This is a genomic window from Herbaspirillum sp. WKF16, from assembly GCF_028993615.1.
Taxonomy (GTDB): Bacteria; Pseudomonadota; Gammaproteobacteria; order Burkholderiales; family Burkholderiaceae_D; genus Herbaspirillum.
This window is the reverse complement of the sequence record NZ_CP118632.1, coordinates 2261598-2319268: the sequence shown is the minus strand read 5'-3', so window position 1 is coordinate 2319268 and position 57671 is coordinate 2261598. Positions and strand designations below refer to the sequence as shown.

The 57671-nt window shown below is 65.7% G+C and carries 45 protein-coding genes (2 of these 45 cut by a window edge); 10 read left to right on the top strand and 35 right to left on the bottom strand.

Annotation, left to right across the window (positions count from 1 at the left end; genetic code table 11):
- The 5 genes from Herbaro_RS10590 to Herbaro_RS10570 all read right to left on the bottom strand — a co-directional run.
- On the bottom strand, positions 1–1081 hold the 5' end (the start) of the coding sequence (locus Herbaro_RS10590) for an OsmC domain/YcaO domain-containing protein (RefSeq protein ID WP_275013781.1). It extends 1145 nt beyond the left edge of the window; only the first 1081 of its 2226 coding nucleotides appear in the window; the start codon lies at positions 1079–1081; its stop codon lies beyond the left edge, outside the window.
- A gap of 149 nt (positions 1082–1230) precedes the next feature.
- A complete protein-coding gene (guaA, locus tag Herbaro_RS10585; protein ID WP_275013780.1) occupies positions 1231–2823 on the bottom strand; it encodes a glutamine-hydrolyzing GMP synthase in 1593 nt (530 codons plus the stop codon).
- Between the two features lie 113 nt (positions 2824–2936).
- Positions 2937–4406 carry an IMP dehydrogenase gene (guaB, locus tag Herbaro_RS10580; protein WP_275013779.1) on the bottom strand — a complete coding sequence of 490 codons (1470 nt, stop codon included), beginning with the start codon at positions 4404–4406 and terminating at the stop codon, positions 2937–2939.
- 134 nt (positions 4407–4540) lie between these two features.
- Positions 4541–4843: an RnfH family protein gene (locus tag Herbaro_RS10575; RefSeq protein WP_275013778.1), complete on the bottom strand. Its 303-nt coding sequence runs from the start codon at positions 4841–4843 to the stop codon at positions 4541–4543.
- The gene (locus Herbaro_RS10570) at positions 4836–5267 is read right to left on the bottom strand and encodes a type II toxin-antitoxin system RatA family toxin (RefSeq protein WP_275013777.1); all 432 of its coding nucleotides are present in this window, start codon (positions 5265–5267) and stop codon (positions 4836–4838) included. Before Herbaro_RS10570 ends, Herbaro_RS10575 begins: the two co-directional genes overlap by 8 nt.
- A 66-nt stretch (positions 5268–5333) precedes the next feature.
- Here Herbaro_RS10570 and smpB point away from each other — a divergent pair, with 66 nt between their 5' ends.
- Positions 5334–5783 (top strand): SsrA-binding protein SmpB, encoded by a 450-nt coding sequence (gene smpB, locus Herbaro_RS10565; protein WP_275013776.1) that lies wholly within the window; start codon positions 5334–5336, stop codon positions 5781–5783.
- 51 nt (positions 5784–5834) lie between these two features.
- On the opposite strand, the gene Herbaro_RS10560 is transcribed toward smpB, so the two are convergent.
- Both Herbaro_RS10560 and Herbaro_RS10555 read right to left on the bottom strand, forming a co-directional pair.
- Positions 5835–7430 (bottom strand): tetratricopeptide repeat-containing glycosyltransferase family protein, encoded by a 1596-nt coding sequence (locus Herbaro_RS10560; RefSeq protein WP_275013775.1) that lies wholly within the window; start codon positions 7428–7430, stop codon positions 5835–5837.
- A gap of 41 nt (positions 7431–7471) precedes the next feature.
- Positions 7472–8227 carry a hypothetical protein gene (locus Herbaro_RS10555; RefSeq protein ID WP_275013774.1) on the bottom strand — a complete coding sequence of 252 codons (756 nt, stop codon included), beginning with the start codon at positions 8225–8227 and terminating at the stop codon, positions 7472–7474.
- Positions 8228–8593: 366 nt separating this feature from the next.
- On the opposite strand from Herbaro_RS10555, the gene Herbaro_RS10550 reads away from it, so the two are divergent.
- Both Herbaro_RS10550 and Herbaro_RS10545 read left to right on the top strand, forming a co-directional pair.
- Positions 8594–9283 carry a response regulator transcription factor gene (locus tag Herbaro_RS10550; protein WP_275013773.1) on the top strand — a complete coding sequence of 230 codons (690 nt, stop codon included), beginning with the start codon at positions 8594–8596 and terminating at the stop codon, positions 9281–9283.
- A gap of 1 nt (position 9284) precedes the next feature.
- On the top strand, positions 9285–10709 hold the full coding sequence (locus Herbaro_RS10545) for an ATP-binding protein (protein ID WP_275013772.1): 1425 nt from the start codon (positions 9285–9287) through the stop codon (positions 10707–10709).
- 79 nt (positions 10710–10788) lie between these two features.
- On the opposite strand, the gene Herbaro_RS10540 is transcribed toward Herbaro_RS10545, so the two are convergent.
- The 4 genes from Herbaro_RS10540 to ppsA all read right to left on the bottom strand — a co-directional run bounded on the left by Herbaro_RS10540 (position 10789) and on the right by ppsA (position 16018).
- Positions 10789–12075: a serine hydrolase domain-containing protein gene (locus Herbaro_RS10540; RefSeq protein ID WP_275013771.1), complete on the bottom strand. Its 1287-nt coding sequence runs from the start codon at positions 12073–12075 to the stop codon at positions 10789–10791.
- 47 nt (positions 12076–12122) lie between these two features.
- Positions 12123–13034 carry an SPFH domain-containing protein gene (locus Herbaro_RS10535; RefSeq protein ID WP_275013770.1) on the bottom strand — a complete coding sequence of 304 codons (912 nt, stop codon included), beginning with the start codon at positions 13032–13034 and terminating at the stop codon, positions 12123–12125.
- Between the two features lie 35 nt (positions 13035–13069).
- A complete protein-coding gene (locus Herbaro_RS10530; RefSeq protein WP_275013769.1) occupies positions 13070–13504 on the bottom strand; it encodes an NfeD family protein in 435 nt (144 codons plus the stop codon).
- A gap of 156 nt (positions 13505–13660) precedes the next feature.
- The gene (ppsA, locus tag Herbaro_RS10525) at positions 13661–16018 is read right to left on the bottom strand and encodes a phosphoenolpyruvate synthase (RefSeq protein ID WP_275013768.1); all 2358 of its coding nucleotides are present in this window, start codon (positions 16016–16018) and stop codon (positions 13661–13663) included.
- Positions 16019–16382: 364 nt separating this feature from the next.
- Between ppsA and ppsR the strand changes: the two genes are divergently transcribed.
- Entirely contained in the window at positions 16383–17237 is an 855-nt protein-coding gene (gene ppsR, locus Herbaro_RS10520; protein WP_275013767.1) for a posphoenolpyruvate synthetase regulatory kinase/phosphorylase PpsR, read from the top strand.
- Positions 17238–17301: 64 nt separating this feature from the next.
- Here ppsR and Herbaro_RS10515 read toward each other — a convergent pair whose 3' ends face one another.
- The 17 genes from Herbaro_RS10515 to rpsB all read right to left on the bottom strand — a co-directional run bounded on the left by Herbaro_RS10515 (position 17302) and on the right by rpsB (position 33914).
- Positions 17302–17775: a DUF6314 family protein gene (locus Herbaro_RS10515; protein WP_275013766.1), complete on the bottom strand. Its 474-nt coding sequence runs from the start codon at positions 17773–17775 to the stop codon at positions 17302–17304.
- Positions 17776–17792: 17 nt separating this feature from the next.
- Positions 17793–18587 (bottom strand): TrmH family RNA methyltransferase, encoded by a 795-nt coding sequence (locus tag Herbaro_RS10510; protein ID WP_275013765.1) that lies wholly within the window; start codon positions 18585–18587, stop codon positions 17793–17795.
- On the bottom strand, positions 18584–19219 hold the full coding sequence (rnhB, locus tag Herbaro_RS10505) for a ribonuclease HII (protein ID WP_275013764.1): 636 nt from the start codon (positions 19217–19219) through the stop codon (positions 18584–18586). Before rnhB ends, Herbaro_RS10510 begins: the two co-directional genes overlap by 4 nt.
- 48 nt (positions 19220–19267) lie before the next feature.
- The gene (lpxB, locus tag Herbaro_RS10500; RefSeq protein ID WP_275013763.1) at positions 19268–20443 is read right to left on the bottom strand and encodes a lipid-A-disaccharide synthase; all 1176 of its coding nucleotides are present in this window, start codon (positions 20441–20443) and stop codon (positions 19268–19270) included.
- A complete protein-coding gene (lpxA, locus tag Herbaro_RS10495) occupies positions 20427–21215 on the bottom strand; it encodes an acyl-ACP--UDP-N-acetylglucosamine O-acyltransferase (RefSeq protein WP_275013762.1) in 789 nt (262 codons plus the stop codon). Before lpxA ends, lpxB begins: the two co-directional genes overlap by 17 nt.
- A 127-nt stretch (positions 21216–21342) precedes the next feature.
- Positions 21343–21807, bottom strand: coding sequence for a 3-hydroxyacyl-ACP dehydratase FabZ (gene fabZ / locus Herbaro_RS10490; RefSeq protein ID WP_275013761.1), 465 nt, complete (start codon positions 21805–21807; stop codon positions 21343–21345).
- The gene (gene lpxD, locus Herbaro_RS10485) at positions 21800–22858 is read right to left on the bottom strand and encodes a UDP-3-O-(3-hydroxymyristoyl)glucosamine N-acyltransferase (protein WP_275013760.1); all 1059 of its coding nucleotides are present in this window, start codon (positions 22856–22858) and stop codon (positions 21800–21802) included. Before lpxD ends, fabZ begins: the two co-directional genes overlap by 8 nt.
- A gap of 141 nt (positions 22859–22999) precedes the next feature.
- A complete protein-coding gene (locus Herbaro_RS10480; RefSeq protein ID WP_275014000.1) occupies positions 23000–23473 on the bottom strand; it encodes an OmpH/Skp family outer membrane protein in 474 nt (157 codons plus the stop codon).
- 83 nt (positions 23474–23556) lie between these two features.
- Positions 23557–25941 carry an outer membrane protein assembly factor BamA gene (bamA, locus tag Herbaro_RS10475; protein ID WP_275013759.1) on the bottom strand — a complete coding sequence of 795 codons (2385 nt, stop codon included), beginning with the start codon at positions 25939–25941 and terminating at the stop codon, positions 23557–23559.
- 190 nt (positions 25942–26131) lie between these two features.
- Complete coding sequence (gene rseP / locus Herbaro_RS10470) at positions 26132–27505, bottom strand: RIP metalloprotease RseP (protein WP_275013758.1); 1374 nt, start codon at positions 27503–27505, stop codon at positions 26132–26134.
- Positions 27502–28674, bottom strand: a complete 1173-nt coding sequence (gene ispC, locus Herbaro_RS10465; RefSeq protein ID WP_275013757.1) for a 1-deoxy-D-xylulose-5-phosphate reductoisomerase — start codon at positions 28672–28674, stop codon at positions 27502–27504. The genes rseP and ispC overlap by 4 nt, the downstream gene beginning before the upstream one ends.
- 28 nt (positions 28675–28702) lie before the next feature.
- Entirely contained in the window at positions 28703–29530 is an 828-nt protein-coding gene (locus Herbaro_RS10460) for a phosphatidate cytidylyltransferase (RefSeq protein ID WP_275013756.1), read from the bottom strand.
- Complete coding sequence (uppS, locus tag Herbaro_RS10455; RefSeq protein WP_275013755.1) at positions 29530–30288, bottom strand: polyprenyl diphosphate synthase; 759 nt, start codon at positions 30286–30288, stop codon at positions 29530–29532. Before uppS ends, Herbaro_RS10460 begins: the two co-directional genes overlap by 1 nt.
- Before the next feature lie 206 nt (positions 30289–30494).
- Entirely contained in the window at positions 30495–31055 is a 561-nt protein-coding gene (frr, locus tag Herbaro_RS10450) for a ribosome recycling factor (protein ID WP_275013754.1), read from the bottom strand.
- Between the two features lie 113 nt (positions 31056–31168).
- A complete protein-coding gene (gene pyrH / locus Herbaro_RS10445) occupies positions 31169–31885 on the bottom strand; it encodes a UMP kinase (RefSeq protein ID WP_275013753.1) in 717 nt (238 codons plus the stop codon).
- Between the two features lie 270 nt (positions 31886–32155).
- Complete coding sequence (tsf, locus tag Herbaro_RS10440; protein WP_275013752.1) at positions 32156–33043, bottom strand: translation elongation factor Ts; 888 nt, start codon at positions 33041–33043, stop codon at positions 32156–32158.
- A gap of 130 nt (positions 33044–33173) precedes the next feature.
- Positions 33174–33914, bottom strand: a complete 741-nt coding sequence (rpsB, locus tag Herbaro_RS10435) for a 30S ribosomal protein S2 (RefSeq protein ID WP_275013751.1) — start codon at positions 33912–33914, stop codon at positions 33174–33176.
- Between the two features lie 334 nt (positions 33915–34248).
- On the opposite strand from rpsB, the gene map reads away from it, so the two are divergent.
- The 3 genes from map to Herbaro_RS10420 all read left to right on the top strand — a co-directional run bounded on the left by map (position 34249) and on the right by Herbaro_RS10420 (position 38698).
- On the top strand, positions 34249–35073 hold the full coding sequence (map, locus tag Herbaro_RS10430; protein WP_275013750.1) for a type I methionyl aminopeptidase: 825 nt from the start codon (positions 34249–34251) through the stop codon (positions 35071–35073).
- Positions 35074–35283: 210 nt separating this feature from the next.
- A complete protein-coding gene (locus Herbaro_RS10425) occupies positions 35284–37836 on the top strand; it encodes a [protein-PII] uridylyltransferase (protein WP_275013749.1) in 2553 nt (850 codons plus the stop codon).
- 115 nt (positions 37837–37951) lie between these two features.
- A complete protein-coding gene (locus tag Herbaro_RS10420) occupies positions 37952–38698 on the top strand; it encodes a pseudouridine synthase (RefSeq protein WP_275013748.1) in 747 nt (248 codons plus the stop codon).
- A gap of 92 nt (positions 38699–38790) precedes the next feature.
- Here Herbaro_RS10420 and Herbaro_RS10415 read toward each other — a convergent pair whose 3' ends face one another.
- Positions 38791–39285 carry a cyanophycin metabolism-associated DUF1854 family protein gene (locus Herbaro_RS10415; protein WP_275013747.1) on the bottom strand — a complete coding sequence of 165 codons (495 nt, stop codon included), beginning with the start codon at positions 39283–39285 and terminating at the stop codon, positions 38791–38793.
- Positions 39286–39296: 11 nt separating this feature from the next.
- Positions 39297–41573, bottom strand: a complete 2277-nt coding sequence (locus Herbaro_RS10410; RefSeq protein WP_275013746.1) for a cyanophycin metabolism-associated ABC transporter — start codon at positions 41571–41573, stop codon at positions 39297–39299.
- A 776-nt stretch (positions 41574–42349) separates the two neighbouring features.
- Here Herbaro_RS10410 and Herbaro_RS10405 point away from each other — a divergent pair.
- Together Herbaro_RS10405 and cphA are read left to right on the top strand one after the other, a co-directional pair.
- Positions 42350–44548 (top strand): cyanophycin synthetase, encoded by a 2199-nt coding sequence (locus tag Herbaro_RS10405; protein ID WP_275013745.1) that lies wholly within the window; start codon positions 42350–42352, stop codon positions 44546–44548.
- A 66-nt stretch (positions 44549–44614) separates the two neighbouring features.
- Positions 44615–47185, top strand: coding sequence for a cyanophycin synthetase (cphA, locus tag Herbaro_RS10400; protein WP_275013744.1), 2571 nt, complete (start codon positions 44615–44617; stop codon positions 47183–47185).
- Between the two features lie 75 nt (positions 47186–47260).
- Here cphA and def read toward each other — a convergent pair whose 3' ends face one another.
- From def to smc, 5 genes are all read right to left on the bottom strand, one after another.
- A complete protein-coding gene (gene def, locus Herbaro_RS10395) occupies positions 47261–47797 on the bottom strand; it encodes a peptide deformylase (RefSeq protein WP_275013743.1) in 537 nt (178 codons plus the stop codon).
- 101 nt (positions 47798–47898) lie between these two features.
- Positions 47899–48789, bottom strand: coding sequence for a UTP--glucose-1-phosphate uridylyltransferase GalU (gene galU, locus Herbaro_RS10390; RefSeq protein ID WP_275013742.1), 891 nt, complete (start codon positions 48787–48789; stop codon positions 47899–47901).
- A 94-nt stretch (positions 48790–48883) separates the two neighbouring features.
- Complete coding sequence (gene ligA / locus Herbaro_RS10385) at positions 48884–50965, bottom strand: NAD-dependent DNA ligase LigA (protein WP_275013741.1); 2082 nt, start codon at positions 50963–50965, stop codon at positions 48884–48886.
- Positions 50966–50989: 24 nt separating this feature from the next.
- Positions 50990–52312, bottom strand: coding sequence for a cell division protein ZipA C-terminal FtsZ-binding domain-containing protein (locus Herbaro_RS10380; protein WP_275013740.1), 1323 nt, complete (start codon positions 52310–52312; stop codon positions 50990–50992).
- 457 nt (positions 52313–52769) lie between these two features.
- Positions 52770–56300 carry a chromosome segregation protein SMC gene (smc, locus tag Herbaro_RS10375; protein WP_275013739.1) on the bottom strand — a complete coding sequence of 1177 codons (3531 nt, stop codon included), beginning with the start codon at positions 56298–56300 and terminating at the stop codon, positions 52770–52772.
- 264 nt (positions 56301–56564) lie between these two features.
- On the opposite strand from smc, the gene Herbaro_RS10370 reads away from it, so the two are divergent.
- Positions 56565–57671, top strand: the 5' portion of a protein-coding gene (locus Herbaro_RS10370; RefSeq protein WP_275013738.1) for a branched-chain amino acid ABC transporter substrate-binding protein. It continues 51 nt past the right edge of the window; 1107 of the gene's 1158 nt are visible here — the first part of the coding sequence; it begins with the start codon at positions 56565–56567; the stop codon falls past the right edge of the window.

Here is a 57671-nt window from a genome sequence, read left to right as displayed (position 1 = left end):
CGATCTCGCCCTCCAGGATCTCGCGCTTGACCGCGCGCTCGAAAATCTCGGACAGGCACTGCACCTGCGCCTCGGCCAGCGTATTGCCGGCGCTCATGCCGTTGCTGACGAACAGGTTCTCGATCAGGTTGGAGGGGAAGTACACCGTCTCGCCGTCCGACTGCCGCACGTACGGCAGCGAGCAGATGCCGCGCCCGGCATTGCCGGAGTTGGTGTCCACCAGGTGCGAGGCGCGCAGCTCGCCGTCGGGGTTGTAGATCTCCAGGCAGTAGCCGTCCAGGATCTCCTTGGGCAACGCGTCCTTGCGGCCCGGCTTGAACCAGCGCTCGTTCGGGTAATGCACGAACCCGGCATTGGCGATGTCTTCGCCCCAGTAGGCGCCGGCGTAGAAGTGGTTGTTGCTGATGCGTTCAAGATACTCGCCCAGCGCCGAGGCCAGCGCGCTCTCCTTGGTCGCGCCCTTGCCGTTGGTGAAGCACATCGGCGAATGCGCGTCGCGGATGTGCAGCGACCACACGTTGGGGATGATGTTGCGCCAGGAGGCGATCTCGATCTTGATGCCCAGATCGGCCAACAGGCCCGACATGTTGGCGATGGTCTGCTCCAGCGGCAGGTCCTTGCCCAGGATATAGGTGCTGGCTTGCGCATCGGGCTTGACGGTCAGCAGCGACTGGGCGTCGGCGTCCAGGTTCTCGACTTCCTCGATGATGAAGTCCGGGCCTTCCTGCACCACCTTCTTCACGGTGCAGCGCTCGATGGAGCGCAGGATGCCATTGCGGTCGGCCTGCGAGAAATCGGCCGGCAGCTCGACCTGGATCTTGAAGACCTGCTTGTAGCGGTTCTCCGGATCGACGATGTTGTTTTGCGACAGGCGGATGTTCTCGGTGGAGAGGTTGCGGGTGTTGCAGTACAGCTTCACGAAGTACGCCGCGCACAGCGCCGACGACGCCAGGAAGTAGTCGAAGGGACCCGGCGCCGAGCCGTCGCCCTTGTAGCGGATGGGCTGGTCGGCGATGACGGTGAAGTCGTCGAACTTGGCTTCGAGACGCAGCTTGTCGAGGAAGTTGACTTTGATTTCCATGGGGGAATTCCAAAAATGGCGCGCAAAAGAGGTGGCCGCTATTATCCGTCATCCGGCCCCGGGCCGGTGTTGGACCGGTAAGGATCCAAAAGATAAAGCCCTGTAAAAACAGGGCTTTACCGGTCGGTCGTTCAGCTATCTGAAAAGACTCATTCCCACTCGATGGTCGCCGGCGGCTTGCCCGAGATGTCGTACACCACCCGGTTCAGCCCGCGCACTTCGTTGATGATGCGGTTGGAGACACGGCCCAGCAGCTCGTGCGGCAGGTGTGCCCAGTGCGCGGTCATGAAGTCCTGGGTCTGCACGGCGCGCAGCGCCACCACGTATTCGTAGGTGCGGCCGTCGCCCATCACGCCTACCGACTTGACCGGCAGGAACACCGCGAAGGCCTGGCTGGTCTTGTCGTACCAGCTCTGGCCGTCTTCGTCCTTGGTGTTGCGCAGCTCTTCGATGAAGATGGCGTCGGCGCGACGCAGCAGGTCGGCGTATTCCTTCTTCACTTCGCCCAGGATGCGCACGCCCAGGCCGGGGCCCGGGAACGGATGGCGGTACACCATCTCCGGCGGCAGGCCCAGCGCCACGCCCAGCTCGCGCACTTCGTCCTTGAACAGTTCGCGCAGCGGCTCCAGCAGCTTCAGGTTCAGGGTTTCCGGCAAGCCGCCGACGTTGTGGTGGCTCTTGATGGTGTGGGCGGTCTTCTTGCCCTTGCCGGCGCTTTCGATCACGTCCGGGTAGATGGTGCCCTGGGCCAGCCACTTGGCGCTCTTGAGCTTGCCCGATTCGGCCTGGAACACTTCGACGAACTCGCGGCCGATGATCTTGCGCTTGGCTTCCGGGTCGGTCACGCCGGCCAGGTGGCCCATGAACTGGTCGGTGGCGTCCACGTGGATCACCTTCACGCCCAGGTTCTTGCCGAACATCTCCATGACCATCTTGCCTTCGTCCAGGCGCAACAGGCCGTGGTCGACGAACACGCAGGTCAGCTGGTCGCCGATGGCGCGGTGGATCAGCGCCGCGGCGACGCTGCTGTCGACGCCGCCCGACAAGCCCAGGATCACTTCATCGCTGCCCACCTGCTGGCGGATCATCTCGACCGCCTCGGAGATGTAGTCCGGCATGTTCCAGTCCGACTTGCAGCCGCAGATCTCGTGCACGAAGCGCGCCAGCATGGCCTTGCCCTGCACGGTGTGGGTGACTTCAGGGTGGAACTGCACGCCGTAGAAGCGACGGTCCTCGTCGGCCATGCCGGCGATCGGGCAGTTGCCGGTGGAGGCCATCAGCTTGAAGCCGGCCGGCATTTCGTTGACCTTGTCGCCGTGGCTCATCCAGACCTTCAGCATGCCGTGGCCCTGGGCGTTGGTGAAGTCGCTGATGTTCTCCAGCAGCGGCGTGTGGCCGTGGGCGCGCACCTCGGCGTAGCCGAATTCGCGCAGGTGACCGATCTCGACCTTGCCGCCCAATTGCTCGGCCATGGTCTGCATGCCGTAGCAGATGCCCAGCACCGGCACGCCCAGCTCGAACACCGCTTGCGGCGCGCGCGGGGTGTCGCCTTCGGTCACGCTGTTGGGGCCGCCGGAGAGGATCACGCCGGCCGCGCCGTAGCTGCGGACGAAATCGTCGGTCACGTCATGCGGGAAGACCTCGGAAAACACGCCGGCTTCGCGCACGCGGCGGGCGATCAGCTGGGTAACCTGGGAACCGAAGTCGAGGATCAGAATTTTCGAATGCGAATGCGTGGACATGGCAGTGGGGTCTGGCTACGTTGAAGAAGGTGGTTCGCTCTGCTGCAAAAGATCAACAGCCCGGCAGCCAGGCGTAACGCCGATGGACTGCCGGGCTGTCGCCGCGCCGTCGATTACTCGGCGCGGTAGTTCGGTGCTTCCTTGGTGATCTGCACGTCGTGGACGTGCGACTCGCGCATGCCGGCCGAGGTGATCTCGACGAATTCGGCGCGTTCGCGGAAGTCGTCGATGGAGGCGCAACCGCAGTAGCCCATGGAGGAGCGCACGCCGCCCACCAGCTGGTACAGGATGGCGACCACCGAGCCCTTGTAGGCGACGCGGCCTTCGATGCCTTCCGGCACGAACTTGTCGGCGCCGTTCTCACCGTCCTGGAAGTAGCGGTCGGCCGAGCCGTCGGCCATCGCGCCCAGCGAACCCATGCCGCGGTAGGACTTGTAGCTGCGGCCCTGGTACAGGATTACTTCGCCCGGCGCTTCTTCGGTGCCGGCGAACATGCTGCCCATCATCACGGTCGAGGCGCCGGCGGCCAGCGCCTTGGCGACGTCGCCCGAGAAGCGGATGCCGCCGTCGGCGATCACCGGCACGCCGGTGCCCTTCAAGGCGTCGGCGACGTTGGCGATGGCCGATATCTGCGGCACGCCGACGCCGGCGACGATACGGGTGGTGCAGATCGAGCCGGGGCCGATGCCGACCTTGACCGCGTCCGCGCCATGTTCGACCAGCGCCAGGGCGGCGGCCGCGGTGGCGATGTTGCCGCCGATGACTTCGACGTGCGGGAACTTGGTCTTGACCCACTTCACACGATTGAGCACGCCGGCGGAGTGGCCGTGGGCGGTGTCGACCACGATCACGTCGACGCCGGCGGCGACCAGCAACTCGATGCGCTCGTCGTTGTCCGGGCCGACGCCGACGGCGGCGCCCACGCGCAGCTTGCCGTGTTCGTCCTTGCAGGCGAAGGGGTGTTCAGTGGATTTCTCGATGTCCTTGACGGTAATCAGCCCGCGCAGCTCGAAGGCGTCGTTGACCACCATCACCCGCTCCAGGCGGTGCTTGTTCATGAGGCGCTTGGCTTCTTCCGGATCGGCGCCCTCGCCGTTTTCCTTCAGGTAGACCAGCTTGTCCTTGGGCGTCATCTTGGCGCTCACCTCGGCGTTCAGCTCTTCTTCGAAGCGCAGGTCGCGGTTGGTGATGATGCCCACCAGGCTCTTGCCTTCGACCACCGGGAAGCCGCTCACGCCGTGCTGCTTGGACAGGGCGATGACGTCGCGGATCTTCATGGTCGGCGGGATGGTGATCGGATCGCGCAGCACGCCCGATTCGAAACGCTTGACCTTGGAAACCTCGCGCGCCTGTTCCTTGGGCGTCAGGTTCTTGTGGATGATGCCGATGCCGCCCTCTTGCGCCATGGCAATGGCCAGGCGCGCTTCGGTCACGGTGTCCATCGCCGCGGAGACCAGCGGAATGTTCACGGTGATGTTGCGCGTCAGACGCGTGGTCAGGGAAGTATCTTTGGGGAGGATGTCCGAGAAGGCCGGGACGAGCAGCACATCATCGAACGTGAGTGCTTTTTGGAGAAGACGCATAGTGTTTCCTATAGGCGCAAAAGCGAATTATACAGAAAAGCTTTGCGCGCGTCTCGCCACAGTTGAGTTTTACCCTCCGGCCTGTGGCAAACAGGTCAGATCCGTTGGAATTCAGGCAAGCCGCAGGCGGCGCGTCATTGCTCGGGACCATCCTTGCGCGCCACGCGGCGGCGGCGCGATTCCTTGGGGTCGGCGATCAGCGGGCGATAGATTTCCACCCGGTCGCGCTGGCGCAGCGGCGTCTCCAGCGTCTTGAGCTTGCCGAACACGCCGACCTTGCATACCGACAGGTCGATGCCGGGCTGCTCGCGCAACAGGCCGCTGTCGATGATGGCTTGCTGGATGGTGCAGCCCTCTTCCACGTCCAGCTCCTTCAATACCTGCAGCCCGGGCGCGGCGTAGCAGATCTGCACTTGCAAACGGCAGGCTTCAGCCATATATCTGCTCGGCGCGCTTGCAGAAAGAGTCGACGAAACTGTTGGCGATCATGCTGAACACCGGGCCGATCACCCCTTCGAGGATGCGGCTGGAGAATTCGTACTCCATGTCGAACTCGATCTTGCAGGCATCCTCGCGCAATGCCTTGAAGTGCCAGCGCCCCTCGAAATGCTTGAACGGCCCTTCCACCAGGCGCATGGTCATGCTGGTGGGACGCTCATTGGTGTTCTGGGTGCTGAAGGACTGCTTGAGGCCGTGATAGTTGATCTTCAGCTTGGCCGTCAGGCTGTGTTCGCTGCGTTCGGACACTTCGACGCCACCGCACCAGGGCAAGAATTCAGGATAGTCCTCGACCCGATCCACCAGGTTGAACATCTGTTCCGCGCTATAGTTGATGAGGACGGTTTTGTGTACGACTGCCATCGAGGGTGGTCCGTTTGATAAAATCGCAAAGTAATAATTTTAACCGACAGGACGATTTTTTCTTAGATGAGCATTGTTGATAACAAAAAAGCCTTTTTCGATTACTTCATCGAGGAGCGATTCGAGGCGGGCGTCGTCTTGCAAGGCTGGGAAGTCAAATCGATACGCGCCGGGCGCGTCCAGCTGAAGGAAGCCTACGTCATCATCCGCAACGGCGAGATCTTCCTGTTCGGCTGCCATATCAGCGCGCTGACCAGCACCTCGACCCACGTGCATCCGGAGACCACGCGCACCCGCAAGCTGCTGCTCAATTCGGCCGAGATCAGCAAGCTGATCGGCAAGGTGGAACGCGCCGGCTACACGCTGGTGCCGCTGAACCTGCATTACAGCAAAGGCCGCATCAAGTGCGATATCGGCCTGGCCAAGGGCAAGAAGCAGCACGACAAGCGCGAGACCGAGAAACAGCGCGACAGCCAGCGCGAGATCCAGTCGGCGATGAAGCAGCACCGGCGCTGATCGCCTTCACGCTGCGCCACCCAGGGAACGGCTGCCTTGCGCAGCCGTTTTTTATCGGCCGTCGCGCCCGATGAGCGCGGCCACGGCCGATGCCGCCCGCGCCACCACCCCATCCCATTGCCCGCGCGCCTGCTGGCGCAGCAGCCTGGTGCGGGGATACCAGCCGTTCGAGCCGGGGTTCAGGCCCCAGCGCCATTCGCCCTCAAAGCGCAGCATCAGCAGCGCCGGCAGATCCAGCGCGCCCGCCAGGTGGGCCACGGCGGTGTCGACGCTGATCACCAGGTCCAGCGTCTGCATCAAGGCCGCCGTATCGGCCCAATCCTCCAGGCCCACCTCGTGCAGGCGCTCGCCCAGCGCCGCCCGCGCGGCAGCGTCGCCGCCCGGAATCTCGGGCTGCAGGCTGATGAAATCGGCCGGCAAGTCGAACAGCGGCGCCAACTGCGCCAGCGGGATATCGCGCGAGTAATGGATGGTGGCGTACTGGCGGCCGGCCCAGGCGATACCGATGCGCGGGCGGCGCCCCGCCGCGCCCAGGCGGGCGTCGAGCCGCTCGCGCCAGGCGGCGGCGCGCTGCGCGTCGGCCTGCAGATAGGGCGTCGCCGGCGCCCGCCCCGGATCCGGGAGATCCAGCAGCAGCGGCAGGCTCAGCAAGGAAAGTTGGAGATCGTGCGGCGGCGGCGACTTGTCGTCGACCACGAAGTCGCAATCGGGAAACGACGGCGCCAGCAGCGGCAGCAAGCCGGGCGGCACGCATACGGTGGTGCGGGCCGCACGTGCTGCCGCCGCGCCGATGTAGCGGGCGAACTGCAGCGTATCGCCCAGGCCTTGCTCGGCCCACAGTAACAGATGCTTGCCGCCGGGATCCTCGCCCGGCCGCCAGGACGGACTGTCGCTGCGCAACCGCCGGCCGGCCAGTTCGGCGATGTCGTTGCGGCCTTCATGCTGGCGCCAGCCCTGCGCGTAGTCGCCGCGCATGAGCAGCATGTGGGCGCGGCCGACCTGCGCCTGGGCGAAGCCGGGATGCAGTCGCAGCGCCTCGTCGTAGCCCGCCAGCGCCTCATCGACGGCGCCCATCTGGCGCAGGATGTCGGCGCGGTTGAAGACCGCCAGCGCGCGCTGCTCGTCGCTCAAGGCGGCTTGTCCCTGATAGACGTCCAGCGCCTCCTCGTGCCGGTTCAGGCGCAGCAGGATGTCGGCGCGCAAGGCCAGCGACGGGAAATGGCCGGGGGCGGCCGTCAGCGCGCGGTCGATGCGGGCCAGAGCCTGCGGCAGCCGCTGCAGCTTGAACAGCGCGCCGGCCAGCTTGAATTCGATATCGGAAAGCGACTCCCCGGGCGCGTCGGCCAGCGCCGCGTCGCATTGCGCGACCAGGTTTTCCAGCGCCAGGCGATGCGCCGCGCGCGCGTCGGCAAAGTCGGGAGCCACCTCCAGGCAAGCCTCGTAGGCGGCGACGGCGGCGGCGTGATCGCCCCCCTCCTCCAGCAAGCCGGCCCGCTGCATGTGGATGGGAATGAAACCGGGATCCAGCGCCAGCGCCTGGTCCAGCGCCGCCAGCGCGGCTGCGAATTGGCCGGCGCCGCGCAGCGCAATGGCTTCGCACATCAGTCCCATGAGTCGGGCCAGTGCGGCCGGGTCGTGATTGTTCATGGCCGGCAGCTTAGCATGGCCGCCGCCGCATGAAGACCCGATCAGGCGGTGGTGTCGACCAGGTTGCCGGTGGTCTTGCCGGCGGCCAGCTTGCTTTGCAAGGACTGCAGGAAACCGGACAGCGAGGCGCCGTCCGACGACACGCCCAGCGAGCCGAGCAGGCTGCTGAAGGCGCTTTGCAGCGAGGAGACGCCAGCGTCCGCGCTGGACGAGGCGGACGAATTCGACGAGCCGTCGCCGCCGCCCGAGAGCGCCGAGATCAGGCTCTTGAGATCGGCCTCCAGGCCGCCGCCCGGAGGCGGCGGACGCCCTGCCGGCGAATAGGAAGAGGCGGTGGCGGCGGATGCCGTTGACGTGGATGACGTCGACGAAGCCGATCCGCTGGACGAGACGCCGTCAGCCTGGCTGACGGCGGTGTCGCCCTCGCTGTCGTCGCTGGAGGACGAGGCCGGCGGCGGCCCCGGCGGCTGCTTGTCCTGCACATGCAACGCAGCCATCAACTGCTGCAGGAAGGCGTCCAGCTTGGAATCGACATTGCTGGTGGAGAGCGACGAAGTCGAGCTCAACGAATAGGCGCTGGTGGCGCTGCTGGCGGCGCTGGCGCCATCGAGCGCGATGCCCAGCGACTCCAGCGCATCCTTCAATGCGCCCATCAGGCCGCCGCCCTTGCCGCCGCCGGGCGGTGGCGGCGGCGGCATGTCCATGCGCGTGCTGGCGCTGGAATAGCTGGATACGCCTGACAGGCCGGACAAATCGGCGATGGAATAATTGCTGGACAATACGCTGCTGATGGCCATGGCGGGCTCCTTTTCTTGTGTGTGATGCGCGATGCGGGAGCATCGCGCGCGTTCCCCTTGATGAAAGAAGTATCGGCGATCGCGGCATGTTAAGTTCACGCCATCCGGGTAAAGCCGGGTAAAGTTTTGTCAGGAGAAAATCAAGGAAGAAGACGCCATGCGATCCGGCAAGATATTTTCGGCGAGGCAACGAAAACGAAGCGAGCCGTCGCCCCTTGAAATGTTCACGCCGGCGTGGGTAAATGAATGTAAAGATGCAATTGTAAAGACGCTCTGAAACACTTCTGCAAAACCTTTTACGGCATATTAGCGGCTGCCGACGCCCGCAGGCCTTGATGCCGGGCAACAAAGAATGGAACGCAGCAAATGTCTAAAGTGCTTTTGATCGACGACGATGTCGAGCTCGTCGACATGCTCAAGGAATATCTGGAGCAGGAAAAATTTGAAGTCAACGTCGCCTACGACGGTGAAGCCGGCGCCGCCGAAGCGCTGACCGGCCAATACGCCATCGCCGTGCTGGACGTGATGATGCCGCGCCTGAACGGCGTGGACACCCTGCGCCGCATCCGCGCCAAGAGCAGCATGCCGGTGGTGATGCTGACCGCCAAGGGCGATGACACCGACCGCATCATCGGCCTCGAACTGGGCGCCGACGACTATGTTCCCAAGCCTTGCACGCCGCGCGAGATCGCCGCCCGCATCCGCGCCATCCTGCGCCGCGCCTCGGCCGAAAGCACCGAACAATCGCCCTACTCGCCGCTGGCCGTCGGCGCGCTGTCGATGTGGCCCGAGCAGCGCCGCGCCACCTGGGGCGGAAAGCCGCTGGAGTTGACCAGCAGCGAATTCAACCTGCTCGAAGTGCTGGCGCGCAATGCCGGCAAGCCGGTCAGCAAGCAGCATCTCTCCGAACAAGGCCTGGGCCGCCCGCTGGCGCGCTTCGACCGCAACATCGACGTCCACCTCTCCAGCATCCGCCAGAAGATCGCCGCCCTGGGCAGCGACAAGAGCTGCATCCAGACCGTCTACCGACTGGGCTACCAATTCATCAAGGAATAAAGTGGGCCGGTTATTCTGGAAGTTCTTCTTCTTCATCGCCATCGCCCAGATCACCGCCACCTTCGGCGTCGGCGTGCTGTTCTGGATCGAGAACCTGGAACGCAACAACCGCTCCTCCGAAATCGACCTCAGTCCCCCGGCTTCCTTCATGATCCGCTCGGCCGCGGCCACGCTGCAGTTCGGCGGGGCCGAGGCGCTGCGCAGCCTGATCAACGAAGGCCGCCAGAACCGCCTGCAGCTGTACGCGGTGGACGAGGAAAACAAGGACCTGATGGGGCGCGAGGTATCGCCCAAGCTGGTGGAGGAAGCGCGCGCCCTGCTCAAGACCGAACAGCGCCAGCAGCAACGGCGCGTGGTGGAACTGGTGAAGGCGGCCAACGGCCACAGCTACCTGATGTTCATTCCCGCCCCCTCCGAGGAATTCGGCGGGCCCGGGCCCGGTCCGCGCGAAGGGCGCCACATGCGCGAGCGCGGCCAGCAGCCGCTGTTCTTCCCGACCATGCCGATCGCCGTGGCGCTGGTGGCCAGCATGGTGTTCGCGCTGCTGCTGGCCTGGTACTTCTCCTACCCGATCCGCCACCTGAAGAATGCCTTCGCCCAGGCCGCCTCGGGCAAGCTGGACATGGAGCTCGAACCGGTCATGAGTTCGCGCAGCGACGAACTGGCCGACCTGGGTCGCGACTTCGACGCCATGACCACCAAGCTGCGCACGCTGATGGAAAGCCAGCGCCGCCTGCTGCACGATGTCTCGCATGAACTGCGCTCGCCCATTGCGCGACTGCAGATGGCCATCGGCCTGGCGCGCGTGCAGGACAAGGACAAGCTGGACCTGACGCTGGAGCGCATCGAGCGCGAGAGCGTGCGCATGGACAAGCTGGTGGGCGAGCTGCTGACGCTGTCGCGGCTGGAAGCCAACGTGCCGGGCTCGATGGAGGAGCCGATCGCCATCCAGGCCATGCTGGCCGACATGATCAACGACGCCAGCTTCGAGGCCGGCGCCAACGGCAAGCACATCGAAGGCCACATCGACTGCCGGGTGCAGATCAAGGGCAATCCCGAACTGCTCTACCGCGCCATCGAGAACGTGCTGCGCAATGCCATCAAGCACACCGAAGCGGGCAGCACGGTGCAGATCCACGCCCAGCTCGACGAGATCAACAAGCTGCTGCACCTGTCGATCCTGGATCGCGGCCCGGGCGTGCCCGAGGACGAGCTCAACAGCATCTTCGAACTGTTCTTCCGCAGCAGCCGCACCAAGAGCAACAGTTCCGGCCATGGGCTGGGCCTGTCGATCGCGCGCCGCATCGTCGATGCGCACAGCGGCTTCATCCGCGCCGCCAACCGCCGCGACGGCGGCTTGCGGGTGGATATCACGCTGCCCTTCATGGCCGACGAGCCGGCCAAGGGCCAGACGCTGGAAAGCTGAGCGTCGCGCGGCGCGCGTCATGCAAAACGGCCCATCCTGCGCATGGCAGGACGGGCCGTTTGCTTTGGCGGGCGATGACTTATTTCGCCGGCGCCGGATCCGGCTTGTTGACGATGGCCGCCATCAGGCCGCGCTGCACCGCAGTCTGGAAGGCCTGCAGGTCGGCCATCGCCTTCTCGGGCGGATACGGGATCGGCAGCCGGTTGAACAGCACCGCCCACGACCAGCCGTCCTCGCGCGCCTGCAGGTAGCCATAGCTGCCGGTGGTGAGCGCGCCGCTGTGCGACAGGATATTGACGCCGTCCATGCGGGTCACCACCCAGCCCAGGCCGTTGTTGTTGTCCGGCATGGCGCCGTTGCGCCGCTTCATCAGCGCCACCGTCTGCGGCTTGAGCAGCGCGGTCTTGGCCGTACCTTGCGCGGCATCCGCGAAACGCACCAGGTCGGCAGCGCTGGCGACCCAGCCGCCGTGCGCGTCCATGGTCGCCAGGTGGAAACCGAAATAGGATTCCGGACCGGTGGCGCCGCCGCCATCCTGGTCGGGCACCGCCGGCCAGCGCGGATCGTCGTAGTAGGCAGCCTCGCTGGCGGCGCGCTGCACGCGCTTGTCGGCGCCGACGATGGCGTCGTCCACGCCGGCCGGCTTGAACACCAGCTCCTGCACCGCCTGCTCATAGGGCTTGCCGCTCTTGTGCTCGATGATGCGGCCGAGGATGTTGTAGCCGAAATTGCTGTAATGGAATTCGGTGCCCGGCGGCACGTCCAGCGAACGCTGCTTCAGCATGAAGGCGATCACGTCGCGCGCCGAGGCCGGCGCCTTCACGTTCATGGTGCGCGCGATATCGACCAGGTCGTACTGCGGATCGTAGTCGGTGGCGCCCCAGCCGGCGGTGTGCTGCAGCAGGTCGCGCAAGGTGATCTTGAGCACGCGCGGGTCGCGCGGATTGGCGAACTCGGGATAGGCCGCATCCGGCAGCAGGCCGTCGGCGCCGAACACCTTGCGCTCCAGCGCCTGCGGCAGCTCGTCCTCGAACAACTTGAGCACCGCCACTGCGGTCACCGGCTTGGCGATGCTGGCGATGCGATACAACGTCTGCGGCGTGGCCGGCGTGTTGCTCTCGACCACGGCCACGCCATAGCCGCGCTGGTAGACGAATTCGCCCTTGTAGGCCACGGCGATGCTGGCGCCGGGAATCGGATACTTGCCCAGCAGCTGCGCCATCTGCGCGTCGACCCGCTGGGCCAGCGCCTCGTCCAGGCTCTGGGCCTGCGCCGGCGCCAATGCCCCGGCGGCGATGAATGCCGCGCACAGCGCGCCCCTTACGGGCAGCGCCGGCAGCAGGCGGCGGATATGGCTCAACATCATGTGCTTCCCTCTCCCTGGTTTGCTTTGTCGTACCGCCGTGCGCGGGCTTATTTCTGCGTCTTCACCACCGTCAGCGCGGAGGCGATCAAGCCGCTCATGTCCGACAGGTTGGCCGGCACGATGATGGAATTGTTGGTCTTGGCCAGCTGGCCGAAGGCGCTCACGTATTGCTCCGCCACCTTCAGGTTCACGGCGTCGGAGCCTCCCGGCGCCTGGATTGCGGCGGCGGTCTTGCGGATCGCCTCGGCGCTGGCTTCGGCGATCGCCAGGATCGCCGCAGCCTGGCCCTGGGCGCGATTGATGGAGGCCTGCTTCTCGCCTTCGGACTTGGCGATGGCGGCTTCGCGCTCGCCGGTGGCGATGTTGATCTGCTCCTGCTTGCGGCCTTCGGAGGCGGCGATCAGCGCGCGCTTCTCGCGCTCGGCGGTGATCTGCGCCTGCATCGCGTGCAGGATCTCCTTGGGCGGCGTGAGATCCTTGATCTCATAGCGCAGCACCTTCACGCCCCAGTTCTCGGCCGACTCGTCGATGGCGCTGACGATGGCGGTGTTGATGTGGTCGCGCTCCTCGAAGGTCTTGTCCAGCTCCATCTTGCCGATCACCGAGCGCAGCGTGGTCTGGGCCAGCTGGGTGATCGCCGCGATGTAGTTGGAGGAGCCGTAGGAGGCACGCATCGGGTCGGTGATCTGGAAATACAGGATGCCGTCCACCTGCAGCTGGGTGTTGTCCCTGGTGATGCAGACCTGCGGCGGCACATCCAGCGGGATTTCCTTGAGGATGTGCTTGTAGGCCACGCGGTCGATGAACGGCACCACGATGTTCAAGCCGGGGCCGAGCGTGGCGTGGTACTTGCCCAGGCGCTCCACCACCCAGGCGTGCTGTTGCGGGACCACCTTGACCGTCTGCACGACGAACACGATGGCGATGAAGAAAATGACCAGGGTGACGCTTCCGAGCATGAGGCTCTCCTTGAGTGTGATGGGGGACGGCGCGCTCAGCGCGGCGCGACGATCAACCGGCTGCCGCGTATCTCGCGGATGGTGAAGGCGCCCGGGACGGCGGGGTGGCCGGCTTGCAGCTCCACGTCCCACATGGCGCCGCGGTACGGCACGCGGGCGACATGCCGGTCGCCGTGTTCCTGCCAGGCGCTGACGTCCACGCTCTGGCCGATGTCGAGGATGATGTTGGGGTCGTCGTTGGCGGCGTTCCCGCGCAGGCGGCCGAAGCGGCTGCGGCGCAGCAGCAGCACCGCGGAGATGCCCACCAGCGCCGCCGCCAGCAGCTGCCATTCCAGCAGCGCGCCCGAGAGCGCGGCGATGCCGCCGGCCGCCACGCCCAGCGCGATCATCAGCAAATAGAAGGTGCCGGTAAACAGCTCGGCGACGATCAGCGCGCCGGCCAGCACGAACCAGATGGCCCAATCAGTCATATGCGATTCCCGTTCAAGGTTGCCTGCCGCTTACCCTGCGGCAAGCGCGGCACCAGTCTACCCCACAATGCCATCGGCCAAAAACAAAGGCGCGGACATTTCTGTCCGCGCCTTCACGCTCGCCCCCGGACGGCGCCTGCGCGCCGCCGGGCCGGATTACTTCTTCTTGGCCAGCTGCTGCCAGGTGTCGATCACCGTGTCCGGGTTCAGCGAAATGGACTCGATGCCCTGCTCCATCAGCCACTCGGCGAAGTCAGGGTGATCCGAAGGTCCCTGACCGCAGATGCCGACGTACTTGCCCTTCTCGCGGCAGGTGGAGATGACCTTGGTCAGCAGCGCCTGCAGCGCCGGATCGCGCTCGTCGAAGTCGGCCGCCAGCAGCTCCATGCCGGAGTCGCGGTCCAGGCCCAGGGTCAGCTGGGTCAGGTCGTTGGAGCCGATCGAGAAGCCGTCGAAGTATTCCAGGAACTGCTCGGCCAGGATGGCGTTGGACGGCACTTCGCACATCATGATGACGCGCAGGCCGTTCTCGCCGCGCTTCAGGCCGTTCTTGCCGAGCAGGCCGATGACCTTCTCCGCCTGGCCCAGGGTACGCACGAAGGGCACCATCACCTCGACGTTGGTCAGGCCCATGTCCTCGCGCACGCGCTTCATGGCCTGGCATTCCATCTGGAAGGCTTCGGCGAAATCCTCGGCCAGGTAGCGCGCGGCGCCGCGGAAGCCCAGCATCGGGTTTTCCTCGTCCGGCTCGTAGCGCGAACCGCCGATCAGCTTCTTGTACTCGTTCGACTTGAAGTCGGACAGGCGCACGATCACCGGCTTGGGCCAGAAGGCCGCGGCGATGGTGGCGATGCCTTCGGCCAGCTTGTCGACGTAGAAGGCCTTGGGCGAAGCATGGCCGCGGGCCACCGATTCGACCGCCTTCTTCAGGTCGTTGTCGATGTTCGGGTACTCCAGGATCGCCTTGGGGTGCACGCCGATGTTGTTGTTGATGATGAACTCCAGGCGCGCCAGGCCGACGCCGCCGTTGGGGATCGACTGGAAGTCGAAGGCCAGCTGCGGGTTGCCCACGTTCATCATGACCTTCAGCGGGATTTCCGGCAGCTCGCCGCGCGCCACTTCGGTCACTTCGGTTTCCAGCAGGCCGTCGTAGATCTTGCCTTCGTCGCCCTCGGCGCAGGACACGGTCACCAGGATGCCGTCCTTGAGCAGGTCGGTGGCGTCGCCGCAACCGACGACCGCCGGCACGCCCAGCTCACGGGCGATGATCGCGGCGTGGCAGGTGCGGCCGCCGCGGTTGGTGACGATCGCGGCGGCGCGCTTCATCACCGGCTCCCAGTTCGGGTCGGTCATGTCGGCCACCAGCACGTCGCCGGGCTGCACGCGTTCCATCTCGGCCGGGTCGCTGATCACGCGCACCGGACCGGCGCCGATCTTCTGGCCGATCGCGCGGCCGGTGGCCAGCACGGTGCCGGAGCTCTTGAGCTTGAAGCGCTGCTGGGCGTCGGTCGCCTTCTGCTGCGACTTCACGGTTTCGGGACGGGCCTGCAGGATGTACAGCTTGCCGTCGCGGCCATCCTTGCCCCACTCGATGTCCATCGGGCGCTGGTAGTGCTTCTCGATGATGGTGGCGTACTTGGCCAGCTCCACCACTTCGGCGTCGGTCAGAGAGTAACGGTTGCGCAACTCGACCGGCACATCGACAGTCTTGACCGAGCGGCCGGCCTTGGCTTCGCCGGTGAATTCCATCTTGAGCAGCTTGGAGCCCAGGTTGCGGCGGATCACCGGCTGCTTGCCCAGTTCCAGCATTGGCTTGTGCACGTAGAACTCGTCCGGGTTGACGGCGCCCTGCACCACGGTTTCGCCCAGGCCGTAGCTGGAGGTGATGAAGACCACGTCCTTGAAGCCCGATTCGGTATCGATGGTGAACATCACGCCGGCGGCGCCGACGTCGGAGCGCACCATGCGCTGCACGCCGGCCGACAGCGCGACCTCGGCGTGGGTGAAGCCCTTGTGCACGCGATAGGAGATGGCGCGGTCGTTGTACAGCGAGGCGAACACGTGCTTCATCGCTTCCAGCACGTTGTCGATGCCGACCACGTTGAGGAAGGTCTCCTGCTGGCCGGCGAAGGAGGCGTCGGGCAGGTCTTCCGCGGTGGCGGAGGAGCGCACGGCGAACGACATCTCGCCGGTGGAGTCGGCCACCAGCTTTTCATAGAAGGTGTGGATCTCCTGGTCCAGGCGCGGCTGGAACGGCGTATCGATGATCCACTGGCGGATCTCGGCGCCGGCGGCTGCCAGCGCGCGCACGTCGTCGATATCCAGGTTTTCCAGGCGCGTGGCGATGCGCGCGGCCAGGGTCGGGCCACCGTCGGCGCTGTGCTCAAGGAAATCGCGGAAGGCTTGCGCAGTCGTGGCGAAACCGCCCGGCACGCGAACGCCTGCGCCGGCCAGCTGGGAAATCATTTCACCCAGCGATGCGTTTTTGCCACCGACGGACTCGACGTCCGTCATGCGAAGAGTTTCAAAGGAGGCTACGTATACCGCCCCCTGCGTATTTGCTGCGTTGGACATGACTACCCCTAGCTTGATGATAAGAAATCTTCGCGGGTGCGGCATGCGCCTGTTTATTTTTGTTATTCTGGGGCGATGGCGACAGCTGTGGCGGCATCGGAGACGAGCCCGGGGACATCAGGAAACGCGCGCACGAACCGAGGACGTTTGCCAGTGCAAACATCGACAGAAACTCGGCCAAACTGCGCAGGCGGGTGATGGTCATCAGGATGAGCTGCTCGATTAGTTGCTAGGCATTGTAACCCGTGTAATCATTTTTGTTCATTGCACCAACTTTTTTTTAATATTTATTTCCGACAACATTATGCTCGACCCCATGCCGCTCCCGCGCACCGCTCCGATGATCGCCGCCAACCGTACCGTGTTCTTCGTCTCCGACGGCACCGGCATCACCGCAGAGACGCTCGGGCACTCCGTGCTGAGCCAGTTCGAGCTGCGTTTCAAGCAGGTGCGCCTGCCCTTCATCGACACGCTCGACAAGGCCTACGAAGCGACCCGCAAGATCAACGAGGCATTCCAGGTGGACGGCAAGCTGCCCATCGTCTTTTCCACGCTGGTGAAGTCCGAGCTGTCGTCGGTGATCCGCCAGGCCAAGGCCATGCACATGGACCTGTTCCAGACCTTCGTCGAGCCGCTGGAGCAGGAACTTGAGATGAAGTCCACCCACACCATCGGCCGCAGCCACAACACCGCCGACTCGCAGGAGTACAAGAACCGCATCGAGGCGATCAATTTCTCGCTGGCGCACGACGACGGCCAGTCCAACAAGAACCTGTCGGAAGCCGACGTCATCCTGGTCGGCGTGTCGCGCTCGGGCAAGACCCCGACCAGCCTGTACCTGGCGATGCAGTTCGGCATCAAGGCCGCCAACTATCCGCTGATCCCGGAAGACTTCGAGCGCGACAAGCTGCCCAGCGGCCTGGTGACGCACAAGAAGAAGATCTTCGGCCTGACCATCGCCGCCGAACGCCTGGCCGAGGTGCGCAACGAGCGTCGCCCGGGCAGCAAGTACGCGGCGCTGGAAAACTGCCGCTACGAGATCAACGAAGCCGAGAAGATGATGCGCCGCGAAGGCATACGCTGGATGTCGTCGACCGCCAAGTCGATCGAGGAGATCGCCGCCACCATCCTGCAGGAGATCAAGCCGGAGACGCGCTGAGCCGTTCCCGGCCCAAATGCGAAGAGCCGGCGCGCGCCGGCTCTTTTGCGTTGTGCGGGCGAGCTCAGCCGCGCCGGTAGGCGGTCAGCACCCGGGTGTGCTTCCTGGGGCCGCTGATGAAGGTTTCCATCGTAAAGCGGTCGTGATCTTCAAGCGTGTAGGCCGCGTTGTAGCAATCCGGGCCGCAGATGTGGTCGGCCGCCGGCGCCAGCAGATTGGCCTTGAGCACGTAGCGCTGGTAAGGCTGGCCGACGCGCTCGCCATCGGCGAACAGGACCTCCACGTCCTCCTCGCCGAAGCGATAGTCGAACACCCGGGTGAACGCGATGGCGCGGCTGGCGGCCGAAGCCGGGAGCATGCGCAGCGCGCCCTGCTCGCGGTACACCAGCTGCCGCGCCGACGCGCCGTCGCTGAATTCGCACGCGCCCTCAGCCTGGGCCTGCGGATCTGCGCCGCCCTCCCAGATGGTGCGCGCAAAGCGCCACGGGCCACGGAAGAAATCCGCCAGGCCTGCGAGATCGGAGGGAGGGAACGCCATGCCGCCGCCGTCGCGCTTCAGCCGGCCGCCGCCATGCGCTGGCGCACCTGTTCGAAGAAGCACACCGCAGCCGCAGCGGCGACGTTGAGCGACTCCATCTCGCCCAGGTGCGGAATCACCACCTCGTGCGAGGCCGCTTCCTGCAGGTGCGGCGACACGCCCTGCCCTTCATGCCCGAACAGCCAGGCGGCAGCGCCCGACAGGTCGCAGTCGTAGATGGTCTGCGCCGCGTGCGAGCTGGTGGCCAGCACCGGGATGCTGCTGTTGGCGCACAGCGGCTCAAGCTCGACGTTCTCGAAGATGTCCAGCACGAAATGCGCGCCCATGCCCGCGCGCAGAACCTTGGGCGACCACGCGGCGGCGGTGCCGGCCGAGCAGAACACCTGGCCGATACCGGCGGCGGCGGCGCTGCGCAGCACCGAGCCGAGGTTGCCGGGATCCTGCAGGCCGTCCAGCAGCACGGCCGATTCGGTCAGCGCCGGCGGCGCGACCGGCTTGGGCGTGGCCACCAGCAACAGCAGGCCGACGCCGTTCTCGACCTGGCTGACGGTGTTGTACAGGTTGTCGGGCAAGCCCAGGCAAGGCACGCGAGTGCGTTCGCACTGTTCCAGGATGGGCGCGACCTCGGGATGATGCAGCGCGCTCTCGGCCACCACGCAGGCCTGCGGCGCCCCGCGGTGCTGCAGCCAGGCCTGCGCCAGGTGCACGCCGTCGAGCAGCGTCTGTCCGGCGCGACGACGCGCCTGGCTGCTGCCGGCCAATTGCTTCAGGTCCTTGAACTGGGGATTGTCCCTGGAGGTGATGATCTTCATGCGCGCCCCGCCGAGGCCTGGCCCACGGCCAGCAGTGCCTTGACCGGCGCGTAGGAGCGGCGGTGCACCGGCGACACGCCATGCAGGCGCAGCATTTCCAGATGCAAGGCGGTGGGATAGCCCTTGTGGCGGTCGAAGCCGTAGTGCGGATAGCTGTCGTGCAACACCATCAGCGCGGCGTCGCGCGCGGTCTTGGCCAGGATCGAGGCGGCCGAGATGGCCGGCACCTTGTCGTCGCCCTGCACGATGGCTTCCGAGCGGATGCTCATCACCGGGCAGCGGTTGCCGTCGATCAGCGCCAGCGTGGGCAGCGTGGCGAGGCTTTCGACGGCGCGCCGCATGGCCAGCATGCTGGCCTGCAGGATATTGAGCTGGTCGATCTCCTGCTCGGTGCAGGAGGCGATGGCCCAGGCCGTCGCGTTGGCCTTGATCTCCAGGGCGAGGCCGTCGCGCGCGGCCTCGGAGAGCTTCTTGGAGTCGCGCAGGCCGGCGACCGGGCGCGCGGGGTCGAGGATCACCGCGGCGGCGAACACCGGGCCGGCCAGCGGGCCGCGGCCGGCCTCGTCCACGCCGCAGATGATCTCGCCGGCGTAGTCGAACAGGGACAGGGTCTGGGGCGCCGCCTTGGGCATGGTGCGTTTCCTTGGTTGAATCTCTTGGGTTGAATCTGTCGCTGCCGCTTATTTCCGGCGCGCGCCCAGCACCTCGCACACGGCGTTGGCGCTTTCGCGGCTGGTGTCGCGCAGCAGCGCGTGATGCATGTCGGTGAAGCGGCGAACCAGCCGCTGCTGGTGGGCATGGTCGTCAAGCTGATGCCACATGGCGTCGGCCAGCGCCTGCGGCGTGGCGTCGTATTGCAGCAGCTCCGGCACCAGGAACTCGCGCGCCAGGATATTGGGCAAGCCTATCCACGGCTGGTAGCCCATGTGGCGCATGAGCTGGTACGAGGCCCACATCACCTTGTACGAGATCACCATCGGCTTCTTGTACAGCGCCACCTCCAGCGAGGCGGTGCCGGACGCCACCAGCACGGCGTCGGCCGCTTCCATGGCGCTGTGCGATTGCCCGGCGATGAGCTTGAGTTCCAGGTCCTCGTAGTGGCCTTGCCGGATCTGCTCGCCGAAGAAGGCCATCTGCTTCTCGCCGGCCATGGGCGCGACGAACTGCAGCTGCGGGTCGCGCTGCCTGAGCAAGCGCGCGGCGGCCAGGAAGTCGGCGCCGTTGTGCTTGAGCTCGCCCATGCGGCTGCCCGGCAGGATGGCCACCACGCGCCGGTCGGCGGCCAGCCCAAGGCGCGCGCGGGCGGCGGCCGGATCCGGCTGCATCGGGATCACCTCGGCCAGCGGGTGGCCGACGTAGGTGACCGGGATGCCGGCATTGCGATAGATGCTCTCCTCGAACGGGAAGATCACCAGCATGTGCGACACGGCGCGCGCGATCTTCCTGATGCGCCAGCCGCGCCAGGCCCAGATCTGCGGGCCGATGAAATGGATGGTCGGGATGCCGGCCTTCCTCAGCTGCTCTTCCAGGCCGAGGTTGAAGCCGGGGTAGTCGACGCCGACGAACGCGTCCGGGCGCTCGGCCAGCAGCTTGTCGCGCAGCGCATCCTGGATGCCCTTGATCTCGCGGTAGCGCGGGATCACCTCGAACAGGCCGCGTACGGTCAGCTTGTCCATCGGCCAGTCGCTGGCAAAGCCTTGCGCCATCATGTGCTCGCCGCCGATGCCATGCAGGCGCGCCTCGGGCAGGCGCTCGCGCAGGCCCGCCAGCAGCCGGCTGCCGAGCAGGTCGCCGGAGCTCTCCCCAGCGACCAGCGCGATGGATTGCCGGCGCGCCGGTTCAGCGGATGATGCCACGGGCCGAGGCCTCGATGAATTCGCGCATCAGGCGGATGTGCTGGGCCGAATCGGCCGACTTGGCTTCCATCTGCGCCAGTTGCTGCTTGGCTTCTTCCAGCGGCAGGCCGGCGCGGTAGATGGCCTTGTAGGCGCGCTTGATCTCCATGATCTGCTCGCTGGTGAAGCCGCGGCGCTTGAGGCCCTCGCTGTTGATGCCGGCCGGCACGGCGCGGTTGCCGGCGGCGGTCACGAACGGCGGCACGTCCTGGCTGACGGCGGCGGTGAACGCGGTCATCGCGTGCGCGCCGATGTGGCAGAACTGGTGCACCGTGGTGAAGCCGCCCAGGAACACGTAGTCGCCCAGGTGGACGTGGCCGGCCAGCGTGGCGTTGTTGGCCAGGATGATGTTGTTGGCCAGCTGGCAGTCGTGCGCCAGGTGGACGTAGGCCATGATCCAGTTGTCGTTGCCGATGCGGGTGGCGCCGGCGTCCTGGGCGGTGCCGCGGTTGAAGGTGACGAATTCGCGGATGGTGTTGCGGTCGCCGATCTCCATGGTGGTCGGCTCGCCGGCGTATTTCTTGTCCTGCGGCGCCGCGCCGATGGAGGCGAACTGGAAAATCTCGTTGTCTTGGCCGATCGTGGTGTGGCCTTCGATGACCACGTGCGGGCCGATGCGGGTGCCCGCGCCGATGCGCACGTCGGGGCCGATCACGGCATAAGCGCCGACCTCGACCGTGGAATCAAGTTGCGCGCCCGGCGCAATCAATGCGGTGGAATGGATCCTGGACATATCCTGTATTCGCTTCTGGTGTGCGCGATGCGCTTGCTGCAAGCCGTAAAACGTTCAATGAATCAGGCCCGGCGGGACGCAAATCGATCGTCGGCCGGGCCTGCGTGCGGCATATGCCGAAACCTGCTCAGGCGCTCTGGCTGGCGTCGGCGGCGCTGCGCATGGTGCACATCAGGTCGCCCTCGACCGCCACCTGGCCATCCACGGTGGCGACCGCGGTGTACTTCCAGATGCCGCGCGCGCGGCGGGTGATGGTCACTTCCATCTTCAGCTGGTCGCCCGGCTCGACCGGACGCTTGAAGCGGGCATTGTCGATGCCGACGAAATAGACCACGGTGTTCTCGTCGGGCTTGCGGCCTTCGGTGAGGAAGGACAGCAGCGCGGCAGTCTGCGCCAGCGCCTCGATCATCAGCACGCCCGGCATCACCGGCTTGTGCGGGAAGTGGCCGTTGAAGAACTCTTCATTGACGGTCACGTTCTTGATGGCGGTGATCGTCTTGCCGCTCTCCCAGTCCAGCACGCGGTCCACCAGCAGCAGCGGATAGCGATGCGGCAGGTACTGTTTGATTTGATTGATGTCGAGGCTATTCATTCTCTTCTTGATTCGGGTTAAGCGTTTTCAGCGTTTTTTCCAACGCCCGGATTTTCTCACGCATCGCGCCCAGATTGCGCACCAATGCGGCGGATTTTTCCCAATCCCGGTGTTCGGTGATGGGATAGAAGCCTGTGTATTGCCCTGGCTCAAGGATGGAGCGCAGCGCCAGCGTACCGGCCGAGACGTGCACCCGGTCGACGATGGTGATATGGCCATGGATCATGGCTGCGCCGCCGATGGAGCAATATTTGCCGATCCTGGCGCTGCCGGCGATGCCGGCGCAGGCGGCGATGGCCGTGTGCGCGCCGATATGGCAGTTGTGGGCGATCTGGATCTGGTTGTCGAGCTTGACGCCCTCCTCGATCACCGTATCGGCCAGGGCGCCGCGGTCGATGGTGGTGTTGGCGCCGATTTCGACGTCGTCGCCGATCATCACGCGTCCCACCTGGGGAATCTTGATCCACTGCCCCGCCTCGTTGGCGAAACCGAAACCGTCGGCGCCGATCACCGCGCCCGAATGGACGATGCCGCGTGCGCCGATATGGCAGCCGTGGTGCAGCGTAGCCCGGGCGTGGAAATGCGTGTCCTCGCCCACCACGGCTCCGCGGCCGATGAAGCTGCCGGCGTCGATGCGCGCGCGCTCGCCGATCACCGCGCCGGCTTCGATCACCACATGCGGCCCGATCACCGCGCCGGCGGCCACCGCCGCCGAAGGATCGACCACCGCGCTGGCATGCACGCCGGCCGGCAGCGCCACCTCGGCCTGCGCCTGGAACAGCTGGGCCGCGCGGGCAAAGTAGGCGTAAGGATTCTTGACGACGATACGGGCGCCGCCGTAGGCCTGCACCTGGGCGTCGTCCGCTTCGGACAGGATCAGCGCGGCCGCCTGGGTCTGGTCGGCCTGCGCGCGGAACTTGGGATTGGAGAGGAAGGTGATATGGGTCGAGCCCGCGGCGTCCAGCGGCGCGATGCCATGGACCGCGAGGTCCGCATCGCCCTTCAACTGACCGCCCAGGCGCTCCACCAATTGTGCCAGCCGGATACTCATCTTGGCCTTCCGATTGATATGCCTTGCTTCAATACTCAACTGCCGCAGCGCCGCGCCGGACGGCACAACGCTGCGGCCCTTCAAGCGGCATGCGGGCGCGAAGGCGTCACCGCCCTCGCGCCCGCATCCGGTGCCCAGCTGTTACTTGGCCAGTTCTTTCAGCACCTTGTCGGTGATGTCGATGCGCTTGCTGGCGTAAACCGCTTCCTGGAAGACGATGTCGTACTTCTCAGCCTCGGCGATCTGGCGAATCACCTTGTTGGTGCGCTCCAGGACCACGGCCAGCTCTTCGTTGCGGCGCTGGTTCAGGTCTTCGCGGAATTCGCGCTGCTTGCGCTGGAATTCCTTGTCCAGGTCGGACAGGTCGCGCTGGCGCTTGGCGCGGTCGGAATCCGACAGCACGGTGGAATCCTTGTCCAGCTTTTCGGACTGGGTCTTCAGGCGTGCCGCCATATCCTGCAGCTCGCGGTCGCGCTTGGCGAACTCGGCTTCCAGCTTGGTTTGCGCAGCCTTGGCGGGCACCGCTTCACGGAAGATGCGCTCGGTGCTGACGAAGGCGATCTTCGAGCTTTCCTGCGCTTGAACAGCTGCGGCGCTCATCAGGCAGGCCGCCATCACGATGGTTTGCAGGGTCAGGAACGATTTGGTCATGAACTTCAAGGTTGTTCTCCGTAATACAGAATTCAATAATGCCCGGCTTAGAAGCCGGTACCCAGTTGGAACTGGAAGGTTTGAGACTTGTCGCCGTCCTTCAGGTTCAACGGCTTGCCGTAGCTCAGCTTCAGCGGACCGATCGGCGACACCCAGCTGATGCCCACGCCTGCCGAATAGCGCAGGTCGCTGAACTGGATGCTCTGGCGATCGGCGAAGACGTTGCCGCCGTCGAAGAAGGTGAACCAGCGCAGTGTACGGTCCTGGCCCGAGCCCGGGAACGGGAATTGTAACTCCGCATTGCCGTACAGGCGCGAGGCGCCGCCCATCGAGTCGCCGTACTGGTCTTTCAGGCTACCCAGCGACGATGCCTCATAGCCGCGCACGGTGCCCATGCCGCCGGCGTAGTAGTTCTTGAACACCGGATACGGCTTGCCGCCGAAGCCGCGGCCGTAGTCGAACTCGCCGTTCAGCGCCAGCGTCACGGCCTTGCTGAAGAACGGTTGGAAATACTGGTGCTGGTAGCTGGCGCGATAGTACTTCAGCGAACCCAGCGTCGACACTTCCAGGTTGGCGCGCATGTACTGGCCGGTGGTCGGCACCAGGGCGCTGTCGCGGCCGTCGCGCTGCCACGCCACGGTCAAGGGGATGGACAGCGTGGTGGTGCTGCCGATGCCGCAAGTCGCAGCCGAGGTCAGGTCGGAGGAAACGTTGCAACCTGCGCCGCCGTTGCCGCCGAAGTCGCGCACATACTGGCGGTACAGCGACGGGCTGGTGTAGTCGGTGCTGACCTGCGTGCTTTCGAGGCCAACGCCGAAGAACACGCGGTCCAGTTCCGAGAACGGCACGCCGAACTTGACGCTGCCGCCCAGGGTCTTGACGCGGTAGTCGCCGGTGGCATAGACCGACGGACGGATCGTGCGCAGGTAGACTTCGTAGGTGCGGCTGATGCCGTCGTCGGTGAAGTAAGGATTGGTGGTCGACACCGAGATCGTGCGGTAGCGCGAGCTGGTGTTGACGTCGATGCCCACGGTGTTGCCGCTGCCGAATGCGTTTTCCTGCGAGATCGAGCCGGTCAGGCTGACCTTGTCGGCCTGCGAGAAGCCGGCGCCGACCATGATGTTGCCGGTCGGCTTTTCCTCGACCTTCATGTTGACGTCCACCTGGTCGTTGGCGCCCGCCACTTCCGGCGTGTCAACGGTGACTTCCTTGAAGTAGCCGAGGCGGTCCACGCGGTCGCGCGAGAGCTTGATCTTCTCGCCGTCGTACCAGGAATCCTCGAACTGGCGGAATTCGCGGCGGATCACTTCATCGCGGGTCTTGGTATTGCCGGCGATGTTGATGTGGCGCACGTAGACCCGCTTGCCCGGGTCGATCATGATCGTGAAGGCGACTTCCTTCTTCTCGCGGTCGACGTTCGGGTTGGCGTTCACGTTGGCGAACGCGTAGCCGAAGTTGCCCATGCGCTCGCTGATCTTCTTGGTGCTGTCGGTGAGCTTGGAGCCCGAGTAGACGTCGCCCTTCTTCAGCTGCACCAGCGAGGCCAGCTCCTGGTCCATGCCGAACATCTCGCCTTCCAGCTTGACGCCGGAAACGGTGTATTTCTCACCTTCCTTGATGTTGACGGTGACGTAGATGTCCTTCTTGTCCGGCGTGATCGAGACCTGGGTGGACTCGACCTGCATCTCCAGGTAGCCGCGATCCAGGTAGTAGGAACGCAGGGTCTCGATGTCGCCCTGCAGCTTTTCCTTGGAATACTGGTCGGCCTTGGTGTACCAGGTGAACCAGCCCGGCGTGGTCAGCTTGATCTGGTCGCGCAGGGTGCCGTCGGAGAACACCTTGTTGCCGACGAAGCTGATCTGCTTGATGCGCGAAACCTCGCCTTCGTCCACGGTGAAGGTGATGGCCACGCGATTGCGCTCCACCGGGGTCACGGTGGTCGACACCTTGGCGCCATACAGGCCGCGCGACAGGTACTGGCGCTTGAGCTCCTGCTCGGCGCGGTCCACCTGGGAGCGGTCGAAGATGCGGGAGTCGGCCACGCCGATTTCCTTCAACGCCTTGGTCAGCTGTTCCTTGTCGAATTCCTTGATGCCCGAGAAGTCGACGCTGGCGATCGCCGGCCGCTCGACCACCTGCACCACCAGCACGTCGCCTTCGGCTTCGATGCGCACATCCCGGAAGAAGCCGGTCGCGTACAGCGCCTTGATGGCCGCAGTGCCCTTTTCATCGGTGAAGGTGTCGCCCACGCGCACCGGCAGGTAGCTGAAGACGGTGCCGGCTTCGGTGCGCTGGATGCCTTCGACGCGGATGTCCTTGACCACGAAAGGCGCCGCCGCCATGGCCTGGCTGGAGCACAGGGCGAACGCGGCTGCGGCGATCAGGCGACGGGAGATTGTCGGGATGGGATATTGCGCAGGGTGTAATTTCATCTATCGTTCATCAACAGTGTTTTAGCCGCGGCACTGCCTGACATGATGCTGGTAAGCAATTGAAAACGGATCGCAATCCATTGCCAATTGCTTAACAACTGCCATCGGGGTTGGCCGGCAAATGTAAAAAATCCGGTCTTTTTCGCCGGCTCCCGCGACTCGCATCGCAAAGGCCGGCAAGAGGCCGGATCTATCCTTGGAACATCAAGCGCACGATGTCGTTGAAAGCGGCCACGAGCATCAGCGCCATCAGTATTCCCAGGCCGGCGCGCTGCGCGATTTCCCCAAACCGCTCGGAAACGGGCCGCCCTGTCAAAATCTCCAGCGCATAATACAGCAAATGACCGCCATCTAAAACCGGGATCGGCAAGAGATTCATCACGCCCAGGCTGATGCTGATGAAAGCCAGGAAGCTCAGGTAGCTGACCAGGCCCACGCGCGCAGTCTGCCCTGCGTAATCGGCGATGGTGATGGGGCCGGTGATGTTCTTCAGGGAGACCTGCCCGACGATCATCTTGCCGATCATCTTGATGGTCATCACGCTGGTGTCCCAGGTGCGGCGCGCGCCCTTGGCGACGGCTTCCAGCGGACCGTCGCTGACGGTCGCCATCTCCGGCGCCAGCGGCACCTCGACCTTGATGCGGCCGATGCGGCGGCCCTCGGCGCCGTCCTCGACGCTCTCCGGCACCACCGTCACGTCGAAGGCGGAAGCGCCACGCATGCCGTGCAGCGCCAGGCTCTTGCCGGCCGACTCGCGCACCTTCTCGACGAAGGCCAGGCCGTCGCGCACCGGCGCGCCGTCGATGGCCAGGATGCGGTCGCTGGTCTGCAGCCCGGCCGCCTTGGCCGGGCCGTCCATGATCTTGCCCAGCACCGCCGGCGGGCGCGCCAGCGCCAGGCCCAGCTTGGCCAGGAAATCGCCTTCCAGTTCATTGCTGCTGACGCCGTCCAGGCGCAGCGTGACGCTGTTGAGCAGCTTGCCCTCCCCGTTCGGGTTCAGGCGCTCGACATCCACCCGTGCATCGGCCTTTTCCAGCACCAGTTGCATCAGTTTCCAGCGCACCTCCGACCAGACCTGCACCGGCGCGCCGTTGATGGCCGTGATGCGGTCGCCGGCGCGCAAGCCGGCCTGCCAGGCGGCAGTCTGCTGCTCGGCGCCGCGTAGCGTGGGCACCGGCTCGGGCACCCCATGCATGTACAGCCCGGCGAACAGCAGGATCGCCAGCAGGAAGTTGGCGATCGGGCCGGCCGCCACGATGGCGATGCGGCGCCACACCGACTGGCGGGTGAATTCGCGCTTGAGGTCTTCCGGGGGGATGTCCTGCAGGTCCTGCTCGCGGGCGTCGAGCATCTTCACGTAGCCGCCCAGCGGCAGGATGGACAGCGCCCATTCGGTGCGGTCGCGGCCGAAGCGGCGCGACCAGATCACCCGCCCCATGCCCACCGAAAAACGCAGCACCTTCACGCCGCACCAGCGGGCGACCAGGTAATGCCCCAGCTCGTGCACCACGACCAGGGTGCCGAGGGCGACGAAGAAGGCCAGCAGGGTGTGCAGCAGGGTCATTGTGAAATCAGGGCTTCGGCATGGGCGCGCGCCGCGGCATCCTGCTCCAGCAGCGCGCCGATGTCGGCCGCCTGGCGGTTGGGAATCGCGGACATGACCCGTTCTATCAGTTGGTCGATCTTCCTGAACCCGATCCTGCGGTCGAGGAAGGCTTGCACGGCGACCTCGTTGGCCGCGTTCAGGACGGCAGCCAGCGTGCCGCCCGCGCGCAAGGCATCATACGCCAGTTTCAGGCAGGGAAAGCGCTGCAGGTCGGGCTGGCTGAACGACAGCCGGGCGATCTGCGCCAGGTCCAGCGGCGCCACGCCCGAGGCGATGCGCTCGGGATAGGCCAGCGCATTGGCGATGGGCGTGCGCATGTCGGGGTTGCCCAACTGCGCCAGCACCGAGCCGTCGACATAGGACACCATCGAATGGATCACGCTTTGCGGATGGATGACCACCTCGATCTTGTCGGCCGGCGCGCCGAACAGCCAGTGCGCCTCGATCACTTCCAGGCCCTTGTTCATCATGGTGGCGGAGTCCACCGAGATCTTGCGCCCCATGACCCACTTCGGATGCGCCACCGCCTCTTCCACGGTGACCTCGTTGAGGGTGGCGACGTCGCGGGTCAGGAACGGGCCGCCGGAAGCGGTCAGCAGGATGCGCTCCACGCCGTGCGCCGGCAGCGAACGGGTGTAGCCCGGCGGCAGGCACTGGAAGATGGCGTTGTGTTCGCTGTCGATGGGCAGCAGGCTGGCGCCGTTGGCGGCCACCGCATCCATCAGCAGTTGCCCGGAGATCACCAGCGCCTCCTTGTTGGCCAGCAAGATCTTCTTGCCGGCCCGCGCCGCCGCCAGGGTCGAGGCCAGGCCCGCGGCGCCGACAATCGCGGCCATGACCATGTCGCAGCCGTCGGCAGAAGCGATATCGCACAGCGCCTGCGGGCCGTAGGCCACGTCGGTGGCGACCTCCCTGGCGCGCAGCAGCGCCTCCAGCTCGGCGGCCGCGGCGGCCGAGCCGACCACGGCGACCCGCGGACGGAAGCGCTCGCACTGCGCCGCCAGCTCGGCCACCCGCGCGTGGGCGCTCAGGGCATGGACGCGGTAGCGATCGGGATGCCGGGCGATGACGTCCAGCGTGGAGACGCCGATGGAACCGGTGGAGCCGAGGATGCTGATGGACTGCATGGAATTTCCGGGAGTGAGCCGGCGGCGCTTACGCAGCCGCCAGCCAGAGATCGATCAGTGCCGCCAGCGGCAGCACGGGAATGAGGGCATCGATGCGGTCGAGCACGCCGCCATGGCCGGGCAGCAGGTTGCTGCTGTCCTTCATGCCGGCGCGGCGCTTCAATTGCGACTCGAACAGGTCGCCCACCACGCTGGCGGCGACCATCACGGTAAGCGCCGCGACAAAGGCCAGCCATCCCCAGCGGTCGAACAGGCGCAGCTGGAAGGTCTCGCCCAGGCTGACCGACATCGCCACCGCGGCCGAAATCACCAGCACCGCGAGCCAGCCGCCGATGGCGCCTTCCCAGGACTTGCCCGGTGAAATCGACGGCGCCAGCTTGTGGCGGCCGAAGCCCTTGCCGGAGAAGTAAGCGCCGATGTCGGCCACCCAGACCACCGCCATGACCGACAGCAAGTACAGCGGCGAGCGCTGGAACAGGTCGACGATGGCCACGAAGCAACCCAAGATGGAGAGCATGTAGGTGCCGTTCAACAGCCGGTTGGCGAACACCTCGGCCTTGGGCAGGCCCAGCGCCAGCGCGGGCGTGAAGCGTATCGCCCACAGCACCACGCACAGCACATACAGCGGACGCACGCTGGGCAGGCCGCTGAAGAACAGGATCACGCAGAACACCAGCGTCCACGCCACCGCCCACACCGCCGGGCGCGGGCTCTTGAACAGGCGGAAACATTCCCAGGCGCCGGCCGCGAAGAACACCAGCGCGGCCATGGCGAACGCCGGGAAGTAATCGAAGTACAGGATCGGCAACAGGATCGCCAGCAGGATCAACGCCGTGATGACGCGCGTCTTTAGCATCAGGAAGCCTTTTTCTGGTCCAGCACTTGCGCGCTGGTGCGCCCGAAGCGGCGCTCGCGTTGTTGGTACGAGGCAATGGCCAGGTCGAGCGCCGCGGCGTCGAAATCGGGCCAGAACGTATCGGTGAAGTACAGCTCGCTGTACGCCAGCTGCCACAGCAGGAAATTGGAGATGCGCTGCTCGCCGCCGGTGCGGATGAAGAGGTCGGGCTCGGGCGCATAGGCCATCGCCAGGTAAGGCGCCAGCGCCTCCTCCGCAAACTCCGGCACGCCGGGGTTGGCCTTGATCATCTTCGAGACCGCCTGCATGACATCCCAGCGGCCGCCGTAGTTGGCGCATACCGTCAGCGTCAGGCGGCTGTTGCCGGCGGTCTGGGCTTCGGCCTTGGCGGCCATATCCTGCAGCTTGGGATCGAAGCGACTCATGTCGCCGACGATCTTCAGGCGAATGCCGTTGGCCGACATCTTGCCGACTTCGCGCTCGAGCACCGTCATGAACAGGCGCATCAGCACCGACACTTCGTCGGCGGGACGACGCCAGTTCTCGGAACTGAAGGCGAACAGGGTCAGGAATTCGACGCCGCGCTCGGCGCAGGCCTCGACGATGGCGCGCACCGCATCGACGCCCTTGGCGTGACCGGCCACGCGCGGCAGGAATCGTTTGGTTGCCCAACGCCCGTTGCCGTCCATGATGATGGCAACATGGCGCGGAACCGCGGAAATATCCGGAACCGCAAGAGTTGAGCTTTGATGCTTCATGAAAAATTATTTAGTGCATTGATGGCGTTGAGCCGCACCATGGTAGCGGGCTGCCGGGACTTTGACAAACAAGGCGGCCGATAGCTCAGCCGCACTTGCGTCGGCAGCCTTGGCGCTGCCCGCCGCACAATTATTCCTTTTGTTTCTGATGCTGTGCCGCGCGGCCGCGGACAAGGCGGCCGCGCGCAGGCCCTGCAAGGACGGCGTCACACCGTCATCACTTCCTTTTCCTTCTCGCCGACCAGCTTGTCGATCTCGGCGACGAACTTGTCGGTCAGCTTCTGGACGTCGTCCTGGCCGCGACGTTCGTCGTCTTCCGAGGCGACCTTGTCCTTGACCAGTTTCTTCAGGCCTTCGTTGGCTTCGCGGCGGATGTTGCGGATCGCGATCTTGGCGTCTTCGGCCTCACCCTTGACCAGCTTGACCATTTCCTTGCGGCGCTCTTCGGTCAGCGGCGGCATCGGCACGCGGATCAGTTCGCCGTGGGTGGCGGGATTCAAGCCCAGGTCGGCTTCGCGGATGGCCTTCTCGACTGCGGCCACCATCTTCTTTTCATACGGCTGCACGCCGATCGTGCGGGCGTCGATCAGGGTAAGGTTGGCCACTTGCGACAGGCCGGTCGGGCTGCCGTAGTAGTCGACCATGACCTGGTCCAGGATGCCGGTGTGCGCACGGCCGGTGCGGACCTTGGCCAGGTTGGCCTTGAGCGTCTCGATCGACTTGCTCATCTTTTGTTCACTGTTCTTTTTGACGTCAGCGACACTCATGCTGCTCTCCTAACTTGATGCAATAACTTGTCTTGAATGCGAATGCCCATGGGAAAGCGGGCATTGTAAACGGGAATACCGGCACACGGCCGGTTTTATCTGCGCGCAGCGCCTCAGACGTGGACCAGCGTTCCCTCGTCTTCGCCCAGGATCACGCGCTTCAATGCGCCCGGCTTGACGATGGAAAACACCTTGATCGGCAGCTTCTGGTCGCGGCACAGCGCGAAGGCGGTGGCGTCCATGACCTGCAGGTGCTTGGAGATGGCCTCGTCGAAGGAAATCGACGCGTAGCGGGTGGCGGCGGGATCCTTCTTCGGGTCGGCGGTGTAGACGCCGTCGACCTTGGTCGCCTTGAGCACGATTTGGGCGCCGATTTCCGAACCGCGCAGCGCGGCAGCCGTGTCGGTGGTGAAGAAGGGGTTGCCGGTGCCGGCGGCGAACACCACCACCTTGCCCTCTTCCAGGTATTGCAGCGCCTTGGGGCGCACATAGGGCTCGACCACCTGTTCGATGCCGATGGCCGACATCACGCGGGCGGTCAGGCCGGCCTGGCGCATGGCGTCGGCCAGGGCCAGCGAGTTCATGACGGTGGCCAGCATGCCCATGTAGTCGGCGGTCGCGCGATCCATGCCCTGGGCGCCCGGCGCCACGCCGCGGAAGATGTTGCCGCCGCCGATCACGATCGCCAGCTCCACGCCCAGTTTGCTGATTTCTGCCACATCCGCGACCATGCGTTCGATGGTCGCGCGATTGATACCGTAGGCGTCGTCGCCCATGAGTGCTTCGCCGGAAAGTTTGAGGAGTACGCGCTTATAAGCAGGTGTTGTCATTGCAGGGCTCCGTGTTCTATCCGATTTTTGAATTGCCATTGACGCTTCCCACACCGGTTCCCGCTCGGGCGAAACGGCGCGCTATCGCCGCGGAAACTGGCCAGGACGCATGAAGTGTACTACCGCGCCTTATTGTTTTTCTGGCACCTGCCGCCAGCTCTTTCGCGAGTGGAGCGCGAAGACCATGACAGTAGATGCGGCTTTCCCCGAAAGTTCCGGGGGCAGCTTAAAAAAACGGGCCTCTCGGCCCGTTTTCTTGATGACGCTTGCTTACTGAGCTTGTTTCGCAGCAGCCACTTGCGCCGCCACTTCAGCTGCGAAGTCGTCCTGCTTCTTCTCGATGCCTTCGCCCACCACGTACATGGCGAACGACTTCACGTTGGAATTGGCAGCCTTGAGCATCTGTTCGACGCTTTGCTTGTCGTTCTTCACGAAAGCCTGGTTGAACAGCGAGACTTCCTTCAAGTACTTCTGCACCGAACCGTCGACCATCTTGGCGACGATGTCGGCCGGCTTGCCGGATTCGGCGGCCTTCAGGGCGGCGACCGAACGTTCCTTCTCGATCAGCTCGGCCGGCACTTGCTCGGACGACAGGGCCACCGGCTTCATGGCGGCGATGTGCATCGCGACGTCCTTGCCCACTTGCTCGTCGGCGCCGTCGAACTCGACGATCACGCCGATGCGGGTGCCATGCAGGTAGGAGACCAGCTTGGCCGAGGTTTCGAAGCGCTGGAAGCGGCGGAACGACATGTTCTCGCCGATGCGGCCGATCAGTTCGGTGCGCAGTTCTTCCAGGGTCTTGCCGTCGGCCAGCTTGCAGGCGCCCAGGGCAGCCACGTCGGCCGGATTCTGCTCGACCACCAGCTTGGCGGCGGCCTGGACCAGGCCGATGAATTCATCGTTCTTGGTGACGAAGTCGGTTTCGCAGTTCACTTCGACCAGCGCGCCGACGTTGCCGGCGATGTAGGTCGCGATCACGCCTTCGGCGGTGATGCGCGAGGAAGCCTTGGAAGCCTTGCTGCCCAGCTTGACGCGCAGGATCTCTTCGGCCTTGGCCAGATCGCCGTCGGCTTCAGTCAGCGCCTTCTTGCATTCCATCATCGGCGCGTCGGTCTTCGCGCGCAGTTCACCCACCAATGCTGCGGTAATTGCCGCCATACTATTCTCCTGACTTGAAGGCGCTTCGCAGGTCGCGAAACGCCTGAAATTCGAAAATTGAATCAAAAAAAAGGGGCCACTGCGTAAATCCCGCTGTCACCCCTTTTTGTACTGCACGGAAGAAGCAGAATTAAGCCTGCTCGACCTCGACGAACTCGTCGCCCTTGACTGCTTCGACGACGTCGTTGACGGCATTCGCACGGCCTTCCAGCACGGCGTCGGCCATGCCGCGAGCGTACAGGGCGATTGCCTTGGCGGAGTCGTCGTTGCCCGGGATCACGTAGGTGACGCCTTCGGGCGAGTGGTTGGTGTCGACCACGCCGATGACCGGGATGCCCAGCTTGGCGGCTTCGGTGATGGCGCCCTTGTGGTAGCCGACGTCGATCACGAAGATGGCGTCAGGAATGCCGCCCATGTCCTTGATGCCGCCGATGGCCTTTTGCAGCTTTTCCTGCTCGCGGCTGAACAGCAGCGCTTCCTTCTTGGACAGCTTCTCGACCGAACCGTCTTCGATCGAAGCTTCCATGTCCTTCAGGCGCTTGATCGAGGTCTTGATGGTCTTGAAGTTGGTCAGCATGCCGCCCAGCCAGCGCTGGTCAACGTAAGGCACGCCTGCGCGCTGCGCTTCGCCGGCCAGGATTTCGCGGGCTTGACGCTTGGTGCCGACGAACAGGATGGTGCCGCGGTTGGAAGACAGCTGGCGCACGTACTTTTGCGCTTCCTGGAACAGGCCCAGGGTCTTTTCCAGGTTGACGATGTGGATCTTGTTGCGATGGCCGAAAATGAAGGGGGCCATCTTGGGGTTCCAGAAGCGGGTTTGGTGACCGAAGTGGACACCGGCTTCCAGCATTTCGCGCATAGTAACGGACATGAATTTCTCCAGGGTTAGGTCTGGAATCCGCTCGGTCATCCGGCTCATGCAGCCTGGACACCCTTTTGGCGAACGGATTCGCGTTTCAAAAAAAACAATCATCACGATAATGCGGGAACAACATTTCCCGATGACATCACCATGACCAACCTGACTGTTTCAGGTCAGCCCGAGATTCTACCCCGTCCACGTCATTTGTTCAAGCATCACATGAGGTTCGCGACGCGGGCCGTGCCTGCCCGGCGGCCCGCGCCATGGCGCGCCCGGCCGACAGAAAATACCCCTGTCGACTATAATTCCTTCTTGACGATTTTCTAGCGAATTGCGATTTACCATGGGCAACATCACCATCAAGACCGCCGAAGACATCGAAGGCATGCGCGTGGCCGGCCGCCTGGCCGCCGAGGTGCTGGACTACATCACCCCCTTCGTCAAACCCGGCGTCACCACCGGCGAGATCGATCGCCTGTGCCACGAGTACATGACCAATGTGCAAGGCACTATCCCGGCCCCGCTGAACTACTGCCCGCCCGGCTACACGCCCTACCCCAAGGCCATCTGCACCTCGTTGAACGACGTGATCTGCCACGGCATCCCGGGCGACAAGGTGATGAAGAACGGCGACGCCCTCAATATCGACGTCACCATCATCAAGGACGGCTACCACGGCGACACCAGCCGCATGTTCTTCCTGGGCGAACCGTCGATCCTGGCGCGTCGCCTGGCCGAGATCACCTACGAATGCATGTGGCTGGGCATCTCCAAGATCAAGCCCGGCGCCCACCTGGGCGACATCGGCCACGTCATCCAGCAGCACGCCGAGAAGGCCGGCTACAGCGTGGTGCGCGAATTCTGCGGCCACGGCATCGGCCGGGTCTTCCACGAGGAACCGCAGGTGCTGCACTACGGCCGCCCCGGCACGCTGGAAAAGCTGGAGGCCGGCATGATCTTCACGGTGGAGCCGATGATCAACGCCGGCCGCCGCGAAATCCGCGAAATGGGCGACGGCTGGACCATCAAGACCAAGGATCGCAGCCTGTCGGCGCAGTGGGAACACACGGTGCTGGTCACCGAGACCGGCTTTGAAGTGCTCACCGTGTCGCCGGGCATGCCGGCGCCCCCGGCCTTCATCCAGAACCAGGTGGCCGCCGCGGCCTGATCTTTTACCGGCCACGACTGCGGCGGAAATCGCGATGCACGCCCTGCGGGCCGTCGCCATTTCCGCCGCGGCGCTTCATGGGCAGGACACGGCGCCTGCCATCCGCGCCCGGCCCGGCATGAAACCTGCTAATGGCAACACGCCGCACGGGGACGCGGCAAACTGACCGACCGGCGGGCCTCCCAGCCGCCACACACGAAATCCAAGCCGATGCCGACACTCGCCGTCACGCTCAAGAAACAGCTCAAGGCCTCGCGCCAGCAGGCCATTGACGTCTTCCAGACCGACCACAAACCCGAACAGCTGCTGACCCAGCTGCGCCGCAACGTCGACGGCGCCCTCACCCAAGCCTGGGAGCAGCTGGGCATGCCGGCCGACGCCGCCCTGGTGGCGGTGGGCGGCTATGGCCGCGGTGAACTGTTCCCGCATTCGGACGTGGACGTGCTGATCCTGCTGCCGCAGGCGCCGGACGGCGCCGAGAAGGAGAAGCTGGAGTCGCTGGTCCAGCTGTTCTGGGACATCGGCCTGGAGATCGGCCACAGCATCCGCACCGTCGACGAGTGCATGGACGAGTCGGCCGCCGACATCACGGTCCAGACCAGCCTGCTGGAAGCGCGCCTGGTCACCGGCAGCCGCGCCCTGTTCAAGCAACTGCAGGATCGTTACCAGGCCGCGCTCGACCCCCTGAGTTTTTTCCAGGCCAAGACGCTGGAGATGCGCCAGCGCCACATCAAGTACGAAGACACGCCCTACAGCCTTGAACCCAATTGCAAGGAGAGCCCCGGCGGCCTGCGCGACCTGCAGGTGATCCTGTGGGTGGCCAAGGCGGCCGGCCTGGGCGACTCCTGGAGCAAGCTGGCCGAACACGGCATGCTGACCGCGACCGAGGCGCGCCAGCTGCGCCAGAAGGAGCGCGCCTTCAAGGACATCCGCATCCGCCTGCACATCTGCACCGACCGCCGCGAAGACCGCCTGGTGTTCGACATCCAGACGCCCATCGCCGAGACCTTCGGCTTCAAGACCACCGACACCCGGCGCGCCAGCGAGTACCTGATGCAGCGCTATTACTGGGCCGCCAAGGCGGTGGTGCAGCTCAACACCATCCTGCTGCAGAACATCGAGGCGCACCTGTTCCCGCACCAGACGGTGCCCAAGCCGATCAACGAGCGCTTCAACGACGTCAACGGCTTCGTCGACATCGCCCACGATGATGTCTTCGAGCAGACGCCGTCGGCGATGCTGGAAGTGTTCCTGGTGCTGTCCGAACATGCTGAATTGAAGGACATGTCGGCGCGCACCATGCGCGCGTTGTGGCATGCCCGCTTCAAGATCGACAACGCCTTCCGCGCCAATCCGGAAAACCATCGCCTGTTCATGCAGATCATCCAGAGCAAGCGCGGCATCACGCACGCGCTGCGCCGGATGAACGCCACCAGCGTGCTGGGCCGCTACCTGCCGAACTTCCGCCACATCGTCGGCCAGATGCAGCACGACCTGTTCCACGTCTACACAGTGGACCAGCACATCCTGATGGTGGTGCGCAACGTGCGCCGCTTCACGATGAGCGAGCATGCGCACGACTATCCGTTCTGCAGCCAGCTGATGGCCAACTTCGGCCAGCCCTGGGTGCTGTATGTGGCAGCCCTGTTCCACGACATCGCCAAGGGCCGCGGCGGCGACCACTCCAAGCTGGGCATGGACGACGCCCGCCAGTTCTGCGTGCAGCACGGCATCTCGCAGGAGAACACCGAGCTCATCGTATTTTTGGTCGAGCAACACCTGGCCATGTCGCACGTGGCGCAAAAGCAGGATCTCTCGGACCCCGACGTGATCTCCGCCTTCGCCCAGCTGGTGCGGGACGAGCGCCACCTGACCGCGCTCTACCTGCTGACCGTGGCCGACATCCGCGGCACCAGCCCCAAGGTATGGAACGCCTGGAAGGGCAAGCTGCTGGAAGACCTGTACCGCATGACGCTGCGCGTCCTGGGCGGCGAGGCCCCCTCGGCCGACCGCGAGCTGAAGAACACCCAGCAGGAGGCCATCAAGACGCTGCGCCTCTACGGCTTGCCGGCCGACGCCCACGAGCAGTTCTGGAAGCAGCTGGACGTGGCCTACTTCCTGCGTCACGACGCCTCCGACATCGCCTGGCAGACCCGCTGCTTCTACGACAAGGTCGAGACCGGCGTGCCGCTGGTGCGCTGCCGCCTCGCGCCTATCGGCGAAGGCGTGCAGGTGGCGGTCTACACGCCCGACCGCCCCGACCTGTTCGCGCGCATCTGCAGCTACTTCGACGAGAAGAGCTTCAGCATCTTCGACGCCAAGATCCACACCACCCGCAACGACTACGCGCTGGACGCCTTCATGATCAACGCGCCGGTGTTCGCCAAGAACTACCGCGACATCATCAACCTGATCGAGCACGAGCTGGGCGAGCTGCTGCAATCGGACGCGCCGCTGCCGGCGCCGTCCAAGGCGCGCCTGTCGCGCCTGTCGCGCACCTTCCCGGTCAATCCCTCGGTCGACCTGCGCCCGGACGAGCGCGGCCAGTACTACCTGCTGTCGGTCTCGGCCAACGACCGCGCCGGCTTGCTGTACTCGATCTCCAACGTGCTGGCCAAGTACAGGATCAACCTGCATACGGCCAAGGTGATGACATTGGGCGAGCGCGTGGAAGACGTGTTCCTGATCGACGGCCCGGGGCTGTCCCAGCCGCGCAACCAGATCATGCTGGAAACCGAGCTGCTGGCGACCTTGCGGGTCTGATGCCGCTCGCGGCCGCACCTCCTCGCGGGTGCGGCCGCCGCGTCAAAGCGACGCAATCTGCCGTACAATCTCCCCCTCGCCGCATCCGGCCACCTGTTTCCTGCAAGGCACCTCCATGACCGAACCCGTCCGCCTCTCCAAACGCATGTCTGAACTCGGCCTGTGCTCGCGCCGCGAGGCCGACGAGTGGATAGAAAAAGGCTGGGTGCGCGTGGACGGCGTCGTGGTGTCGGTGCTGGGCAGCAAGGTGCTGCCGCACCAGAAGGTCAGCGTCGAACGCCAGGCCAGCGCCGAGCAGTCCCAGCGCGTGACCATCCTGATCAACAAGCCCATGGGCTACGTCAGCGGCCAGGCCGAGGACGGCTACAAGCCGGCGGTGGTGCTGGTCAACGCCGAATCGCGCTGGCAGGAAGACGACGCCGAGATGCAGTTCCACCCCAGGCAGCTGCGCAGCCTGGTGCCGGCCGGACGGCTGGACATCGATTCGGTCGGCCTGCTGGTGCTGACCCAGGACGGCCGCATCGCCAAGCACCTGATCGGCGAAGACTCCGCGGTCGACAAGGAATACCTGGTGCGCGTCAAGTACAGCCGTCCCGGCAAGCTGCCCGAGCACGACCTCAAGCGCCTCAACCACGGCCTGATCATGGACGGCAAGCCGCTCAAGCCGGCCAAGGTGGAATGGCAGAACGAAGACCAGTTGCGCTTCGTCCTGCGTGAGGGCAAGAAGCGCCAGATCCGCCGCATGTGCGACATGGTGGGATTGAAGGTGATCGGCTTGAAGCGCATCCGCATCGGCGGCGTCACGCTGGGCGACCTGCCGACCGGCCAATGGCGTTACCTGCGGCCGGACGAAAGTTTCTGAGCGCGGCGCCAGTCACACAAAACGAAAGGCCCTGATGCAGATCAGGGCCTTTTGCATTGCAGGAGCGCGCGGCGCATTCGCCAAGCCCCGGATCAGAGGAACCGGTCCAGGATCTTGCGGCTGTGCTTGTCCAGCGCCTTCATGTCGCGCACCAGGAACTGGATGCTGTGGCTGTCGGCGATCAGCAGGGCCGAGTTGGCCAGCCGGCGGATATCCTCCTCGCCCTTGAGCGTGAAGGTGGTGACGCCGCGCGAGGTCTGCACCGTCCAGTCGCTGGGCGTGGCGTAGGTCGATACCCCGACGATGCGCGAGATCTCCGGCATGAACTCGCGGCTGGCCAGTTCTTCCTCGATCAGCTTGCGGGCCTGCGGCGCCACCTGTTCCAGGCGGTCGATCCAGACCAGCTCGTGACCGTCGCTGCTGACCACCGAGAGGCCGCCCTCGGGCGCGGTCACCGGGAAGGCGCGCACCGGAATCACATTCTCATGCTGCACGCCGTCGGCGCCGGAGAACACCAGGCGGCCGAAGCTGTTGCGATGCAGGCCGAAGGACGGCTGCTGGCTGGGGTTGGCTGTGGTCGTCGTCATGCTCATGTTCCTCATTCGCCCTTCTCTTCCTCGCTGACCGAGACTTCCGCCTCGCCGTCGGGATTGCGCGCCTGCGCCTGGTACAGCTTGTAGTAATGGCCTTCGCGCGCCATCAGTTCCTCGTGGTTGCCGACCTCGACCACCTGGCCGCGATCCAGCACCACCAGGCGATCGGCCTTGCGCAGCGTCGACAGGCGGTGCGCGATGGCGATCGTGGTGCGGCCCTGGACCAGGTTGTCCAGCGCCTTCTGGATTTCCTTCTCGGTGGTGGTGTCCACCGAGGACGTCGCCTCGTCCAGGATCAGGATGCGCGGGTCGATGAGCAGCGCGCGCGCAATCGAGATGCGCTGGCGCTCGCCGCCCGAGAGCGCCTGGCCGCGCTCGCCCACCAGCGAGTCGTAGCCCTGCGGCAGGCGCAGGATGAATTCATGCGCGTGGGCCGCGCGGGCCGCCGCGACGATCTCCTCGCGCGTGGCCTCGGGCCGGCCGTAGGCGATGTTCTCGGCGATGGTGCCGAAGAACAGGAACGGCTCCTGCAGCACCAGGCCGATGTTGCGGCGGTACTCGGAAATCGGCAGCGAGCGGATGTCGACGCCGTCGATGCGGATCGCGCCCTCGGAGACGTCGTAGAAGCGGCAGATCAGGTTGACCATGGTCGACTTGCCCGAACCGCTGTGGCCGACCAGGCCGATCATCTCGCCCGGCGCGATCGACAGGCTCATGTTGCGGATCACCGCGCGGTTGCCGTAGCGGAAGCCGATGTTGCGCACCTCGATGGCGCCGCTCACCTTCTCCAGGTGCACCGGGTTGGCCGGCTCCGGCACGCTGGAGACGTGATCCAGGATGTCGAAGATGCGCTTGGCGCCGGCGGCCGCCTTCTGCGTCACCGACACGATGCGGCTCATCGAATCCAGGCGCGTGTAGAAGCGGCTGATATAGGCCAGGAAGGCGGTCAGCACACCGACCGTGATCTGGTTGCTGGAGACTTGCCAGATGCCGAACACCCACACCACCAGCAGGCCGACTTCGGTCAGGAAGGTCACCGTCGGCGTGAACAGCGACCAGATCTTGTTGACCCGGTCGTTGACCATCAGGTTATGCCGGTTGGCCTCGCGAAAACGCGCCACCTCGCGCTTCTCCTGGGCGAAGGCCTTGACCACGCGGATGCCCGGGATGGTGTCGGCCAGCACGTTGGTCACCTCCGACCAGATGCGGTCGATCTTCTCGAAGCCGTGGCGCAGGCGGTCGCGCACCACGTGGATCATCCAGGCGATGAACGGCAGCGGCAGCAAGGTGACCAGCGCCAGCCAGGGATTGATGGAGATCAGGATCGCCGCCGTCATGATGATCATCAGCACATCGATGGCGAAGTCCAGCAGGTGCAGCGACAGGAACACGCAGATGCGGTCGGTCTCCGAGCCGATGCGCGCCATCAGGTCGCCGGTGCGCTTGCCGCCGAAATACTCCTGGGACAGCCGCAGCAGGTGCTCGTAGGTGGTGGTGCGCAGGTCGGCGCCGATGCGCTCGGACACCAGCGCCAGGATATAGGTGCGGGCCCAGCCCAGGCCCCAGGCCAGGAGCGCCGCGCCCAAGAGGCCCGACAGGTACAGCATGGCCCGGTGGGTGTCGATCGGCGCGCCGTTCTGGAACGGGATCAGCACGTTGTCCATCAGCGGCATGGTCATGTAGGGCGGCACCAGCGTGGCCGCAGTCGAGGCCAGCGTCAGCAGGAAGCCCAGCAGCAGCGAACCCTTGTAGGGCTTGGCGAAGCGCGACAGGCGGAACAGCGCCCAGGTGGACGGCGGCGCCTCCTTGGTCTCGGGGCAGATGGCGCAGGTCTCCTGGCCTTCCGGGATCGGCGCCTTGCACTGCGGGCACACGTCGCCCTCTTCCACCGGCTGCACGCCGGACGCCAGCAGTTCGCACTGCTGCTCGAACAGCTTGATCAGGCGCAGCGCCTGCGGGTTCTGCGCCAGCGTATAGCGCCAGGCGGCCAGGCGGCCGGCGCCGTCGCACAGCTCCAGGGTGCCTACGCCGGCGTGGTCGAGGTGCTTCAGGGTCAACTCCGGACTGCAAGGCCACTCCTGCCACACGGTGCCTTCGGGCGTATTGGCCAGCAGCCGGGTTTCCGTCACGACCACCAGCGAGGAGCGGAATTGCAATTGCGAATCAAGGTCCAGCTCCAGCCAGGCCACGATCTTCTCGTTGGCGGCCAGGCGGGCGGCGGTTTCCGTCCTCCAGCGTTCGGGCAGGCTGGCGGTGGCGGAAGGTAGGGAGTCAGTAGTCATTTAACGGCAACGTTAGGCCCGAAGCGAGCGGTTTGGCTATGTGTTCTGGATGGCAAGGCCCGGTCGGGCAGCGCGCGATTATAGCGCAGCCCCTGCGCGCGGCCCCTCGTCATCGGCTGCGATACGGATGAGTCCATCGCATAACGCAAGAGGCGGCCAAACGGTGCACGCATGAGTCCGGGCGCGTTTCCCGCGGGATGCGAAACGCAGCTCATCGCCATGCCGGCGGCTCGCCCTTTACTTGTTGACCGTCGTTTTTTTGGTTAATTCGCGCCACGGCCGCCGGACACTCTGCGACAATGCTGCCCAATCACATCCTCACAAGCATAACTCCAATGAGATCCGCCTTCGCCGCCCGCAAAACCGACCAGTTTTTCCGCGCGAGGCGCACCCCCTGATTTCCCGCCGGCAAGCCCGCACCTGCCCTTTTTGCCAGTTCTTTGTCGTTCCCCAGTAAACCAAATGCCTTCCGGCACGTTAGTGGAGCATGCGCTATTCTGACGGAATGCTGACCGGGAAATCCTGTCCTACCTCTCGCCGGGCCGCCCATCGGCTTGCGGCCCGCGCCGCAAGGCAGAGCTGGCGGGCGACGGCACAGGCGATCGGATGGCATCTTCCCGGCTTTGCGAGGTCACACGGAGGACACGCCTGAAAACGTTTCACAAATAACAAAAGCGAACAAAAGCGAACAAAAGCGGCTCCCGGCAGCAGCATCGCCTGGCGGCCCGGCTCTACAGACAGATATAAACGGCAATTTACGCGGCACACCTCCAGACATGAAAAACATCGAATTCCTCCGTTTCCTGCCCTTGAAAGGTCCCAACATCTGGACCTACCGCTCGGCCCTCGAAGTGTGGATCGACATCGGCGAACTGGAAGACTTTCCCTCCAACACCATCCCCGGCTTCACCGACAGACTGACCGCCTGGCTGCCCACGCTCATCGAGCACCGCTGCAGCTACGAGGTGCGCGGCGGCTTCGTGCGCCGGCTGGAGGAAGGCACCTGGCCCGGCCACATCCTGGAACACGTGACGCTGGAGCTGCAGAACCTGGCCGGCCTGCCCGGCGGCTTCGGCAAGGCGCGCGAGACCAATGTGCGCGGCGTCTACAAGGTGGTGGTGCGCGCCCGCCATGAAACGGTGACCCGCGCCGCGCTGTACGCCGCGCGCGACCTGGTGATGGCCGCCATCGAAGACCGCCCGTACGACGTCGACGCCACGCTGGCCAAGCTGCGCCGCATGGTCGACAAGCTCTGCCTGGGGCCCAGCACCGCCTGCATCGTGGATGCCGCCGAAGAACGCCGCATTCCCACCATCCGCCTGTCCGAAGGCAACCTGGTCCAGCTCGGCCACGGCTGCAAGTCGCGCCGCATCTGGACCGCCGAATCCGACCAGACCGGCGCCATCGCCGAAGGCATCTCGCGCGACAAGGACCTGACCAAGTCGCTGCTGGAAACCTGCGGCGTGCCGGTGCCCGAAGGCCGACTGGTGGAAAGCCCCGAAGACGCCTGGGAAGCCGCCGAGGACATCGGCCTGCCCGTGGTGGTGAAGCCCTGCGACGCCAACCACGGCCGCGGCGTCTTCATCGACCTGAACACCCGCGAGGAAATCGAGACCGCCTACAAGGTCGCGCTGGAAGAAGGCAGCGGCGTGCTGGTCGAGCGTTTCGTGCCGGGCCTCGAGCACCGCCTGCTGATCGTCGGCGGCAAGCTGGCCGCGGCCGCGCGCGGCGAGCCCATCTTCATCATCGGCGACGGCAAGTCCACCGTGCAGGAGCTGCTCGACGAGCTCAACCGCGACCCGCGCCGCGGCCTGCTGGAAGAACACCTGCTGGACCCGGTGCTGCTGGAGCGCGAGCCCGCCGCCGTGCTGGAACTGCAGCGCCAGAACCTCACCGTCGAATCGGTGCCGGCCGCCGGCCGCCGCATCCTGCTGCTGCGCAACGGCAACGTCTCGGCCGACATCACCGAGAAGGTCCATCCCAGCGTGGCCGCCGCCGCCTCGCTGGCCGCGCGCATCGTCGGCCTGGACATCGCCGGCGTCGACATCGTGGCCGAGGACATCACCCGCCCGCTGGCCGACCAGGGCGGCGCCATCGTCGAAGTCAATGCCGGCCCCGGCCTGCTGATGCACCTGAAACCCTCCGAAGGCCAGGCGCGCCCGGTGGGCGAAGCCATCGTCAACAACCTGTTCGGCGAGGACGAGACCGGCCGCATTCCCGTGGTCGGCGTCACCGGCACCCACGGCAAGACCACCATCTCGCGCCTGGTCGCCCGCATCATCCACCTCTCGGGCAAGCATGTCGGCCTGGCGTGCGGCGACGGCCTGTATTTCGGCGAGCGCCAGGTCGAGCGCGGCAACCGCGCCAACTGGGAAGCCGCGCACCGCGTGCTGTTGAACCGCGCCGTGGAAGCCGCCGTGTTCGAGAACGGCAGCGTCTCCATCCTCTCCGAAGGCCTGGCCTACGACCGCTGCCTGGTGGGCGTGGTGGCCAATATCGATCCCGACGACAGCCTGCCCGAGTACTACATCGAGAACGCCGAGCAAATCGCCACCAAGGTCAAGCGCACCCAGGTCGACCTGGTGCTGCCGGACGGCGCCGCGATCCTCAACGCCGACGATCCGCTGGTGGCCGAAATGGCCCAGCTGTGCGACGGCGAGGTGATCTTCTTCAGCACCGAACCGGCCTCCGAGCTGTTGGCGACTCACTTGAAGGAAGGCGGCCGCGCCGTGTTCCTGCGCGGCGGCGACCTGATCCAGGCCGAGGGCGAGCGCGAATGCAAGGTCAGCTCGGTGGACGCCATTCCGCTGACCGGCAACGGCGCCGTGGCCTACCAGGTCGAGAATGTGCTGGCGGCAGTCGGCGCGGCGTGGGCGCTGGGCATCTCGCCCGAAGTGATCCGCGCCGGCATCGAACTGTTCGGCACCGAGCAGGCCGAGCAGCAAGGACTGAAGTTCAAGAGCCAGGTCGCCTGAGGCAGGCGCCCCGGCAAGGCAATACAGACCAGATTGAAGATCAAGAGACACTAGGAAAACCTGTCCATGGACGTATCCCGCATACGCGCACTGCGCGGCCCCAACCTCTGGTGCAGACACACCGCCGTCGAAGCCATCGTCTCCTGTCCGGAATCGGAACGGGTGGTGGACGACATGCCCGGCTTCGAGGTGCGCCTGCGCGCCCGCTTCCCGCAGATCGGCTTCCTTGAGCCGGACGGCGGCAAACAGGCCGTCTCGATGGCGCATGCGCTGGCCGCCGCCGCCCTCGCCCTGCAATCGCAGGCCGGCTGCCCGGTGACCTTCAGCCGCACGGTATCCACCATCGAGACCGGCATCTACCAGGTGGTGGTCGAGTACAGCGAAGAGGAAGTCGGCCGCCTGGCCTTCGACCTGGCGCTGGAGCTGTGCCTGGCCGCGCAGGCCGACACCCCGTTCGACCTGACCGCCGCCCTGTCGCGCATCCGCGAACTGGACGAAGACGTGCGCCTTGGTCCCAGCACCGGCTCCATCGTCAATGCCGCCGCCAAGCGCGGCATCCCGTTCCGCCGCCTGACCCAGGGCAGCATGGTGCAGTTCGGCTGGGGCAGCCGCCAGAAGCGCATCCAGGCCGCCGAGACCAGCAATACCAGCGCCATCGCCGAATCGATCGCGCAGGACAAGGACCTGACCAAGATGCTGCTGCACGCAGCCGGCGTGCCGGTGCCCAACGGCCGCGTGGTCACCACCGTGGAAGATGCGTTGAAGGCCGCCGAGGAAATCGGCTCGGCCGTGGTGATCAAGCCGCTGGACGGCAACCAGGGCAAGGGCGTGGCGGTCAACATCAGTACCCCCGCGCAGATCGAACACGCGTTCGCCAACGCCGCGCGCATCAGCGACGAGGTGATCGTCGAACGCTATCTCCCGGGCCACGACTTCCGCCTGCTGGTGATCGGCAAGACCCTGGTGGCTGCAGCCCGCCGCGATCCGCCGCAAGTCATCGGCGACGGCGTGCACACCATCCGCCAGTTGATCGACCAGGTCAACGCCGACCCGCTGCGCGGCGACGGCCACGCCACCTCGCTGACCAAGATCCGCCTGGACGACATCGCCCTCTCGGTGCTGGCTGGCCAGAACCTCGACCCTGAAGCCATTCCGGCGCAAGGCGTGCGCGTGGTCCTGCGCAACAACGCCAACCTGTCCACCGGCGGCACCGCCACCGACGTCACCGACGACGTCCACCCCGAGATGGCCGCGCGCGCCATCGCCGCGGCGCAGATGGTCGGCCTGGACATCTGCGGCGTCGACGTGGTCTGCAACTCGGTGCACATGTCGATGGAAGAGCAAGGCGGCGGCATCGTCGAAGTCAACGCCGCGCCCGGCCTGCGCATGCACCTGACGCCCTCCTACGGCAAGAGCCGCGACGTCGGCGAAGCCATCATCTCCACCATGTACGGGGACGGCGACGACGGCCGCATCCCCGTGGTGGCGGTGGCCGGCACCAACGGCAAGACCACCACCGTGCGCCTGATCACCCACCTGCTGGCCAAGACCGGCCTGCGCGTGGGCATGACCAACACCGACGGCGTCTACATCGACGGCCTGCGCACCGACACCGGCGACTGCAGCGGCCCGCGCAGCGCGCGCAACGTGCTGTTCCATCCCGACGTCGACGCCGCGGTGCTGGAAACCGCCCGCGGCGGCGTGCTGCGCGAGGGCCTGGGCTTCGACCGCTGCGCCGTGGCCGTGGTGACCAACATCGGCATGGGCGACCACCTGGGTCTGTCCTACATCAGCACCGTGGAAGACCTGGCCGTGGTCAAGCGCGTGATCGTCGAGAACGTCGCGCCGACCGGCACCGCAGTGCTCAACGCGGCCGACCCGATGGTCTCGAAGATGGCCTCCTCCTGCCCCGGCTCGGTGACCTTCTTCGCGCTCGACCCGCAACACCCGATCATGGCCACCCATCGCGCCCAGGGCCACCGCATCGTCTACCGCGACGGCGACGCCATCGTGGCCGCCCAGGGTGACCTCGAGAAGCGCCTGAAGCTGTCCGGCATCCCGCTGACCGGCAACGGCGCCATCGGCTTCCAGGTCGAGAACGTGATGGCCTCGGTCGGCGCCGCCTGGGCGCTGAACCTCGACTGGGAGCAGATCACCGCCGCGCTGAGCAGCTTCATCAGCGACAGCGGCACCGCCCCGGGCCGCTTCAACATGTTCGACTACAAGGGCGCCACCCTGATCGCCGACTACGGCCACAACCCGGACGCCATCGCCGCCCTGATCAAGGCGGTCGACAGCATGCCCGCCAAGCGCCGCTCGGTGGTCATCAGCGGCGCCGGCGACCGCCGCGACGTCGACATCACGCGCCAGACCGAACTGCTGGGCGACGCCTTCGACGAAGTGGTGCTCTATCAGGACCAATGCCAGCGCGGTCGCGTCGACGGCGAGGTGATCGCGCTGCTGCGCCAGGGCCTGGAAAAAGCCACCCGCACCAGCGACGTCAAGGAGATCTATGGCGAGTTCCTGGCCATCGACACCGCGCTGTCCTCGCTGCAGGCCGGCGACCTGTGCCTGATCCTGATCGACCAGGTGGAGGAGGCGCTGGCGCACATCGCCATGCGCGTGGCGGAGAAGTAGGCACCGCATCCAGCGCCCATGAAAAAGCCGCAACCTTGGTTGCGGCTTTTTTCTGCCTATCCGTTCCTGCGCGGGTCAATCGTCCTGATTCGGATCCAGCTCAGGGAACAGCACTTCGGTAAAGCCGAATTGCGCGAAGTCGCGGATGCGCATCGGATACAGGATGCCCTGCAAGTGATCGCACTCGTGCTGCACCACGCGCGCATGGAAACCGTCGACGGTACGGTCGATGACGTCTCCCTGCAAGTCGTAGCCCTGATAGCGCAGGCGGCTCCAGCGCGGCACCACGCCGCGCATGCCGGGCACCGACAGGCAGCCTTCCCAGCCGTCCTCGATCTCGTCGGACAAGGGCGTGAGCACCGGATTGATCAGCACCGTCTCCGGCACCGCGGGCGCGTCCGGGTAGCGCTGGTTGCTGCCGAAGCCGAAGATCACCAGCTGCAGGTCGACGCCGATCTGCGGCGCCGCCAGGCCGGCGCCGTTGACGGCGCGCATGGTTTCGAACATGTCGTCCACCAGCGCCGCCAGCTCGGGCGTGCCGAACTGCGTCACGGCTTGCGCCTGGCGCAGCAGGCGCGGGTCGCCCATTTTGAGGATGTCGCGAATAGCCATCGTTGCTTGCACTCCAAAAGACGACGCCCGGTCCATGCCGAGCGCCTGTGTGATCCCTCCCTGCCGCGCCGGCCGCCGCGGAAGCGGCCGGGCGCGAGGCATCAGTCCTGCCTGCCGCCGATTTCCTTGAGGAATTCGCCGAAGGCCGGGCCGGTTTCCGGGTGCTTCAGGCCCATGGCCACGGTGGCCTTCAGGTAGCCCAGCTTGGAGCCGCAGTCATAGCGCTGGCCTTGGTAGCGGTAGGCCAGCACCGACTCGGCCTGCATCAGCGCGGCGATGCCGTCGGTCAGCTGGATCTCGCCGCCGGCGCCGCGGCCGATGTTTTCCAGGTAGTCGAAGATGCGGTTGTTGAGCACATAGCGGCCGACCACGGCCAGGGTCGAAGGAGCGTCCTCGGGCGCCGGCTTCTCGACGATGGCGTTCACCCGCTCCAGGTCGGGCTGGTAGGAGGTGGCGCTGACGATGCCGTACTGCTTGGTCTCGGCCCGGGGCACTTCCTGCACCGCCAGCATGCTCATGCCTTCGCGCGTATAGATGTCGGTCATCTGCGCCAGCACAGGCTTGACGCCGGGGTCGGTGTCCATGAAATCGTCCGCCAGCAGCACGGCGAAGGGCTCCTCGCCCACCACCGGCCGCGCGCACAGCACGGCGTGGCCCAGGCCCAGCGGGGTCGACTGGCGGATGAAAATGCAATTCACGTTCTTGGGCACCACGTTTTGCACGATCTCCAGCAGCTTTTGCTTGCCGGCGGCTTCCAGTTCACTTTCCAGCTCATAGGCCTTGTCGAAGTGATCCTCGATGGCGCGCTTGTTGCGGCCGGTGATGAAAACCATTTCGGTGATGCCGGCGGCCACCGCCTCTTCCACCGCGTAGTGGATCAGCGGCTTGTCGACGATGGGCAGCATTTCCTTGGGCTGCGCCTTGGTGGCGGGCAGGAAGCGGCTGCCAAGGCCGGCGACGGGGAAAACGGCTTTCTTGATCCTCTTGATCATCATTGCTCCATGGGGAAGTGTTATTCATTCAAGCGCCCGGACAAACCGGACGCCCTGATTCAAATTCGACAACAAACCGAAGGCCTCATGGACATCATGAGCCTGACGGGGCGTCCTGCCCGGCCCCGGCGCACAGCGCCTTGAGACCGTCCTCATCCAGGATGGGCACGCCCAGCTCTTCCGCCTTGGCCAGCTTGCTGCCGGCCTCGGCGCCGGCCACCACATAGCTGGTCTTCTTCGACACCGAGCCGGCCACCTTGCCGCCGGCCGCCTCGACCAGCCGCGCGGCCTCGTCGCGCGACATGTTGGGCAGCGTGCCGGTCAGCACGAAGGTCTTGCCGGCCAGATGCTTGGGGCCGCTGTCGGCGCCCTCGCTCTCCGGCCAGTGTACGCCTACGGCGCGCAGTTGTTCCACCAGCTCGACATTCATCGCATCGCTGAAGAAGGCGCGGATGGATGCGGCCACCACCGGGCCGATATCGGCCACCTCCAGCAATTGCTCCTCGCTGGCGGCCAGGATCTTGTCGAGGCCGCCGAAATGGCGCGCCAGCTCCTTGGCCGTGGCCTCGCCGACGTGGCGGATGCCCAGCGCATAGATGAAGCGCGCCAGCGTGGTGTCCTTGGACTTCTGCAGCGCGGCCAGCACGTTCTGCGCCGACTTCTCGGCCATGCGGTCAAGCGTGGCCAGGGCCAGCAGCCCAAGGCGGTACAGGTCGGCAGGCGTGGTGACGATGTTGCTGTCCACCAGTTGCTCCACCAGCTGTTCGCCCAGGCCCTCGATATCCATGGCGCGACGCGAGGCGAAATGCTGCAAGCCGCCCTTGCGCTGCGCCGAACATTTCAGCCAGCCGCCGGTGCAGCGGGCAATCGCCTCATCCTCGGCGCGCGCGATGGGCGAGCCGCATACCGGGCACTCGGTCGGCATGACGAAGGCGCGCGCGTCGGCCGGGCGTTTTTCCGGGACGCAGGCGACCACTTCCGGAATCACATCCCCGGCGCGGCGCACGATGACGGTGTCGCCGATGCGGATATCCTTGCGGCGCACTTCGTCCTCGTTGTGCAGTGTGGCGTTGGTCACGGTCACGCCGCCCACGAACACCGGATTGAGGCGCGCCACCGGCGTGATGGCGCCGGTGCGGCCGACCTGCACTTCGATGTCCTGCACCTCGGTCAGCGCCTCCTGCGCCGGGAACTTGTGCGCCAGCGCAAAGCGCGGTGCGCGCGAGACGAAACCCAGCTGCTTTTGCTGGTCCAGCCGGTCCACCTTGTAGACCACGCCGTCAATCTCGTAGGGCAGTCGTTCGCGCTTTTCGCCGATGCCGCGATAAAACGCCAGCAGGCCGGCAGCGCCGGCGACCACTGCGCGCTCCTTGCACACCGGCAGGCCAAGCTGCTGGTACCAGTCCAGCAGCGCCGAATGCGAGGCCGGCATCTCCATGCCTTCCAGCACACCGATGCCGTAGGCGAAGAAGCGCAGCGTGCGCTGCGCGGTGATGCGCGAGTCCAGCTGGCGCAGGCTGCCGGCGGCGGCGTTGCGCGGATTGGCGAACTCCTTCTGGCCGGCGTCGCGCTGGCGCTGGTTCAGGCGCGCGAAATCGTCCTTGTACATCAGCACTTCACCGCGCACGTCCAGCACCGCCGGAACCTGGTCGCCATGCAGGCGCAGCGGGATGGCGCGCACCGTGCGGATATTGGCGGTGACGTTCTCGCCGGTGGCGCCGTCGCCGCGGGTCGCGGCCTGCACCAGCACGCCATTCTCGTAGCGCAGGCTGATGGCCAGGCCGTCGAACTTGAGTTCGGTGGCGTAGCGGATCTCCTGCAGCGACTCCAGGCCGTCCATGACGCGCTTGTCGAAGGCTTCAATGTCTTCGTCGGTGAAACCGTTGCCCAACGACAGCATGGGGATATCGTGGCGCACCGCATCGAACTGCGGCAAGGGCGCGCCGCCCACGCGCTGGGTCGGCGAATCCGGCGTCGCCAGTTCGGGATGGACGGTTTCCAGCGCCTGCAGTTCCTGGAACAGGCGGTCGTATTCGGCGTCGGGAATGCTGGGTTGGTCCAGCACGTAGTAACTGTGGTTGTGGCGGTTCAGGTCGGCGCGCAGCTCATGCGCGCGAACCAGCCAGTCCGGCGCCCCTGCCGGGGGCCGTCCTGCGGAAAACAAATCTGTTGGCATCTCGGGTGGAGGGGATCATGCCCCTCAGCTGAACAGGCGCAGCGCGCGGGTGGAACCGGCGGGGATGTCGGCCGACTCCATCGCGCTGTAGAAGGCCGAGACCTGCTCGGCGATGTCGGCCAGCGAGGCGTCGGACAGGGGCTGGTCGCTGTCGTCCACCATGGCGCCGCCAAGACGGGCCGCCAGCGAACGGGCGCAGGCCACCAGCGCGCCGTAGCCGTCGCGCGCCGGCGATACGCGCGGCACGTCCAGCAACAGCGTCAGGCGGTCGGTGGTCTCGTCGGCCTGGGTGGCGTTGGTCGAGAGCGCGAACAGCACCTCGCCCTCGCCGTCCTGCATCACCAGGTAGCCTTCGGTGCGGCGATCGAAGCCCTGGCGGGTCAGCGCCGCCAGCAGCGTCGCCAGGCTCCAGGGCGCGCCGGTGGTGCGCACGTTGACCGACAACTGCACGTCATGGTCGGCGATGAACTGGTGCAGCGCCTGGGCGGTGCGGATGACGTCGGGCATGTCCGGCAGTTCCGGCTCGCCCGAGAGCGAATCGGTCAGGTCGCGCAGGCGCATGACCAGCTCGGAATACTCGATCTCGTTGAGCGCATTGCTGCGGTTGGCCAGCTGGGCGCCGGCCAGCAAGGCGGTGTAGACGCCGCCGTGGGCCACCGCCTCCCAGTCGCCTTCGGCGGTGCGGCCGATGAAGTGCACCGGCTTGTTGCCGACGTGGCGCAGGTTCTGCAGCGCCGGCAACAGCTTGTCGCCGCGCAGCGGATTCTCCAGGGCGATCGGGATGTTGCAGTCGATCAGTTCGTCCACCGGCAATTCGCGCTTGGGCGCCAGGCGCGCCTGCATTTCCGGCGGTGCGGTGAAGGCCGCGGCGGCCTCGACCTGCTCCTCGGCGCCGGCGATGACCTGCGCCACCGTCGATTGCGGCGCCTGCGCCAGGGCCTCGGCCAGGGCGGCGTCGACGCGACGATCGGCCTCGGCCGCCTGCGGCGCGTCGCCCAGGTAGGGTTCGCGCTGCTCGAACTCGGCCTGGTCCAGGTAGGCCTTGACCGGCGCCGTCACCGGCTTGCGCTCGGGCATCTCGTACAGGCCGGGTTCCATGCGCTCGTCGTCGCCCTGCTCGCGGGCGGCGGGCGCGAAGCCGGCCTCGCGCTCGGCCAGCGGCGCCGGCGCGGCGTATTCGCCGGGCGCGACCTGCTCGTCGGGCGACATCAGGACGTCGTCATGGGACGAAGAAAAGGCGCGCTCCACCGTCTTGCGCGCCTTGTGTTCCTGCCACTTGTTATAGGAGATGACGCCGACGACGAACACGCCGCCGATCACGATCAGGCTGGTCTGAAGATCCATCATGCTGCACGCCCCGGGGAGTTGGCTGGCTGGTAGGCGCCGGCGTCGGCGCTGCGTGGCATGGTCGGCTCGAAGAAGCTGCTCATTGAGGGAATCCGAATCCTATAAATCCAAGGGGGCCTGAACCGCGCTTGCCTTCATGGCGGCAAGCCGCCGCATCCATGAAGGATGCGCCGGCGCGGGCCGGGCCCGGGCGGCGCTTCTCAAGTGCATCGAATGCGTAGAACGAACTGGCAGCGGCAAGATCGCGGTCAAGATATTGTTATTTTTCATGGCCCGTGGGGGCCTCAAAAAAGCGTATCCGGCTGAAAAAACACCTCAAGCCGGGCTTGTATGACAAGGCATTCAGGGTAGTGTTCCGCCCCTTGCTTGTCAAGCCGACAAAGGCCGGGAAGCCGCTGTGCAGGCTCTTGTCGGCGAATGTTGCATTGCCGGCAAGAGTGCCGCCTGCGGCCCGGCCTCAGGCGGCCTGCTCGGCGCTCGAGAAATTGGCCGCCGACTCCATGTCCACCGCCACGATGCGCGATACGCCCTGCTCCTGCATGGTCACGCCGATCAGCTGCTGCGCCATCTCCATCGCGATCTTGTTGTGCGAGATGAAGAGGAACTGCGTGTGCGCCGACATGCGCTTGACCATGTTGGCGAAGCGTTCGGTGTTGGCGTCGTCCAGCGGCGCGTCCACCTCGTCGAGCAGGCAGAACGGCGCCGGGTTCAGCTGGAACATCGAGAACACCAGCGCGGTCGCGGTCAGCGCCTTCTCGCCGCCCGAGAGCAGGTGGATGGTGGCGTTCTTCTTGCCCGGCGGCTGCGCCATGACCTGCACGCCGGAGTCCAGGATCTCGTCGCCGGTCATGATCAGCTTGGCCTGGCCGCCGCCGAACAGCACCGGGAACAGTTCCGAGAAGTGATGGTTGACCTTGTCGAAGGTGTCTTGCAGCAGGTCGCGGGTTTCCATGTCGATCTTGTGGATCGCGTCCTGCAGCGTGGTGATCGCCTCGTTCAGGTCGGCGTGCTGCGAATCCAGGAAATGCTTGCGTTCGGAAGCGGTGGCCAGTTCGTCCAGCGCGGCCAGGTTGACCGCGCCCAGCGCCGCAATGGCGTTGGTCAGGCGGGTCACTTCGCCTTGCAGGTAGGACGGGCGCATGTCGGCGGTCAGCTTTTCCGACAGCGCGGCTTCGTCGGCCTGGGTCTGCGCCAGCGCTTCGGAGAACTGCTCCTGGTTCAGGCGCGCGGCCTGCTCCTTCAGCTGCAGCTCGGTGATGCGGTCGCGCTGCGGCTGCAGGCTGCGTTCGGCCTGCATGCGGTTTTCCTCATGCGTGCGCAGCTGCTGCGAGAGCTGGTCGAGCTCGTGGCGGGCATCGGCCAGCGCGCGTTCCTGGTCGCTGCGACGATCCAGCAGTTCCTGCAGGCCGGCCTGGGCCGCCTGGTCGTCCAGGCTTTCCAGCTCCAGGCTGCCCTGCTGCATGCTGGCGAACAACTGCGCGGCCTGCTCCAGGGCGGTGGCGATGCCGCGCTTCAATTCCTCGATCTTGCTGCGGTGGGACTTCTCCGCAAACTCGGTCTCCTGGGCCGAGCGCTCCAGCTCGCGCAGGCGGGCGCGGGCGTCGTTCAATTGCTGCTCGCGGGTCAGGTAGTCGGTCTGGCCGTTCTCGTGCTGCTCCTGCAGCTCGGCCAGCTCGATGTCGAGCTGCTCGAAACGGGCCTCGGACTCGGCCTGCACCTGCTGCTGCTCGGCCTCCTGCAGGGAGATTTCCTCCAGGTCGGTGGTGATCTGGGTGCTGCGCTGGTTGAAGCGCTCCTGCACCTCGGCCAGCTTCATCACCTCGATCTGCAGGCTGTGCGCCGACTGCGTCAGCGCGCCGGTGCGCTGGCGCAGCTCCTGCAGGCGCTGCGAGGCGCCGGACAGCGCGGCCTCGGCGCGCACCGCGCGGCCCTTGGCCTCCTCGGCCAGCATGTACTGGGCGCGCTGCTGCTTGGTCAGGTTCTCGATTTCCTGCTGGCGCGCCAGCATGCCGTCCTGCTCGGAATCGGAGGCGTAGAAACGCACGCTGGACTGGCTTACCACGTGCCCCTGGCGGGTCACGAACAAGGCGCCCAGCGGCAGCGTGGCGCGCTCGGCGAAGGCGGTCGCGGTGTCGTCGGCGACGTAGATGCCGTTGAGCCAGTCGTTCATCAGGGCGCGCAGGCCCGGGTCGTTCAGTTGCAGCAGGTTGATGAAAGGCTTCAAGCCGTTGGCCGCCTGCGGCGCCGGCTGGGCCGCGCCGGCATTGGGCGCGTACAGGGCCAGCTTGGCCGGCGGAGCGTCGGAGAAGAAGGCCTTGGCCCAGTCCAGGTTGGACATCTCCAGCGCCGACATGCGCTCGCGCAGCACCGCTTCCAGCGCGGTTTCCCAGCCCTGCTCGATGTGCAGCTTCTGCCACAGGCGCGGCAGCTCGGCCAGGCCGTGCTTTTCCAGCCAGGGCTGGACCTTGCCTTGCGCCTGCACGCTTTCCTGCAATTGCTTCAATGCCGACAGGCGCGCTTCCAGCTGGGCGTTGGCGGACGTCTCGCGGCTCACCAGTTCCTGCGCGGCGCGGCGCTCCTCTTCCAGGCGCGGCACTTGTTCCTGGGCTTCTTCCAGGTACATGTTGGCCTCTTCCAGCGAGGCCTGCTTTTCTTCCAGCTGCAGCTTGAGATTGGCCAGGTGCACGTCGTCGGGCATGGCCATGCCGTTCTTCTCCTGCATCAGCCGCTCGCGGCGCGAAGCCAGGCCGGAGAGGATGTTGGAGGCGTTGCGCTGGTGCGTGGACTGCAGCTCGATCTGCTGCTGCACCTGCATGATCTTGCCGCGCGACTCGGTGGTCTTCAACTGCGATTCGCGCCAGGCCTGTTCCAGCGACGGCAGGCTGTCGTTGGTGTTGTGCACGGCCTGCTGCGCCTGCTCCACGCGCATGCCGAATTCTTCCAGGGCGATCTCGGCCTCGGCCAGCTCGTCCTGCTGCTGCGAACCCTGGCGCTGCCACTGGTCGCGCTGCGCGGTGAGCGAGTTCAGCTGCGATTGCAGGCGGTTGCGCGATTCGATGACGAACTTGATCTGCGCCTCCAGGCTGCCGATCTCGGAGTTGGTCTGGTACAGGTGGCCCTGCGCCTGGTGCAGGCGGTCGCCGGCGCCGTAGTGCGCCTGGCGCATGTGCTCCAGTTCTGCCTCGACGTGGCGCAGCTTGGCGGTCTGTTCTTCCAGGTCGATCTGGGCGCGCTCGATCTCCTTGAAGAACTTCTCCTGCTCGGCCTTGGCCTCGTTCTTGCGCAACAGCCAGAGCAGCTTCTGCTTCTCTTCCTGGTCGTTCTGCAGCTCGTGGAATTTCTTGGCCACGGCGGCCTGGGCTTCCAGCTTCTCCAGGTTGGCGTTGAGCTCGCGCAGGATGTCTTCCAGGCGGGTCAGGTTTTCGGTGGTGTCGTGCAGGCGGTTCTCGGTCTCGCGGCGGCGCTCCTTGTACTTGGAGACGCCGGCGGCCTCTTCCAGGAAGATGCGCAGCTCCTCGGGACGCGCCTCGATGATGCGCGAGATCATGCCCTGGCCGATGATCGCGTAGGCGCGCGGGCCCAGGCCGGTGCCCAGGAAGATGTCCTGGATGTCGCGGCGGCGCACCGCCTGGTTGTTGATGTAGTAGGACGAGGTGCCGTCGCGCGTCAGCGTGCGCTTGACGGCGATCTCGGCGTACTGGCTCCACTGCCCGGCGGCCTTGCCGGCCGAGTTGTCGAACACCAGTTCCACCGAGGCGCGCCCGGCCGGCTTGCGGTGCGTGGAGCCGTTGAAGATGACGTCCTGCATCGACTCGCCGCGCAGCTCGGATGCCTTGGATTCGCCCAGCACCCAGCGCACGGCGTCGATGATGTTGGATTTGCCGCAGCCGTTCGGCCCGACCACGCCCACCAGCTGCCCCGGAACCTGGAAATGCGTTGGCTCGACGAAGGACTTGAAGCCTGACAATTTAATGGAAGTTAGACGCACGTTATCGACAAATTAAACGGGTTGGCTGAAAGCGGAAAATTTGCTTCCGGAAAGGCCGGTATCATAACATCGCAGCCGCCGGATCAGGCCAAAAACGGCTTGCACAGGCCGCCCGCGGCACCCGCCGGCCTCCCCGCGCGCGCCATTTCCTGCGCTGCCATACATGCGCCCCCGACTTTAGGTATAGTGAAGCCGACAATGACCGAGCGGCCACGCCCGCATCGGCACCGGGAACGCAACGACGCATACCAGACAAGGGGATCCATGACCGTATCGCAATGGCGCCGGCGCCTGTTGACAGGCGCCGGCGCATTGATGCTGGGCGCGGCCGCGCGCAACGCGCCGGCGGCGCGGCAGGAGCAGGTCGTCAACCTCGGCTTCGCCGGCGGTTTTGGCGTCAAGCAGCAGAGCAACCTGAGCTTCAGCGCGCGCGACGGCGCCCTGCTGGCGATCGAAGAGGCCAACCAGCGCGGCCTGGTCATCGGCGGCAAGGCCGTGCGCTTCGCGCTGACGGTGGTGGACGACCAGTCCGAACCGAATTTCGCCCGCATCGCCGCCAACTCCTTCGTCGCCGCCAACGTCAGCGGCGTGATCGGGCACGTCAGCACCGACACCAGCATCGCCGCCAGCCCGATCTATGCGGATGCCGGCATCCCCATGATCAGCCCCACCTCGACCGGCCGCAACCTCACCGCGCGCGGCTACCGCAACGTGTTCCAGTTGCTGGGCAACAGCGACATCACCTCCTCCTACCTGGCCGACATCAGCGGCGATCTGCTCAAGGCGCGCCGCGTCGCCGTGCTCGACAACGGCACCCAACTGGGCGCGTCGCTGGCCGACGACTACATTGCCAGGCTGCGCAAGGCTGGCATCGGCGTGGTCGCGCGCGAATCGGTCGGCGGCAAGAGCTCCGACTTCAGCGCCACGCTGCTGCGCATCAAGGCGGCCAATCCCGACCTGATGTTTTTCACCGCGATCGGGCCCCAGGTGATGGCCCTGCTGCAGGGATGCAAACGCGTGGGCCTGGCCTGCAGGCTGCTGGCCACCGGCGGCGGCGTCAACCTGGAATTCCCGCGCACCGGGCTGTATCCGGAGGGCTCCAGCGTGCTGCTGCATGGATTGCAGGTCGACAAGCGCCCCGGCTATGCCGAGTTCGAGAAGAACTACCGCAAGAAGTACGACTCCGCGCTGAGCGCCTACGCCATGTTTTCCTACGATGCGGTGGGCATGCTGATCGAGGCCATGCGGCGGGTCGACAGCGCCAATCCCAGGCTGCTCTCGGCCGAGCTGCACAAGATGCAGTACAAGGGCGCCTCCGGTCCGATCTCGTTTGCCGCCGACGGCACCCAGGTCAATCCGCCCTACACGCTC

What these genes read in the sequence shown, in the direction of transcription:
- ligA (WP_275013741.1), bottom strand. Translation starts at nt 50,965, where the DNA reads ATGCCAACAGATTTGTTTTCCGCAGGACGGCCCCCGGCAGGGGCGCCG.
- lpxA (WP_275013762.1), bottom strand. Translation starts at nt 21,215, where the DNA reads ATGTCCAGGATCCATTCCACCGCATTGATTGCGCCGGGCGCGCAACTT.
- rseP (WP_275013758.1), bottom strand. Translation starts at nt 27,505, where the DNA reads ATGACCCTGCTGCACACCCTGCTGGCCTTCTTCGTCGCCCTCGGCACC.
- guaB (WP_275013779.1), bottom strand. Translation starts at nt 4,406, where the DNA reads ATGCGTCTTCTCCAAAAAGCACTCACGTTCGATGATGTGCTGCTCGTC.
- ispC (WP_275013757.1), bottom strand. Translation starts at nt 28,674, where the DNA reads ATGCAGTCCATCAGCATCCTCGGCTCCACCGGTTCCATCGGCGTCTCC.
- map (WP_275013750.1), top strand. Translation starts at nt 34,249, where the DNA reads ATGGGCAACATCACCATCAAGACCGCCGAAGACATCGAAGGCATGCGC.
- Herbaro_RS10460 (WP_275013756.1), bottom strand. Translation starts at nt 29,530, where the DNA reads ATGCTAAAGACGCGCGTCATCACGGCGTTGATCCTGCTGGCGATCCTG.
- Herbaro_RS10560 (WP_275013775.1), bottom strand. Translation starts at nt 7,430, where the DNA reads ATGAACAATCACGACCCGGCCGCACTGGCCCGACTCATGGGACTGATG.
- ppsA (WP_275013768.1), bottom strand. Translation starts at nt 16,018, where the DNA reads ATGACGGACGTCGAGTCCGTCGGTGGCAAAAACGCATCGCTGGGTGAA.
- lpxD (WP_275013760.1), bottom strand. Translation starts at nt 22,858, where the DNA reads ATGAGTATCCGGCTGGCACAATTGGTGGAGCGCCTGGGCGGTCAGTTG.
- cphA (WP_275013744.1), top strand. Translation starts at nt 44,615, where the DNA reads ATGGACGTATCCCGCATACGCGCACTGCGCGGCCCCAACCTCTGGTGC.
- Herbaro_RS10480 (WP_275014000.1), bottom strand. Translation starts at nt 23,473, where the DNA reads ATGGCGGCCTGCCTGATGAGCGCCGCAGCTGTTCAAGCGCAGGAAAGC.
- ppsR (WP_275013767.1), top strand. Translation starts at nt 16,383, where the DNA reads ATGCTCGACCCCATGCCGCTCCCGCGCACCGCTCCGATGATCGCCGCC.
- Herbaro_RS10405 (WP_275013745.1), top strand. Translation starts at nt 42,350, where the DNA reads ATGAAAAACATCGAATTCCTCCGTTTCCTGCCCTTGAAAGGTCCCAAC.
- Herbaro_RS10540 (WP_275013771.1), bottom strand. Translation starts at nt 12,075, where the DNA reads ATGATGTTGAGCCATATCCGCCGCCTGCTGCCGGCGCTGCCCGTAAGG.
- Herbaro_RS10510 (WP_275013765.1), bottom strand. Translation starts at nt 18,587, where the DNA reads ATGAAGATCATCACCTCCAGGGACAATCCCCAGTTCAAGGACCTGAAG.
- Herbaro_RS10380 (WP_275013740.1), bottom strand. Translation starts at nt 52,312, where the DNA reads ATGATGGATCTTCAGACCAGCCTGATCGTGATCGGCGGCGTGTTCGTC.
- Herbaro_RS10515 (WP_275013766.1), bottom strand. Translation starts at nt 17,775, where the DNA reads ATGGCGTTCCCTCCCTCCGATCTCGCAGGCCTGGCGGATTTCTTCCGT.
- Herbaro_RS10555 (WP_275013774.1), bottom strand. Translation starts at nt 8,227, where the DNA reads ATGGCCATCAGCAGCGTATTGTCCAGCAATTATTCCATCGCCGATTTG.
- frr (WP_275013754.1), bottom strand. Translation starts at nt 31,055, where the DNA reads ATGAGTGTCGCTGACGTCAAAAAGAACAGTGAACAAAAGATGAGCAAG.
- galU (WP_275013742.1), bottom strand. Translation starts at nt 48,789, where the DNA reads ATGATCAAGAGGATCAAGAAAGCCGTTTTCCCCGTCGCCGGCCTTGGC.
- uppS (WP_275013755.1), bottom strand. Translation starts at nt 30,288, where the DNA reads ATGAAGCATCAAAGCTCAACTCTTGCGGTTCCGGATATTTCCGCGGTT.
- pyrH (WP_275013753.1), bottom strand. Translation starts at nt 31,885, where the DNA reads ATGACAACACCTGCTTATAAGCGCGTACTCCTCAAACTTTCCGGCGAA.
- bamA (WP_275013759.1), bottom strand. Translation starts at nt 25,941, where the DNA reads ATGAAATTACACCCTGCGCAATATCCCATCCCGACAATCTCCCGTCGC.
- smpB (WP_275013776.1), top strand. Translation starts at nt 5,334, where the DNA reads ATGAGCATTGTTGATAACAAAAAAGCCTTTTTCGATTACTTCATCGAG.
- guaA (WP_275013780.1), bottom strand. Translation starts at nt 2,823, where the DNA reads ATGTCCACGCATTCGCATTCGAAAATTCTGATCCTCGACTTCGGTTCC.
- Herbaro_RS10530 (WP_275013769.1), bottom strand. Translation starts at nt 13,504, where the DNA reads ATGACTGATTGGGCCATCTGGTTCGTGCTGGCCGGCGCGCTGATCGTC.
- Herbaro_RS10425 (WP_275013749.1), top strand. Translation starts at nt 35,284, where the DNA reads ATGCCGACACTCGCCGTCACGCTCAAGAAACAGCTCAAGGCCTCGCGC.
- Herbaro_RS10420 (WP_275013748.1), top strand. Translation starts at nt 37,952, where the DNA reads ATGACCGAACCCGTCCGCCTCTCCAAACGCATGTCTGAACTCGGCCTG.
- Herbaro_RS10535 (WP_275013770.1), bottom strand. Translation starts at nt 13,034, where the DNA reads ATGCTCGGAAGCGTCACCCTGGTCATTTTCTTCATCGCCATCGTGTTC.
- tsf (WP_275013752.1), bottom strand. Translation starts at nt 33,043, where the DNA reads ATGGCGGCAATTACCGCAGCATTGGTGGGTGAACTGCGCGCGAAGACC.
- fabZ (WP_275013761.1), bottom strand. Translation starts at nt 21,807, where the DNA reads ATGAATAGCCTCGACATCAATCAAATCAAACAGTACCTGCCGCATCGC.
- Herbaro_RS10550 (WP_275013773.1), top strand. Translation starts at nt 8,594, where the DNA reads ATGTCTAAAGTGCTTTTGATCGACGACGATGTCGAGCTCGTCGACATG.
- Herbaro_RS10570 (WP_275013777.1), bottom strand. Translation starts at nt 5,267, where the DNA reads ATGGCAGTCGTACACAAAACCGTCCTCATCAACTATAGCGCGGAACAG.
- rpsB (WP_275013751.1), bottom strand. Translation starts at nt 33,914, where the DNA reads ATGTCCGTTACTATGCGCGAAATGCTGGAAGCCGGTGTCCACTTCGGT.
- Herbaro_RS10415 (WP_275013747.1), bottom strand. Translation starts at nt 39,285, where the DNA reads ATGACGACGACCACAGCCAACCCCAGCCAGCAGCCGTCCTTCGGCCTG.
- def (WP_275013743.1), bottom strand. Translation starts at nt 47,797, where the DNA reads ATGGCTATTCGCGACATCCTCAAAATGGGCGACCCGCGCCTGCTGCGC.
- Herbaro_RS10410 (WP_275013746.1), bottom strand. Translation starts at nt 41,573, where the DNA reads ATGACTACTGACTCCCTACCTTCCGCCACCGCCAGCCTGCCCGAACGC.
- rnhB (WP_275013764.1), bottom strand. Translation starts at nt 19,219, where the DNA reads ATGCCCAAGGCGGCGCCCCAGACCCTGTCCCTGTTCGACTACGCCGGC.
- Herbaro_RS10575 (WP_275013778.1), bottom strand. Translation starts at nt 4,843, where the DNA reads ATGGCTGAAGCCTGCCGTTTGCAAGTGCAGATCTGCTACGCCGCGCCC.